The organism is Xanthomonas sp. LMG 12462 (assembly GCF_009192885.1).
Classification (GTDB): domain Bacteria; phylum Pseudomonadota; class Gammaproteobacteria; order Xanthomonadales; family Xanthomonadaceae; genus Xanthomonas_A; species Xanthomonas_A sontii.
The window spans coordinates 1-56608 of sequence record NZ_NMPP01000002.1; the positions used below are offsets into that span (position 1 = coordinate 1).

Here is a 56608-nt window from a genome sequence, read left to right on the forward strand (position 1 = left end):
GTGGTGGTGCGCGCGCTGGCGTCATCGGCGTCGCTGGCGCGGGCGGTTGGCGAGAGCGCAAGCGCGAGGGCGATGGCACAGCACAGGGGGCGGGGGCGATGGATCGGGAGCATGGGGGTGGCTCGTTGGGGGAAACAGCGGTTGCGATCCGAAGTCCAGGCGCGCCGATGCCGGCGCGCGGATCGCCCAGGCCTTCCATTGCGTACGTGTGGGGCGTGGCCGCGACGTCGCGCGGCCAATGGCGTTCAGTGGCGCAGGTCGACGCCGTGGCAGTCGGCCTGCGGACGCTGCGGATTGCAGCGGGCGACGGCGTCGCCGGGGAAGCGCACCACGTAGCCGGAGGCGGCAGGCTCGTGATCGGGAAAGTCGGTGCTGAGCAGTTGCGCGCCGCTGGCGAGCATGGCGTCGCGTCGCGCGGTGTCGTTGCGCAGGGCTTCCTTGAGGTCCGCGTCGGTGCGGGTGCGCACCAGGTAGCCGGCCTTCACCAGCGTCGCGATCTCGTCGGCGCTGCCGTCGTTGCGCTCGACGAAGGCGGCGTCGTCGGCGCCGGGATCGGCATTGGTGAAGCACACGCGGCCGCGCAAGGACGGATGGCCGGCCAGGTAGGCCGGGCCGACCGCACGCTGGTCGAGCAGGAACACCACCTTGCCGCGCGCCGCGGAGAGCGCCGGCCAGCCCTGCGCGAGCACGGCGGCGTTGAGCGTGGCCGCACTGCCGCGTACCTGGTCGGGGCTGATGTAGTCGTTCGCGGCGAACACCGAGCGCAGTTCGGCGTCCAGCGCGTCCAGCGCCTTGCCGTCGAACGGCTCCGGCTGCACTGTGGGGAAGGCCGCCGGCACGGTGGATTGCTTGGTTTCCAGCAGGATGAAGATCGGTAGATGCCCGGGGTGCCGTTGCGACCACGCCCGCACCTCGCGCAGACAGGCCAGCAGCGGCTGGCAGGTGCTGCGCTGGTCGAGGTCTTGGATGTGCATGACCTTGAAGCCCGGCCGCTGCATCACGCCCGGCGCGGCGATCGGCGGCGCCGGCGGCAGCCCGGCCTTGGCGAGCTGGTCGATCATCGCCGGGTGCGCGTAGCGTCCGCCCTTGGCGTCGGCGTAGATGTCCAGTTCGATCTGGCGCACGCCGTCGTCCAGTTGCTGCGTCAACGGCGGATGCCGGTAGTCCAGCACCGCGAACGTCGCTGGATCCAGGCGTTTCCACAGCGCCGCTTCGCTGGGCGCGAAGCCGGCGTGGTAGCTGTTGTGGCTGCCGATGTACTGCAGGTCGCCAAGCCTGGGTGCGGCGCACAGCGCAGATGGCAACAGCGCCAACACCGCCAGCAGGGCGCGCAGCGCAGCTGGCGCGCTGCGGAGTTTCGACGACATCGGGACAGAACGTTGGGGGAACATCGTGGCCACGCTTGGTAACGATATCCCGACAGCATCCCGAGTGCAGTTGACGCGGGTGTTGCCAAATCGTGTCATGGCCCGCGCTGTGCCACGATCGTGCGCGGTGTCCTATGCACGCATGACCGTCGTCACGTTGTTGCGGCTGGTTTGGACAAGCACCGCCGGCGATGCGGTTTTGCCGCAACTCAGTGCGAAGTGTTGTCGTTGTTGCGAGAGCGACTTGGCCGCGACGGGCATTCCCGATCGCGCGCGTTGCGGCTGTCGGCCCAGGTCACGTCGAGCCGCTTCTATACGTAAACCCTGCGTCGCCGGGTGGCTCCCTGCCGTTGCCGCGCGTGCGTCATTGAGGCGTGCGCGTGCGCTGCAGGGCGAATGCCAGCAACGTCGCGTCCAGCCGTTCGCCGAGGCTGCGCGGCGCGTCCAGCCCCATGCGCTGCATGCAGGCGGCATCCGCCGCGGGACGCGCCAGCACCGCGCTGGCCACCGTCTTCAGCTTGGCGCCGGTGCTGGCGGAGTGCTGCTGCAGCCAGGACAGGGCGCGCAGCAGGCGCTGCTCGACCTCGGTGAAATCGCTGCCCAGCGGATAGTCGGGCAGGGTGCCGTCGCGGCGGAACGGCGCCAGCGCGTCGCGCACGCGCGCAGCCTGATTGCGTTGCCAGTGCGTGGGTGCTGCGAAGTCGGCGGCCAGCTTGCCGTTGGCCTTCGCCGTCTCCAGCAACGCGGGTTGGGCCTGCACGTCGGCGATCCCGACCATCGCCGCGATGCAGTCCTCGTCGGTCAGACCGCGCAGGTCGGCGATGCCGTACTCGTTGACGTAGAGGTCGCGCAGGTGCCGCGGAATGGTGGTGTGGCCGTAGTTCCAGCGCACGTTGGACTGCGTCGCGCCGCCGTCGCTGCGGACGGCGCGGAACATCAGCACGCTGCGTGCGTCGTCCAGTGCGTGCGCCATGGACACGAAGTTGTACTGGCCGCCGACGCCGGACACCACGCGGCCATCGTCCAGCGCATCGGACACCGCCGCGCCGAGCGCGGTGGCCATCATGCAGGAGTTGAAGAAGCGCGCCTCGCGTCGCTGTACCCGGCGCAATGCCTCGTCGCCGTAGAGCTGGTTGATCTCGCTGATGCGGCGCATGCCGATCGCCGCGCGCGCCTGCGGATCCATGTCGCGCAGCCAGGCGTAGAACTCCGGCGAGCCCAGGTAGAACGCGCCTTGCAGGTATTCGCCCTCGCGCTCCAGACGCTGCAGGTCCTGCGCATCGGCAGTGCCGTCGGCCACGCGCTGCAGCAGTGGCGCGTCGTCGAGCACCTTGCGCCGGATCACCCCGCACTGGACCAGTTGTCGGAAGCCTTCGTTGAGCATCTCGCTGCAGCCGAACAGGCCGATCGCGAACGGCTTCAGGCCGCCGCATTCGCGCACCGCCGGATGCCGCTCCAGTTCCGGATCCAGCGCCGCCAGCACCTGCCGGTAGCGCGCGTTGTCGGTATGCCGCAGCACCAGCGCGTGGCACAGCGCATCGGCCAGGGTGCCGATGCCGATCTGCAGGGTGCCGCCGTCGCGCACCAGCGTGCTGGCGTACAGGCCGATGGCGTAATCGGCGTCGGCGACCGGCTGCCGCGGCAGCCCGAACAGGCGCGGATACGGCCCCGGCGGCGTCACCACCACGTCGAAGAAGCTCGGCTCCACCGCCGCGCAGCCGCCGATCCACGGCAACTGCGGATCGACTTCGGCCACCAGCAGCGGCCGCGGCAGGCCGCGCCGCTGCACTGCGGTCAGGGTGTCCTGGGTGATGTCGTTGTTGCACGAGAACGATAGCCGGGTGCCGTCGGGTTCGCGCGCCACCTTCTGCACGATCAGGTTCGGCGCGCGCTGCGCCACCGCATCGGCGGCATGGGTGTAGTTGAGGCTGGTGTAGCTGCGCTGCGCCTGGGTCGAGCGCAGCAGCGCGCCGGACTGCATGTAGAACTCTTCGACCTGGATGTGCGCCGGCAGCGCATCGCGCTGCATCGCCTGCACGTAGCGCAGACGTGGGAAATCCTCGCCGAAATGGCGCTGCACGAACGGGCGCGCGAACCGACCCTGCAGCCCACCGCCGGGCGCCGGCGGATTGAGCGACAGCGCGGTGTAGATCTGCAGCGGCCGCGTCGGATCGTGTTCGATCCGCTCGTACAGCGCGTTGAGCAAACGATGCGGCTTGCCCAGGCCCAGCGGTGCGCCCACGCGCAGCGGGCCGGCGATGCGCTGCAGGATCAGGTCGGCAGCGGCGTCGAGGTCGTCGAGGTGATCGGTCATCGGCATAGCTTAGAGGGTGTGCCGGCGATTGCGTGGATCGTGGTGCGAGCGATACGCGCGGTGCCGCGGCGTACGCGATTGGCGGCGACGACCTCCGGGCGTGGTGGCATGCCGATCGCCAGGACATCCGACGCTGCGCAAAAAACGCTTGACATGCGTTTTGTTTACGCGCGTAATCATTGAAAATTTACGGGCGTAAACGAAATGTCGATCAGCGACGCGGAAGCCGTGGTCATGGAGGTGCTGTGGGAGCGGCACCCGCTCAGCGCCGAGGAGGTGTTCGCCGCCTTGTCCGGGCATGGCGGCTGGGCCGAACCCACGGTCAAGACCCTGCTCAACCGCTTGCTCAACAAGGGCGCGATCCGCGCTGACAAACAAGGCCGCCGCTATCTGTACACGCCCCTGCTGCAGCGCGCGCAGTGGGTGCAGCAACAGAGCGAAGGCCTGCTCGACCGCCTGTTCGGCGGCCGTATCGCGCCGTTGGTGGCGCACTTCAGCGAACGCGGCAAGCTCAGCGATGCCGATATCGCCGAACTCAAACGACTGATCCAGGAGCTGGACGATGAGCATTGACGGGATCGTGAGGGACCTCGGGAGTACCGCGCTGGTCGTCAGCGTGGCCATCGCGGCGGTGCTGGCATTGCGCGTGCCGATGCGGCGCGCGTTCGGCGCCGGCATCGCCTACGCGCTATGGATCGCGGTGCCATTGGCGCTGCTGGCGGCACTGTTGCCCAGCGGCTGGCGTCCAGCGTTGCCGGCGGGCTTGGCGCTGGACATGCCGGCGGTGCTGGTCGGCGTGACACGGGCGCAGATGTCGGCAGGCGACGGCTTGTCGGCGAGCGGGCATGCCACGGTCTGGTTGCTGTCGTTGTGGCTGGCGGGTGCGCTGGCCTCGGCGGCCTTATTGTGGCGGCAGCAGCGCCGCTACCGGCGCAGCCTGGGTCGCTTGCAGCCTGGCGAGGATGGCGTGCTGGTCGCCGAGCATGCGCTGCATGGGCCGCTGGTGCTGGGTGCGTGGCGGCCGCAGGTGGTGGTGCCGATGGACTTCGCCGCGCGCTATCCGCCGCCGCAGGCGCAACTGGTGCTGGCGCACGAACGCATGCATATCGCCCGCGGCGACACCCGCAGCAATCTGCTGCTCGCCGTGCTGCGCTGCGTGTACTGGTTCAATCCGCTGCTGCAATGGGCCGCCACGCGTTTCCGCCTGGATCAGGAACTGGCCTGCGATGCCGCGGTGCTGGTTCGCCATCCTGGCACGCGCCGGCATTACGCCGAGGCGATGCTGCAGACCCAGTTGGACGCGCTGGCCTTGCCGGTGGGCTGCCATTGGCAGGCGGGCAGCGTCCTGTGCCAGCGCATTGCCTTGCTGCGGCGCCCGGCGGTGCGTGGTTGGCGGCGTCGTCTGGGCCTCGCGGCGGTGACGCTGGCCGCGTTGAGCGGGAGTGCGATGGCACTGGCGTTGCCAACTGGAACAGATGCCACGGGCGTGGCACGCGATCTTGCCGCGAGCGAGGTGGATGGCACGTCGGCACGATCGGTGCAGCAGGCGTCGGTGGTCGCCGCGCGGACCGGAGCGCAGCCTGCCAAGGTGATCGACATGCCGCCCCCGAAATACCCGGATGAAGCGGTGCGTGCCGGCGTCTCCGGCAAGCTGGTCCTGCTGGTCGAGGTGGATGCGCACGGGGCGCCGAGCGGCGTGCGCGTGCTGGATCATGGCAGCGGTAGCGCAGTCTTGGATGCTGCCGCGGTCACCGCCGCCTGGAAGTGGCGCTTCTCGCCGGCGACTGCGCACGGACGCGCTGTGGCCAGCCGCGTGAAGATCCCGGTCGCGTTCGACGTGGAAATGTACCCCGAGGAGGCGCCGGCTGGCGTCGCCGATGCTGCGAACTACCGCTGGTATCGCCTGGGCGAGGATGCTGGCGACACCTTGGCGAGCTTGTGCGACAAGGTGTTCTCCGGCAAGGGCGGCGCCGCGCCGCTGTGCGGCATGGCGCGGACCGTGCGATGAGTGCGCACGGGCGGACCGGCATGCTGCTGGCGTTGGTCCTTTCCGGCTGCGCCAGCCACGTGCCGAAAGAGGCGCCGCAACCGACCCAGCGCATCGACTCGGTGGATCAGCGCATGTTGGAAACAGGATTCGGCGCGACGCCCGGTGCGGCGGCGGTGCAGTCGTATCGGATGCAGCCGCAGGAAGTGTTCCGCATGCCGCAACCGCTGCAGGCGCCGACGCCGCAGTTGCCAGGCGCGTCGCTGCGCCGCACGTTGGCCCCGACCACGGTGTGCGTGCGGGTGATCCTGTCCGCGCAAGGCATGGTGGAGCGCAGCGCCCTGTTGAACGATCGCCCAGACTGCAGCGCGGGCGCGCAGCCGGAGATGGCCGATCTGCTGCAGGCGGTGCAGGACGCGGTCGCGCACTGGCGCTTCGTGCCGGCGGCGATCTGCACCTATGCCGATCCGGCGCAGCGGCCGGCGCAGGAGGGGCGCTGCGACGATGCGCAGTCGGTGCAGGAGGTGCCGGTGACGCTGGCCTACGCGTTCACCTTCGAGGTCCGACAGGGCAAGGCCAGCGTGCAGTCGGGACGCGTCGGCGGCGCGCGCTGAGCGCCGCGATCGCAGTGTGCGGTCTGCCTCGTCCGTTGCCGGGAACTACAGCATCTCCGGCTTGAACAGGCGCCGCCGCGAGATCTCCGGGCCGGACAGCATGAAGCGGCCGTCGCCCCGGTAGTGCAGGGTGCGCGGCCGCTTCGGCGAGGCGGCGACGTGCGCCTTGACCACCTCCCATACGAACAGGCCGTGTTTGCCGATCTGGCTGCCATCGTGCAGGCGGCATTCGAAGCTGGCGTAGCACTCGGCGATCAGTGGCGCCGCCAGGTGCGTGGCGGGCACCGCGGTGAGGCCGAAGTGCGCGAACTTGTCCAGGTCCGCACCGCTGGTATTGCCGATGCCGACCACGGTGTCGACCAGGTCGGCGGTGGGCAGGTTGATCACGCATTGCTTGCTGCGCCGGAGCAGCGCGAAGCTGTGGTTGGCGCTGGAAATGCAGCAGGCCAGCAGCGAGGGCGAGAACTCCAGCACCATGTGCCAGCCCAGGGTCATGATGTCGCGTTGCTGCTTCCACGCCGAACTGACCAGCACCACCGGGCCGGCTCGAGGAAGCGGCGCACGTCCTGGGTGGGGAAGTCGAGCTTGCGGTAGCGGCGCATGCGCAGTCTGCCGTGGCGGGGCCTTCAGTCTCGCCGGCCCGGGTGAACGCGATGTCGGCGTCAGTCCAGCCGATGCACCGCGTCGGCGATGCGTGCCACTTCCTCGGCCTGGTGGCTGACGTAGAGCATCGGCAGGCGCACGTCGTCGCGTACGCGCTGCAGGTAGGGGATCAGTTCGCTGCGGCGGTCCGCGTCCAGCGCCGACAGCGGTTCGTCGAACAGCAGCAGCGACGGTTGCGACAGCAGCGCGCGGCCGATCGCCACGCGCTGCGCTTCGCCGCCGGAGAGCGTGTCGGGGCGCCGCCCGAGCAACGCGCCGATGCCGAGCAGCTCGACCACCGCGTCCAGTGCAAAGCGCGCCGGCCGGCCGCGGCCGTGGCGGCCGTAGCCAAGGTTGCGGCGCACGTCCATGTGCGGGAACAGGCGCGCGTCTTGGAATACGTAGCCGATGCCACGGCGATGCGCCGGCAGGTCGATGCCGGCGGCGCTGTCGTACAGCACCCGGCCATCGATGGCGATGCGCCCGCCGCGCGGCGGCAGCACCCCGGCGATGGCGTTGAGCAGGCTGGTCTTGCCCGCACCGGACGGACCGACCAGGGCGACCACGCGCGCCTGTTCCTCGATGCGCACGTGACGGGCGAAACGGCCGCGCTGCAGGTGCAGGTCGATGCTCAGCATCGGTGCAGGCTCCGGGTGCTTGCGCGGCTCATGCATCCGCCTCCGCGCCGCGCTGGCGCCGGACCAGCCACTCGGAGGCCAGCAAGGCGCCCAGCGAGATCGCCAGCGCCACCGCCGCCAGCCGCCAGATGCCGGCTTCGGCGCCGGGCACCTGCAGCAGGCTGTAGATCGCCGAGGCCAGGGTCTGGGTCTGTCCCGGGATGTTGGAGACGAAGGTGATGGTGGCGCCGAACTCGCCCAGCGCCTTGGCGAAGCCGAGCACGCCGCCGGCGACCACGCCCGGCCACGCCAGCGGCAGGGTGACGGTGAAGAACACCCGCCAAGGGCCTGCGCCGAGCGTGGCGGCGGCCGCTTCCAGGCGGCGGTCGGTGGATTCCAGGGCCAGGCGGATCGCCCGCACCATCAGCGGGAAGCCCATCACTGCGCTGGCCAGCGCCGCGCCGGTCCAGCGGAACGCGAACTGCACGCCCAGGTGCTCGAACAGCCAGCCGCCGATCGGCCCCTGCAGGCCGAACAGTTGCAGCAGCGCGTAGCCGGTGACGATCGGCGGCATCACCAGCGGCAGGTGCAGCAGCGCGTCCAGCAACGACTTGCCGAAGAAGCGGCGCCGCGCCAGCAGCCAGCCGCAGGCCACGGCGAACGGCAGGCTGGCCAGCGCCGCGACCAGCGCGACCTTGACGCTCAGCGCGATCGCGGTCAGTTCCTGCGCGGTGAAGTCGAACAACGCCAGGCCTCAACGGGCGAGCGAGAAACCGTGGCGACGGAAGATCGCCTGTGCCGGTGGCGTGCCCAGCCAACGCACGAAATCGGCAGCGCTCTTCGCCTGCGCGCTCGCCCGCAGCGGCGCCACCGGATACACGATCGGCGCGTGGCTGTCGGCGGGGAAGGTCGCCACCACCCGCACCTTCGGTTCGGCCTGGGCGTCGGACCCGTAGACGATGCCCAGCGGCGCTTCGCCGCGCGCCACCAGCATCAGCGCGCTGCGCACGCTCTCGCTCTCGGCCAGGCGCGGCTGCACGCTGTCCCACTGACCCAGCGCCTGCAGTGCGGCGCGCGCGTACTTGCCGGCCGGCACGCTGGCGGTCTGGCCGACCGCCAGGCGCCCCTGCGCGCCGAGCGCGGCGAGCAGCGCGCCGGGTTTGCGCAGGTCGACCTGCGCCTTGCTGGCGGCCTGCGCCACCAGCACCAGCGTGTTGCCGAGCAGGTCGCGGCGCAGTGCCGGATCGATCAACTTGCGCTGCTGCAGGTAGTCCATCCACTCCTGGTCGGCGGAGACGAACACGTCCGCCGGCGCGCCCTGTTCCACCTGCCGGGCCAGCGTGGAGCTGGCGGCGTAGGACACCTGCACGGGGGTGCCGCTGGCGCGCTGGTAGGCGCTGGCGGTCTCGTCCAGCGATTCCTTGAGGCTGGCGGCGGCGAACACGGTCAGCGGCGTCTGCGCCGAGACTGGCGCGATCGCGGTGGCGACGATCAAGGTGCACAGGCACAGCAGGCGGCGCAGCGGTCGGGTCATGGGTCACTCCAGCGGGGGGCAGGTAGGCGATGCGGCAGGGCGCGGCGGCGCGCGCGTACGGTCGCGCAGCGCTGTCGCAACTCCGCATCCTAGCGCGCCGGCGGCGCGCTGCCTGCTCACGCCGCCGGCGGCGCCAGGTCGTCGGTGCGGCCGGCCTGGATGTTGGCGCGCACCGACGGCTGCATCAGCCGCGGCTCGGCCAGCGTCGCATCGCGCGCCTGGCGCAAGGCCACGAAGGCCGCTTCGTCGATGCCATCGCGCACATGGATGTTGCTGCGGCGCTGTTCGCCGATGCTGGTCTGGCAGGCCACCGCGCGGCCGCCTGCGCCATAGTCGTGGCACACGAACACGCGCGTCGCCTCCGGCAGCGCGTACAGCCGCTGGATCGAACGGTACAGCGTGGCCGCGTCGCCGCCGGGGAAATCGCAGCGCGCGGTGCCGCTGTCGGGCATGAACAGCGAATCGCCCGGGAACAGCGCATCGCCGATCAGGTAGGCGACGCTGTCGCCAGTATGGCCTGGCACGGCGATCACCTGTGCCTGCACACTGCCGATCGCGAAACGCTCGCCATCGGCGAGCAGGTGATCGAAGCCGCAGCGCGCCTGCGCGTCCGCGTCCAGGCCGAACTGCGGCGCGAAACGGGCGCGCACCTCGCGGATGCCGTCGCCGATCGCCAGCGTCGCCTGCGGCCATCGCTGCTTGAACCATTGCGCGGCGGAGACATGATCGGCGTGGGCGTGGGTCTCGAGAATCCAGCGCAGGTGCAGTCCGCGCGCGTCCATGCACGCCGCCAACGCCTGCGCCGGTGCGTCGTCCAGTGCGCCGGTCTGCGGGTCGTAGCCCACCACCGGGTCGATCACCGCGGCGTCGTGTTCATCCTCGACCACGTAGCTCCAGGTGCCGGAACCGGCGTGGTGGAAGGCGTGGACGTGCGGATGCTGGCTCATCGATCGCTCCGGGTGGCGGCAGGTGGCGCGGCGCTGCAGTAGATGCCGTGCAGCACCTCGAGGATGTGCTGCACCGGGCCGGGCACCAGCGAATAATAGATGGTCTGACCCTCGCGGCGGGTCTGCACCAGTCCATCCTCGCGCAGCAGCGCCAGGTGTTGCGACAGCGCCGACTGGCTCAGCTCCACACGTGCGTTGAGCTCGCCGACCGATTGCTCGTGGTCCACCAGCAGGCACAGCAGCAGCAGCCGCTTCTCGTTGCCGAGCGCTTTCAGCAAACGCGCCGCCTCGCTGGCGTGCGCGCGCATCGCAGCAGGGTCCAGGGCGGTTGCGGCGCGGCGCGGCATGGGCTCAGAAATCGACCGGGCCACCGGCCGCGGTCCAGCCCAGGAAGCCGCCGGTCAGCGAGCGCACCGCGGTGTAGCCCAGGTGCTGCAGGCTCAGTGCCGCCAGGGTGGAGCGGCCGCCGCTGGCGCAGTACAGCAGGATCGGCTGGTCGCGTCGGGCCAGCGCCGGATCGGCGTCGAGACGGAATTCGAGGATGCCGCGCGGGATGTTGATGGCGTTGGGCAGATGGCCCATGGCGAACTCGCCGGGTTCGCGCACGTCGATGATCCACTCGCCGGGCAGCGGCGTGGCGGCGGCATCGGTGTGGGCAGGGGTTTCGTGGATCTGCGCGCGTGCGCGGTCGACCAGGACTTGGGCGGAGGAGGCGGGCATTGGGGGTGCTCGGCGGGAAAGTGCGGCCATAATATCAGTTGACTCTAATATAAGAAAATTCTAATTTATCTCGCGGCCAGCCTCGGGCGGCCGCGCCCGATCTGCCGCGGTGGGGTGCCCACCGACGGCGCGGATGCGCCCTTTCCTCTGGAGTTCGATCATGCGTGTGCTTCGTTGGGCGATCCGCTGTGCCTGGCGTGCTGGACGGCGGCGCGGAACGCTTGCCGCACCTGCCGCACCTGCCGCTGCGCCGGTCCGCGGCAGCGGTCGCGCGCCCCTGGTGGGCGCGCTCGTGGCGCTCGCGGCGCTGGCGCTCGCTGGCTGTCGCCATGAAGCCGAAAGCCTCGCGCCGCCGCCGTTGCCGGCGCTGGCGACCGTGCCGGTGGAGCCCGCGGCGATGGCATCGCGCTCCTGGGACGGCGTCGTGACCGCGGTGGAGTACGCCGATCTGAGTGCGCAGACCGGCGGGCGCGTGCGCAGCGTCGCGGTGGACGTGGGCGACCGGGTCGCCGCCGGCCAGGTGCTGCTGCAACTCAGCGCAGTGGAACAGCGCGCCGGTGTGGCCAGTGCGCAGGCGCAAGTGCGTGCCGCGACGGCCAGCGCCGACGAGGCCGAGGCCAGCTATCGCCGCTATGCGTCGCTGGCCGGGGCGCAATACGTGTCGCGCGCGCAACTGGACCAGGCCCGCGCCACCCGCGATGCGGCCAATGCCGCACGCGCTGCCGCCGTCGCGCAACTGGCGCAGGCGCAGCAGCCGGCCGACTACACCGTGGTGCGCGCGCCGTTCGCGGGCGTCATCAGCGCGCGCGAGGTGCAGCCGGGCGAGGCGGTGGCGGCCGGGCAGGCCTTGCTGTCGCTTTACGTGCCCGGCGCGCAGCGCATCGAGGTGCAGGTGCCGCAGTCGGATGCGGACGCGGTCCGCGCCGCGCGTCGCGCGCAGGTGCGGCTGGACGATGGACGCATCCTGCAGATTCCGCAGGTGACGGTGTTCCCCACCGCCGATCCGCGCAGCCACAGCGTCACGGTGCGGGTGCCGTTGCCGGCGCTGCAGCCTGCCCCGGCACCCGGTACCACGGCCAAGGTCGAGGTGCCGCTGGCTGCCGGCGATGCCGCGGAGGCGGCGCCGTTGCGCATTCCGCTGTCGGCGCTGCTGCAGCGGGGCGAACTCAGCGCGGCCTATGTGCTGGCCGACGGTCGGCTCAGCCTGCGGCAGCTGCGGATCGGGCAGCGCGATCCGCAGCGCGTGGAAGTGCTGGCCGGGCTGCGCGCGGGCGAGCGGGTGGCGCGCGATCCGGTCGCTGCCGGACAGGTGCTGGCGGCGCAGCGGCGCGCGCTGGCGGAGCATTGAGATGGCGGCCGGTTTCGGGATGTCCGGCCGCCTGGCGGCATTCTTCCAGGCCAATCCGCTGACGCCGCTGCTGGCCCTGCTCGGCCTGCTGCTCGGGCTGGCGGCGGTGGCGATCACCCCGCGCGAGGAAGAACCGCAGATCGACGTGACCATGGCCAACGTGTTCGTGTCGCTGCCGGGCGCCGATGCGCGCGAGGTCGAACAGCTGCTGAGCACGCCGCTGGAACAGAAGCTCGACGAGATCGAGGGCATCAAGCACGTGTACTCGGTGAGCCGCCCCGGGCAGGCGGTGTTGACCGTCGAATTCCAGGTCGGGGTGCCGCGGCAGACCGCGCTGGTGCGCCTGTACAACCAGGTGTATTCCAACCTGGACGTGCTGCCGACGCAGATGGGCGCCAGCGCGCCGCTGGTCAAACCCAAGGGCATCGACGACGTGCCGGTGATGAGCGTGACCCTGTGGAGCGACGATCCGCAGCGCAGCGCCGCCGACCTGGGGGCGATCGCGCGCACCCTGGAGACCGAACTCAAGCGCATCCCCGGCACGCGCGACATCTACAGCATCGGCGCGCCGCCGCGGGTGGTCACGGTGACGCTGGATCCGGCGCGGCTGGCCGCCTACGACCTCACCGTGGCCGACCTCGGCCAGGCGCTGCAGGGGGCGAACGTGGTGCGTCCGCTCGGCGATCGCATCGGCGGCGGCCGTGCGGTGCCGCTCAGTGCCGGGCGGTTCCTGGCCGATGCCGACGCCGTGCGCGAGCTGGTGATCGGCGTGCACGACGGTCGGCCGCTGCAGTTGCGCGATGTGGCACAGATCCAGGCCGGTGCCGACCTGCCCACGGCCTACGTGTGGTACGGCACGCCGCCCACGCGCGGCGGCCCGGCGCAGGGGCGCGCGCCGGCGGTGACCCTGGCCATCGCCAAGAAGCCGGGCAGCGACGCCTCGGCGCTCACCCGCGCGGTGAGCGCGCGCCTGCGGGCCTTGCGCGGCGAACTGCTGCCGCAGGGCGTGCATGCCGAGGTCACCCGCGACTACGGCGCCAGCGCGGCGGCCAAGGCCGGCAAGCTGATCCACAAGCTGGTGTTCGCCAGCGCCTCGGTGGTGCTGCTGGTGCTGTTCGCGCTGGGTTGGCGCGAGGCCATCGTGGTCGGCAGCGCAGTGGTGCTGACCCTGGCGCTCACGCTGTTCGCCTCGTGGGCGATGGGCTTCACCCTCAATCGCGTGTCGCTGTTCGCGCTGATCTTCTCCATCGGCATCCTGGTCGACGATGCCATCGTGGTGGTGGAGAACATCCACCGCCATCTGCGCGCCGGCGGCAAGACCTTGCGCGAGGCGATTCCGCCGGCGGTGGACGAGGTTGGCGGCCCGACCATCCTCGCCACCTTCACCGTGATCGCGGCGCTGATGCCGATGGCCTTCGTCAGCGGCCTGATGGGGCCGTACATGCGGCCGATCCCGATCAACGCCTCGGTCGGCATGCTGCTGTCGCTGGCGATCGCGCTGGTGGTGACGCCCTGGCTGGCGCTGAAGCTGCTGAAGCGGCATGTGCCGGCGCAAGCCGCGCAGGCACACGCGCGGGGCGACGCGCCACCGCGCCTGCAGCGCCTGTTCGGGCGCTTGCTGCACCCATTCCTGGATCCTGTCCGCGGCGCGCGCCGGCGCGGCTGGCTGTTCGCCGGCATCGCGGCCCTGCTGCTGGCCGCGGTCGGCCTGGTCGGGCTGCAGTGGGTGGTGCTGAAGATGCTGCCGTTCGACGACAAGTCCGAGCTGCAGATCGTGGTCGACCTGCCCGAAGGCAGCACCGTGCAGGACACCGATGCGTTGCTGGTGGAGTTGGCCGGGGTGCTCGACCGCACGCCCGAGGTGCACGACTACCAGGGCTATGCCGGGACCTCGGCGCCGGTCAACTTCAATGGCCTGGTGCGGCAGTACTTCCTGCGCAGCGGCAACAACGTCGGCGACCTGCAGGTGAATCTGATCGACAAACACCAGCGCACACGCCACAGCCATACCATCGTCCGCGCGCTGCGGCCGCCGCTGGCGGCGATCGCACGCCGGTATGGGGCCTCGCTGAAGGTGGTGGAGGTGCCGCCGGGGCCGCCGGTGCTGGCGCCGCTGGTGGCCGAGGTGTACGGGCCGGACCACCCTCGCCGCCGCCAGCTCGCCCTGGCGCTGGAGCGGCGCTTCCTGCGCACGCCGAACGTGGTCGATGTCGACACCAGCGTGGAGAGTGCGGCCACCCGCCAAACGCTGGTGGTCGACCGCGTGCGCGCCGCGCGCCTGGGCGTGAGCCAGGTGGCCATCGCCGATGCCCTGGCCACGGCGGTGCAGGGGCTGGACGTCACCTGGCTGCACGATGGCACATCCAAGGTGGCACAGCCGGTGCGGCTGCGCCTGCCGGGCGCCGCACAGGCCGCCAGTACCCGCCTGCTGGCGCTGCGCGTGCGCGGCGGCGATGGGCAACTGGTGCCGCTGTCGGAACTGGTCACGGTGCAGCGCCTGCCCTGGGACGACAGCATCGCGCACAAGGACCTGCGGCCGGTGGTGTATGTCACCGGCGACGAAGCCGGGCGCCTGGACAGCCCGCTGTACGGCATGTTCGACCTGGTCGGGCAACTGCGCGGCCACCGGCTCGATGGGCAGACGCTGCAGCAGTATTTCATCGCACCGCCGACCGACACCGCCGACTTCGCGGTGAAATGGGACGGCGAATGGCAGATCACCTACGAGACCTTCCGCGACATGGGCATCGCCTACGCGGTGGGCCTGTTGCTGATCTATCTGCTGGTGGTGGCGCAGTTCCGCAGCTATCTGCTGCCGCTGGTGATCATGGCGCCGATTCCGCTGACGGTGATCGGGGTGATGCCGGGCCATGCCCTGCTCGGCGCGCAGTTCACCGCGACCAGCATGATCGGCATGATCGCCCTGGCCGGCATCATCGTGCGCAATTCGATCCTGCTGGTGGACTTCATCCGTCATGCCCTGGCGCAGGGACGCGGCGCCGAACAAGCGGTGATCGAGGCCTGTGCGGTGCGCGCACCACCGATCGTGCTGACCGGCCTGGCGGCGATGCTGGGTGCGCTGTTCATCCTCGACGATCCGATCTTCAATGGCCTGGCGGTGGCGTTGCTGTTCGGCATCCTGGTCAGCACGGCGCTGACCCTGCTGGTCATCCCGTTGCTGTACTACCCGCTGGCACGGCGCGAAGCGGCGGCGTGAGCGCGACGCTGCGTCCACACGCCGTTACCGGTGCCGGCGTAGAGTCGAAATCCCTTTCTGCGAAGTGGAGTTTCCACGATGCCCATCGGCGATCCGATCCGCGTCACCCTGGAGCAGGACACGGACTTCGCGTTCCGCATTCGCTTCGACGAAACCGCGCTGGAGCCCTGGCTGAGCGACGAAACCGCGCCGCTGGGCCAGGAGCGCGGCCCCAATCCCACGCGCATCCTGCTGGCCGGCATCGCCAATTGCCTGGCGGCCAGCCTGCTGTTCGCGATGCGCAAGTACAAGAACGATCCGGCCGGGGTGGTCGCGCACATCGCCGCCACGCCGATGCGCAATCCGGAAGGGTTCTGGCGCATTCCGCAGGCGTCGGTGGAACTGCAACTGCCCGGCGCCAACCAGGACTATGCGCAGCTGGAACGGATCCTGGCGCAGTTCGAGCAGTTCTGCGTGGTCACCCAGAGCGTGCGCCAGGGCATCGACGTGCAGGTCACGGTCAAGGATGCGCAAGGCACCGTGCTGCTGGGCGACAAGAGCATCGAGGCCGGCGCATGACCACGCTGCTGCATGTCGCCTGCCCGCACTGCGCCGCGCTCAACCGGGTGCCGGAGGCGAAACTGACGCACGCGCCGCAATGCGGACGCTGCCATCGTGGCTTGTTCGACGCCACACCGGTCACGCTGACCGCCGAGACGTTTGCCGCGCATGCCGAGCGCAGCGAGCTGCCGCTGCTGGTGGACGTGTGGGCGCCGTGGTGCGGCCCATGCCGGACCATGGCCCCGCACTTCGCCGCCGCGGCCGCGCAGCTCGAGCCGCGGCTGCGCCTGGGCAAGTTGGACAGCGACGCGCAGCCGGCGTTGGCCGGGCGCTTCGGCATCCGCAGCATCCCGACGCTGATCCTGCTGCGCCAGGGCCGCGAGCTCGGCCGACACAGCGGCGCCATCGGCACCGCCGAGATCGTGCGCTGGACGTTTGCACAGTTGAATTCTGCGTAACGCTCTCGTAGCAGCGGCTTCAGCCGCGATGGGTTTGCCCAGGCAAGCCCATCGCGGCTGAAGCCGCTCCTATACGGTGCGCCGCGCTTACTTGCCCAGCGCTGCGTTCAAGGTTGCCGCCAGGTCGGCACCGGCCTGGCGCAACTGCGCTTCGGCGACCGGGCGCCAGGTCGTCACGTAATCGGCCGGCAGCGTGGCGCCGGGCGGATAGAAGCCCGGACGCAGCATGATCTTGCAGGAGGCCTCGGCCCAGGCGGCGGCCGGCGGCGGCAGCGCGCTGCCCGCCGGCGAGGGCGCCGGCAACGGCTGCTTTTCCAGTTCGGCCAGGTAGGCCTGTTCGTCCAGTCCGCGGCTGCGCAGCAGGCCGCTGTCCCACAGCGAGTGCAGATTGCTGCCCTTGCCCTCGAACTGGATCTGCACGGTGTTGGCGCCCTTGTCGCGGGCGTAGCCGGCATGCAGCGGCTGTTGCACGTCGCCGGCGAAATGCACCACGAACTTCAGCGCCTGCACACGCGCGGCCTGCGGCTGGCTGCGGTCGGCGAGGATCGCGGCCTGGCGGCGCAGCGCTTCGACCGCGCAGTTGCCGTCCGGACAGTCGCGGGTCTGCTCGTAGTGGCAGTCGTTCTCGGCCAGGTTGACGTAGTGCCAGCGCGCGCTGCGCTTGCCCAGGTCGGGATCGTGTTCGCGGAGCTGGTCGGCCCAGTTGGCGACGCCGGCCAGGGTCGGGTCGGGTTCGCCCTGCAGCAGGGTACGGACCTGCGCGCGGGCTTGCGGGGTGAGCTGGGTGTCGGCGAGATCGGCGACCAGGCGGTGACCCAGCGGGCCCCAGGCGAAGGCGGCGCACGGTGTGGCGGCGAGGGCCGCGGCGAGCGCGGTGCAAACGAAGGGGGAGATTTTCATGCGCCGATTCTAGCCGGCGCCGACGACGCGGCCATGACGCGTGCCGGGTCTATTGCGTTGCCGCTCAGCATGGCGTAAGCCGTGCCAGGCGGCGTCGCCGACCGTGCCGAGCCGCGTCCGGGGACACGACCCGGCTGCCGGCTCAGAAGTACATCAGGTAGGCGACGCCGTAGGTGACCGGATCGAGCTTGGCCTTGCCGAGCGTGCTGCCGTCCACTTTCACGTCGCTGCGCATGCCGGTCCAGCGCGCATCCACGCGGATCGCGCTGCGTTCGCCGACCGCGAAATCCACGCCGGCATGCAGCGCCGGACCAATGGTGTCCTTGAACTTCACGTCGTTGGACGAAAACGCGCCCTTGCCGTCGCTGCCGAGGAAGGCGGTGTAGTTGAGGCCGGCGCCGACGAACGGGGAGATGTCGCCGTTGCCGTTGAAGTGGTACTGCAGCGAGATGGTCGGCGAGAGCATCCAGGCGCTGCCGATATCGCCGCCGCGGTCAACGCCGATCTTCTGCTGGCCGACCAGGCCCTGGATCTCCACGCCGAGGTTGCCGCGGAAGAAGTATTCGTAACTGAACGACACGGCCGGCGCGACGTCGGCGTCGAAGCGCTGGTCGCTGCCGCGCAGCGTGCCGTTGGACGACCCCGGCACCATGCCGTGCAGACCATAGCTGGTGGTGAAGTGGCCGGCCGACTGCGCCGCGGCGGGCAGGGCGATGCTGGCGAGGGCGGCGACGGCAAGGCGACGGAACAGGCGTGGCGGCATGGGAGACCCCGGTGGACGACGAGTGGGCGGATGCGAACCCCGTGTCGGCCCGGCGGGCACCGATCCACATCCGTGTGGCGCGTAGTCTGCCAGAGAAGCGGGGCGGACGCGCTGCGCTCCGGCGAGGCCGCGTGTGCGGCCCGCGTGTCGATCCGGTACGGCCATGCTCCGGAATGGCGCCGCTGCCGCGCGCGGCGCCGATCCTGTTGCCGCCGGCGCCGCAGGTCGCAGCGGCGCCGGCGCCCGTCTCAGAACTTCATCACGTAGGCCAGGCCGTACACCAGCGGATCGATGTGCGCGGTGCCCAGGTCGCTGCCGTTGACCTTGACCTTGCTGTCGATGTCGATCCAGCGCATGTCCACGCGCAGCGCCGACTTGTCGGTGAGCGCGATGTCCACGCCGGCATGCGCGGCCAGGCCCCAGGAGTCGTCCAGCTTGAGCTTGCTGCCGGCCAGCGCGCCGGTGGTCTTCTCGCTGAAGAAAGTGGTGTAGTTGAGGCCGGCGCCGACGAACGGCGAGACCTTGCCGGCGCTGTTGAAGTGGTACTGCAGCGACACCGCCGGCGGCAGGTGCTTGGTGCTGCCGACCTTGCCCACGCCCTTGACGCTGATGTCGTGCTCGAACGGCAGCGCGGCCAGCACTTCCACGCCCAGGTCCTGGTGCACGAAGTACTCGAAGGTCACCGTCGGCCGGATGTTGCTGTCGATGCGCAGCGGCAGGGTGCCGCCGGCGAGCGTGCCGTTGTCGGACTTCGGGTTGACCTGGTGGGCGCCGATGCCGATGGTCCAGTCGCCTTGCGACTGCGCCAGCGCCGGCAGGGCGCACAGGGTCAGGGCGGCGGCCAGGCCGGCGAGCAGGAGGGGGGAGGTGGTGCGCATGGTGGAGTCTCGGTTGGGTGTGGGCGCAGTGTCCGGCGCGCCGCCCCATGCCGCCTTGATCCTGATCAAACCGGCGTGTCCGGCGTGGCGCGGCCGGCCTGCTAGAATGGGATTTCCCCTTCCATCCGCCGCGCCAGGCGCGGCCGCAGGAGCTACTGAAATGGCAATCAAGGTCGGCATCAACGGTTTCGGTCGCATCGGGCGCAACGTGCTGCGCTCGGCGGTGCAGAATTTCGGCAGCGACATCGAGATCGTCGCCATCAACGACCTGCTTGAGCCGGATTATCTGGCCTACATGCTGCAGTACGACTCCGTGCACGGCCGCTTCGAGGGCGAGGTGTCGGTCGACGGCGGCCATCTGCTGGTCAACGGCAAGAAGATCCGCCTGACCCAGGAGCGCGATCCGGCGGCGCTGAAGTGGGGCGAGGTCGGCGTGGACGTGGTGATCGAGTCCACCGGCCTGTTCCTGACCAAGGAAACCGCGCAGAAGCACCTGGACGCCGGCGCCAAGAAGGTGATCCTGTCGGCGCCGTCGAAGGACGACACGCCGATGTTCGTGTACGGCGTCAACGACAGCACCTACGCCGGCCAGGCCATCGTCTCCAACGCCAGCTGCACCACCAACTGCCTGGCGCCGCTGGCCAAGGTGATCAACGACAAGTGGGGCATCAAGCGCGGCCTGATGACCACCGTGCACGCGGCCACCGCCACCCAGAAGACCGTGGACGGCCCGAGCAACAAGGATTGGCGCGGCGGCCGCGGCATCCTGGAGAACATCATTCCGTCCAGCACCGGTGCGGCCAAGGCGGTCGGCGTGGTGATCCCGGAGTTGAACAAGAAGCTCACCGGCATGAGCTTCCGCGTGCCTACCTCGGACGTGTCGGTGGTCGACCTGACCGTGGAACTGGAAAAGCCGGCCACCTACGCCGAGATCTGCGCCGAGGTGAAGGCGCAGAGCGAAGGCGCGCTGAAGGGCATCCTCGGCTACACCGAAGACAAGGTGGTGGCCACCGATTTCCGCGGCGACGCGCGCACCTCGATCTTCGATGCCGATGCCGGCATCGCCCTGGACGGCACCTTCGTCAAGCTGGTGTCCTGGTACGACAACGAGTGGGGCTACTCCAACAAGTGCCTGGAAATGGTCAAGGTGGTGGCGAAGTAAGCCGCCTGGCGTCGTCCACAAAGAAAGCGCCTTGCGGCGCTTTTTTTGTGGGCGATGACGTGCCCGGATGGAATGGCGCAGGTCCCATGCCTGCATGCTCCAAAGGACATGACACGCTCCAGGTGTCGCACGCCGGCTTGCCGGACAGATCGTGCAGGTGCTTCCTGCCCAGGTTGATGTTCGTGCGGTCGCGGCGGCACTGTTCAGGCTGGGGATCCGGATGGACTCAAGACCTGCCTGGCCTGAAGCCAATTCGATGCACTGCTATTGCCGGCATTGCTTCGCGAAAAGCTTCGGATAGTTCATTCTGGGGTCGATGCTTTTCAGGGGAATGGGCGTGGTGTTTTCGATTTCCTTTCCATCGAGGCCGATAAGCCTTGCGTGACATTCCTTGTCGATCACCACAAGGCAGGTCTTGCCGAAGATGGATTTGTCTTTGACGAGCGTTGCGGATAAGTTGAAAAAAAGCCACGGACATTCGAATTCCGTCACGATCCTGCTGCCGTCCTCGTTGAGGATCGTCAGGCACGGCGGCTGATGATCGCGTATGGGCAGCGCGAGGCACAGGATTTTCTTGTCGATGTACTTCGGGTGTCTGGTCGAGGACTTGCCGAAATACGAGGGTTTCTGTCCTGCAATGTAATAAAAGTCCCCGTAGTTATTGCCTTTCCTGTCGATCAGTACATCGCATGCCTCATAGCGGTTGAAATACCAGCACGACGATAGAAGGATGGGTTTGTCCAGAATTCTGTGAGTGATTCCCATGCCTCGTTGTGAGAGGTCGAAACAGGTGTCTCCGCCGCCATGTCCCCAGGCCGTTTCAAAATCTACCAGCGGTTCTCCCTCGGCGGTATATAGCTGGAATACTTTGCGTGTGTAGTGATCGATGGGGTTTTCGTCGTCGCGAATCCAGATCGAAAAAAAGTGCTCCTCGCCGCGCACGCGATGAACAGAAAATGGTTCTTCCCGGTAAGGGCCTTCCCATAGTTCCCTGAGTTCGTTTCTAAGCGTGTCGTAGAGCTGGATGCTGACCTGGGACAAGGGATTGTCCTTGTCCTTGGCCACTTGCAGCAACAGCCGTTGCGGCGTTATGGGAGCTGCATACAGGATGAGCTCGTCTTCAAGCAAGCGAACAAGGTTGCCGTTCCGAAAGGAGAAAATCGAGTTGGTAATGAATTCCCCTGAGAACTGGATTTCCGTCCAGTAATCGATCTGACGGTTGAAATCCGTTTCCCACTTGTCCCAGTTGTAGGGGAAGTGGCTTCCATTCAAGTCGGCGAATGTCTTTTCCGCCGTTTGGTAGACGATGTTTCCATTTCTTTCGATCAAGTATGTCTTGTTCTCTTCGCCAGCTGCGTAATACAGGCCAAGCTCTTCCAGCCAAAAGAAATAGAGGTCCGGGTACTTGTCCTGTAGCGTAAGGAAATCCATATCTGCTCGTTTTTTTGAGTTGCAAATTGAAGGGGTGTTGGACGGCCATTAGCTGCGCATCGGCCTTGCGCGGCCTGTTTTCCGCCGTTTTCGTTGCGTCTTTATTGCTATCCTCGACTTTCGCATGCAAGCCGGGGTGGTCGCTTGCCGCATCCACGATGATTGCATCGGTCCCAACGCGAGATCCACTCTTCGTGGCTGGAGTGGTTCTACGAGAGCCGATGGAGTCCTTGCGCCGTGTTTCAGGCCCACCAGCGCATGTCGTCACTGTGCTCGTGGGGTCGACACTGACCAGGGCCGGTTCGCTGAGGTGCGTGCGTCGACCTTGTCCAGGTGCTTGAGTGGTCTCGGCCATGCGACTGGCGGGATGCGTCTGTTCCCGTGCAGCGCTCGGCCCGTTCTGGCGCTGTCGCGTACACAGGTCGAGGCCATAACGGAAAAGGAGCGCTCACGCGCTCCTTTTGCGTTGCGGCGAGCCGCTGGCCCTGCCGCGGCGGGTCGGCTGCCGCAGGCTGGCTCGGCCTCGCGATTACAGCGCGTCGCGCGATTGGTTGCTTTCGTTCTGCTGGTAATCGGTGACCACGCCCTTGGCGTCGAATTCCACTTCCAGGTCGTACGACTTGACGTTGCGCGCGCCGACGCCATGCTCCTGCGCTTCGTTGATCGCCGGGCCGGTGTAGTAACCGGGTAGCATCCGCTTCAGCAGGCCGGTCGCGGTCTTGCGCGCCTTCTCGCCGTGAGATTCGCCGGGGCGATAGCTCCAGGACTTCTCGTAGCCGCCTTCCTTTCCGGACGTCCTGGAGACGTAGTTGGGCTCGCCATAGATCGCGCGCACCTGCTCCTTGGTGGTCTTGCCGATGACGATATTCTTCTTCACTGCATCCGGGGTGTAGAGCTCCGGATTGTCGACCTTTTCGGCCAGGGCGGGAACGGCGAAAGACCCGGCCAGCAGGGCCGAGATCAGCAGGGTGCGAAAGGGTTTCATGGTCATGTCCGTTTACCTGGGAAGTGGCGTCTGCAATCCAGAGTGCACCGGTCGCGTCGAGGCGATGCGTCGGGGCGGCATCAACGCGGCGCGACGAGCTTAGGCATGGCGAAATGACGCCGTCAATACAGCACGCACGGGCGTTCAGGCAGAGACGACGCCCTGCCGATGAGGTCGTCGCAGTCGTCGGCACACGGTCTGCGGGTGCCGCACAGGCGGCTGTGCCGACACCGCACGCGGCAGCCTGTGATCCGCTGCCGCTTTTGCGGTGGGCGCCAGTGTGTGCGGCCTACAGCGCCTGCAGGATCAGCGAGTGCCAGCCGGTGCGGTAGGTTTCGTAGCCGGGAGAGGCGGCGTGCGCGATGCAGTGCGGCCGGCCGTCGAGATCGATCAGCACGGCGCCGCGCGGCTGCTTGAACAAGGCATCGCGGCCGTCGAAGTCGATCCGGTCCTGAAGCATGCGCCCGGCCGAGTCGGCCAGCACCCAGCCCTGCGCATCGACGATGCAGACGCGGCTGCGGCCCCATTCGGATTCGGACAGCGGCGTGCGCTGCACGATCGTCTGCGCCAGCGCGTCCCAGCGGAACACGATGCCCAGCACGCCCAGCACGCGCCCATCCACGCGACCGCCGTCGCGCACCGTGCATGCGTACACCAGCACGCGCTCGCCATCGGCCAGCGCACTGGCATGCACGTCCTGAAAGCCGAATTCCTCGCCGCTGCGCGTGCGCATCGCGTGTTCGAACCATGGCTGCGCGGAGACGTCGCTGCCGACCGAGCCGAACTGCCGCGGCCGGCCGTTGGCGCGGATGCGGCCATCGCTTCCGGCCAGGATCAGGTCGAAGTAGACCGTGTACGAATCCAGGATCTGGCCCATGCGCCGCGAGGCGTAGGCCAGCGCCTCGGCATCGCTGTCGGCACGCGCCGCGGCGACCACCGCCGCGTCGGTGGCCCACCAGCGCACGTCGCAACTGCGCTCGTAGAGGTTGCGGTCGATCAGGTCGATGTTGCTCAGGGCCAGCTCGCTGAGCCGCGTGCGACGCACGTCGTCCTGCAGGCGGCCCAGTGTCTGCCGCATCTCCGTGCTGGTGCGCGCGGCGACCTTGTCCAGGTCCTGGGTGGCCTCGGCCACGCGTCGCGACAGCCCGTCCATTTCCTGCGCGATCACGCTGAAGCCGCGTCCGGCGGCGCCGATCCGCGCCGACTCGATGCGCGCGTTCATGGAGATCATGTGGGTGGTGCGGTTGATCGCGTCGATCCCCTGCAGCGAGCGGCGCAACTGGCCGAGCAACTGGTCGGACAAGCCGACGACGGCGCGAATATGGTCATCGATCCCCGCGTCGGCGGGGTGGGCGGGTAGGTTCATTCATGCTGCCGGTGGGGTGGGAGAAAACAGCAGACGGACGACGCGATAAGGGGTGTAGCGGCCGCCGGTGCACTGGGCTTGAGGGCGGTGTGAAGACCGTTTGTCGGAACGCCGGGCCTTGCGCTGACTGGGCTGCGGCCTCGTCCGTGGGCCGATGTCGGCGCCGAACTCGTCTACCATCTGCGCCAGGTCCGGCGCCGCCGGGCTCCCGGTGCGCGCCACGGGCGCCGCGCCACCGCCTGTGGAGATGTGAGACGAATGGACAAGTTGGTCGTGCTGGTGGTGTTTGCGGCGCTGGTGGTGCTGGCGTTGCCACTGCTGTCGATCGTGGCGTTGGTCGGGCAGTCGCGCCTGCGCCAGCGGCTCGCCGCACTGGAGGCGCAGGTGGCGCGGATGGCCGCCGCCACGCCTGCCGCCGCAACGGATCGCGCCGATTCCGCGGCCGCTGTCGCAGAGGGCCAGGCCGCCGTCGCCGAGTCCGAGGTCGAGGCGGAGGACATGCCGTTCGCTGCAGGCCTCGACCTTCCGCGTCCAGACCCGTTCGCCGAGCGCGCCGCGGCGCCGCCGCCGCTGCCGCTGCCGCCGCCCTTGCCGGTGCCTCCCAGGGGCGAGGATTTCGCGACGCTGGCCGCCGCGGTCGAACGCGCCGAGCAGCAGCAAGCCCAGGCGCGTACCGCCGCGACGGCCCAGCCCGCCGCGCCGCGTGGGCCGGATCCGATCGAACGGCTGTTGGGCGGGATCAAACGCTGGTTCACCGAGGGCAATGTCCCGGTCAAGATCGGCATGCTGGTGCTGCTGGCCGGCGTCGCCGCACTGCTGAAGTACGCCGGCGACCAGGGCTGGCTGCGCATGCCGATCCAGCTGCGCTACGCCGGCATCGCCGCCGCGTCGCTGGCCGGCCTGGCCTTCGGCTGGCGCCAGCGCACGCGCAAGCGCAGCTTCGCGCTGGCGCTGCAGGGCGGGGCGATCGGCGTGTTGCTGCTGACCGTGTTTGCCGCGTTCAAGCTGTCCGGGCTGATCCCCGCCGGCGCGGCGCTGGCGCTGAGCATCGCCCTGGTCGCGGGCATGTGCGTGCTGGCGGTGGCGCAGGAATCGCGCACGCTGGCGGTGCTGGGCACGCTGGCCGGCTTCCTCGCGCCGCTGTGGCTGTCCACCGGCAGCGGCAACCATGTGGCGCTGTTCTCCTACTACGCGCTGCTCAATGCGGCGGTGTTCGCGATCGCCTGGTACCGGCCGTGGCGGGTGCTGAACCTGCTCGGGTTCGGCTTCACCTTCGGCATCGGCACGCTGTGGGGCGTGTTGCAGTACCGGCCCGAGAAGTTCGCCAGCACCGAGCCGTTCCTGCTGCTGTTCTTCGCCTTCTACCTGCTGATCCCGATCCTGTACGCGCGGCGCCAGGCAGCGCGCAGCACGCTGATCGACGGCAGCCTGGTGTTCGGCACGCCGCTGATCGCGTTTTCGCTGCAGGCGGGGCTGCTGCGCGGCGACGGCCTGCCGTTGGCGCTGTGTGCGCTGGGACTGGCGGCGATCTATGCCCTGCTGGCGGCGGCGCTGATCCGGCGCGCGAGCTTCGCGGTGCTGGGGCAGGCGTATGCGGTGCTGGCGGTGGGGTTCGCCACGTTGGCGGTGCCGCTGGCGCTGTCCGCGCGCGCGACCGCCAGCGTGTTCGCATTGGAGGGTGCGGCGTTGGCGTGGCTGGGCCTGCGCCAGCGGCGCTGGCTGCCGCAGTTCAGCGGCGCCGGCCTGCAACTGGCGGCGTCGTTCGGTTTCCTGGTGGGCGTGGAGAACATCGCCCAGGACACCCAGGCGGTGGCCAACGCCACCTTCATGAGCGGGCTGCTGCTGGCCCTGGCCGGCTTCGCCAGCGCCTGGTGCTACCGCCGTGGGCGGGCCGCCGTGCCGGCGCTGGGCTACTACGTGTGGGGGCTGTTCTGGTGGTGCGGGATCGGCGTCACCGAGATCGTGCGATTCGTCGACGCCGACGCGCGTGCCGACGTGCTGCTCGCCTGGGTCGCAGTCAGCGGCTGGCTCGCCGCCGAGGCGCAGCGGCGCTGGCCGGCACTGGCGCTGGCCGCGACCACGCTGGGTGGCCTGGCCCTGGCCTTGCCGCTGGCGGTCTGGCAGGCCGATGTGCACGGGCAGCCGTTCGCCGGGCATGGCGCCTGGGCCTGGGCGCTGTTCGCGGTGCTCGGCGTGCGCAGCCTGCTGTGCCTGCGCGACAGCGGTGGCGGCGTCGCGCGTGCGGCGCAGTTCGTATGGTGGCTGGTGTGGCCCAGCGTGGTCGGGCTGCTGTGCACCTGGATCGCGCTGCACAGCGAGCTCGCCGCCGGCTGGCGCTGGATGCTGTTGCTGGCGCCCTGGTTGCTGGCGACGGCGCTGTCGCTGTGGCGCTGGAATTGGCTGGCGGCTCCGCTGGGTGCGGCATTCGCGCCGTGCCGCGGCGCGCTGCAGAGCACCTACTTCGGTCTGCTGGCGGTGGCCTGGCTGTACAGCCTGAGCCTGCCCGGCAGCAGCGCGCCGCTGCCCTGGGTGCCGGTGCTCAATCCGCTGGAACTGACCCAACTGGCGCTGCTGGTTCTGGGCGTGCGCTGGACCCGCACCGCGGAGCTGCCGGCGCTGCTGCGGCCCTGGCGCACCCAGCTGTTGGCCGGTGCCGGCTTCCTGTGGATCACCAGCGTCACCCTGCATGCGGTGCATTACTGGGCGGCGGTGCCGTGGCCCGGCGTGCTCGGCAATGGCGTGGCGCAGACCAGCCTGACCGTGGTCTGGAGCGTGCTGGGCGTGCTTGGCTGGGTGCTGGGCTCGCGGCGCGGCCAGCGCGGCCTGTGGCTGGCCGGCGCGGTACTGATGGCGGTGGTGCTGGGCAAGCTGCTGCTGGTGGACCGCGGCAACCTCGGCAACGTCGCCGGCATCGCCTCGTTCATCGCGTACGGGTTGTTGTGTACGGTGGTCGGCTATCTGGCGCCGGCGCCGCCGCGCGCTGCCGAACCGGTCGAGGAGGCCATCCCATGATCCGACGTGCGCTGTTTCCGTTGTTGCTGGCTGGGTTGCCGCTGTGCGCGTTCGCCGCCAGCCAGCGCGACGACTACGCCCAGCAGTGGCCGCTGACCCTGCAGGACGCCGATGCCGGCGCCTATCGCGTGCAGCTCGACGATGCGGTCTACCGCAGCGCGCAGCGCGCCTCGCTGGGCGACGTGGAGGTGTTCAACGCGGCCGGCGACCCGCTGCCGGCGGCCCTGTTCGCCGCCGAACAGGCCGAGACGGCGCCGCGCCGGCAGCCGTTGCCGTGGTTTCCGCTGCCGGCGGCGCCCGACGGGCGGACCCCGGATCTGGAGCTGATCGCCGAGCGCGACAGCGACGGCAGTGTGCGCCGCATCCAGACCCGCGTGGCCGGCGCTGGCTCCGACGCGGGCGCTGCCGGCTGGCTGGTCGATGCCAGCGCGTTGCATGCGCCGCTGCGCGCACTGTCGCTGCAATGGGCCGCCGCTGCGCAGCCACAGCAAGCGCGCTACCGCGTCGAGGGCAGCGACGATCTGCGCGACTGGGAGGTGCTGGTGGCCGATGCGACCCTGGTCGACCTCAGCAACCAGGGGCACCGGCTGCAGCAACTGCGCATCCCCATCGGCCGCGAAGTGCACTATCTGCGCCTGCTGCCGCTGGCCGGTGCCGGCGCGCCGCCGCTGACCGGGGTGGAGGCCGAACTGGCACCGACGCCGGTCGTCGCCGACTGGCATTGGCAACAACTGGACGCGGCGAGCACCGATCCCGCGCAGCACGGCTATGCCTTCGTGTCGCCGGGGCGCTACCCGGTGACGCGCGTCGACATCGCCTTGCCCGGCAACAACGCCATCGAATGGCGCGTGCAGAGCCGCGACAGCGCCGAGGCGCCGTGGCAGGACCGCGCCGGTCCATGGCTGGCCTACCAGGTGGGCGGCGGCAGCCGCTCGCCGCCGCAGGCGCTGACTGCGCCGGTGCGGGACCGCTACTGGCGGTTGCTGGCGGCGCAGGACCCGGGCCGCCAGCGGCCGGCGCTGCGCCTGGGCTACCAGCCGGAGACGCTGGTGTTCCTGGCGCAGGGCGCGCCGCCTTATGCGCTGGCCGCCGGCAGTGCGCGCACCCAGCGTGCACAGGCGCCGCTGGCCGCCGCGTTGCAGGCCTTGCACACCCAGCGTGGGCCGCAATGGGCGCCGGCCACTGCCAGCCTCGGCGCGGCGCAGCCACTGGCCGGTGCCGCGGCACTGCAGGCGCCACCGCCGCCGCGCGACTGGAAGACCTGGCTGCTGTGGGCGCTGCTGGTCGGCGGTGCGCTGCTGGTGGTCGGTTTCGCGCTCAGCCTGCTGCGCAAACCCGGCGCCGGCGAGGGCGCGGGCTGATCGATGCCGCGGCGACGGCGCGCGCGCCGCGCCGCGCGCGCGGGGCAGCGCACCGTCCCCCATCGATTTGCCGCTGTGCGGCCGACGCCGGACAATGGCGGTTTCGCCGCTGCGCGGCGATCGGCCGAACGGCGTGCACCCGACGTTCCGATGCCGACGCCGATACTGCCCCGATGGCGCGGTTTTCCCTTTGCAACCCCACGAAAGCGAGCAATCACATGTCCATCCTGCGAATGACCGATCTCGACCTGTCCGGCAAGCGCGTGCTGATCCGGCAAGATCTGAATGTGCCGATCGACAATGGCCTGATCACCTCCGAGCAGCGCATCCTGGCCTCGGTGCCGACGCTCAAGCACGCGCTGGAGCAGGGCGCGGCGGTGATGGTGACCTCGCATCTGGGCCGGCCCAAGGAAGGCGTGTGGACCCAGGAGGATTCGCTGGAGCCGGTGGCCATCCGCCTGGCTGCCCTGCTCGGCGTCGACGTGCCGCTGATCCGCGACTGGGTCGATGGCGTGGACGTGCAGCCCGGGCAGATCGTGCTGCTGGAGAACTGCCGCATGAACGTCGGCGAGGGCAAGGACGACGAGGCCCTGGCGAAGAAGTACGCGGCGCTGTGCGACGTGTTCGTGATGGACGCGTTCGGTACCGCGCACCGTGCGCAGGCGTCCACCCATGGCGTGATCAGGTTCGCCCCGGTCGCCGCCGGCGGCCCGCTGCTGATGGCGGAGCTGGATGCGCTGGCCAAGGCGCTGGAGCAACCGGCCAAGCCGCTGCTGGCGATCGTCGCCGGCAGCAAGGTCTCGACCAAGCTGGAACTGCTGTCCAACCTGGTGGACAAGGTCGATCAGCTGATCGTCGGCGGCGGCATCGCCAACACCTTCATCGCCGCGGCCGGGCATGCGGTCGGCAAGTCGCTGTGCGAGCCGGACCTGCTCGACACCGCGCGCAAGATCGTGGCCGACGCCAATGCGCGCGGCGCGGCGATCCCGCTGCCCAGCGACGTGGTGGTGGCCAAGCAGTTCATGCCCGACGCCGAGGCCACGGTGAAGGCGGTCACCGACGTCGCCGACGACGACCTGATCCTGGACATCGGCCCGCAGACCGCCGCGCACTACGCCGAGCTGATCGCCAAGGCCGGTACCGTGGTCTGGAACGGCCCGGTCGGCGTGTTCGAGTTCGACGCCTTCGGCAAGGGCACCGAGACCCTGGCGCGGGCGATCGCCGCCTCGTCGGCGTTCTCCATCGCCGGCGGCGGCGACACCCTGGCCGCGGTCGACAAGTACGGCATCGCCGAGCAGGTCAGCTACATCTCCACCGGCGGCGGCGCGTTCCTGGAGTTCCTGGAAGGCAAGACCCTGCCGGCGGTGGCCGCACTGCAGGCGCGCGGCGCGTGAGCGCCGCCGACGTCCTGTTCTTCGACCTGGACGGCACCCTGGTCGATTCGGAGGCCGGCATCGTCGGCAGCCTGCGCCATGCCTTCGCCGAACTGGGTCAGCCGCTGCCGACCCCGGCGCAGTTGCGCGCCTGGATCGGTCCGCCGCTGCGCGACAGCTTCCAGCAGCACTTCGGCGGCGATGCGGCGTTGGTGGAGCAGGCGTTGACGCTGTACCGCAGCCGCTACGACAGCCACGGCTGGCGCGAGCACACGGTGTTCCCGGACATCGGCGCGGCGGTGGAGGCGGTGGCTGCGGCCGGTCACCGCTTGGCGGTGGTGACCTCGAAGAACGAACGCTTCGCGCGGCGCATCGTCGAGCAGTTGCCGTTCGGCGCTCGCTTCGAGGAGATCGTCGGTGCCAGCGACGACGGCGCGCGGCGGGCCAAGCCGGACCTGATCGCGGAGGCGCTGCGGCGGCTTTCTGTCGTGCCGGCGCAGTGCCGCATGATCGGCGACCGGCGCATGGACATCGACGGCGCGCGCCATCACGGCATGCGCAGCATCGGCGTGCTGTGGGGCTTCGGCGATGCCGAGGAACTGCGCCAGGCCGGTGCCGATGTGCTGGCGCAGTCGCCGGCGCAGTTGCCGGCGCTCGTCGCGGCCTGAATGGGCACGTGCGCCGGTGCGTCCGGCGCACAGGGCGCTGGCTGCGCATGCTGCGTCGCCTGCCCGCGCGGTGGCCGCGGGCCGGCGGCTGTTGGTGTGGCATGACCACATACTGTCCCGCATTGTCCGCACGCTATGCCGGGCCGCGCGTGCGTCTATGCCGAAATGCCATGCTGTGTGATGGGCGCGTGTGCTAGCTTTGAGCGCTTTTTCCAAGGATGCCATCATGATCGAACGCCAGCGCCGCACCAAGATTCTCGCCACCCTCGGTCCGGCCACCGACCCGCCCGGCGTGCTCGAGGATCTGTTCCGCGCCGGCGTCAACGTGGTGCGGTTGAACTTCAGCCACGGCGATCCGTCCGGCCAGGCCAAGCGCGCCGCCGAAGTGCGCGCCGCCGCGGCCCGCGTCGGCGCCGAGATCGGCATCCTCGCCGACCTGCCCGGTCCGAAGATCCGCATCGAGCGCTTTGCCCAGGGCAAGGTCTCGCTCAAGCTCGGCGACCGCTTCGACCTCATCGCCGACCCCAATGCCGCGCCGGGCGACGCCAGCCAGGTCGGCGTCAGCTACCTGGGCCTGCCGCAGGACGTGGCGCCGGGCGACGTCCTGCTGCTGGACGATGGCCTGATGCAGCTGAAGGTGGTCGAGGTGCAGGGCGAGCGCATCGTCACCAGCGTGCTCAACGACGGCGTGCTGTCCGATCGCAAGGGGCTCAACAAGCAGGGCGGCGGCCTGTCGCTGGGCGCGCTGACCGAGCGCGACAAGGAACTGATCGGCATCGTCGCCAAGATCGGCGTGGACTTCATCGCGGTGTCGTTCTGCCGCAACGCCGAGGACATGAACGAGGCGCGGCGCATCGCCCGCGCGCACGGCTGCGACGCGGCGCTGGTGTCCAAGATCGAGCGCACCGAGGCGATCGAGAACCTGAGCGAGATCGTCGAGGCCTCGGACGTGGTGATGGTCGCGCGTGGAGACCTGGGCGTGGAAATCGGCGACGCCGAGCTGCCGGGCCTGCAGAAGAAGATCATCAAGGAATCGCTGGCGCAGAACAAAGTGGTGATCACCGCCACGCAGATGCTGCAGTCGATGGTGGAAAGCCCGATCCCGACCCGCGCCGAAGTGCTGGACGTGGCCAACTCGGTGATCGACGGCACCGACGCGGTGATGCTGTCGGCCGAGAGCGCCGCCGGCGCCTATCCGATCCGTGCGGTCGAGGCGATGGCGCGCATCTGCCTGGGCGCCGAGCGCCAGTTCGAGACCGAAACCGACTTCGGCATGGCCCCGCGCAACCTCGAGCGCGCCGACCAGGCCATCGCCATGGCGACGATGTTCCTGTCCCAGCATGTGGGCGTGCGCGCGATCGTGGCGATGACCGAATCCGGCGGCACCCCGCGTTACCTGTCGCGCTTCCGCGCCAAGGCGCCGATCTTCGCGGTGACCCGCCACGACGGCGCGCGCCGGCACATGGCGATGATGCGCGACGTGTTCCCGATCAACTTCGACAGTCGCGGCCTGACCCCGCGCGAGGCCGCGCGCGGCGCGATCCGCGTGCTGGTCGAAGCCGGCCTGCTGGCGCCGGGCGACCGCGTGGTGTTCACCAGCGGCGAGCACATGGAAACCCACGGCGCGACCAACACCCTGCGCCTGCTCGAGGTCGGCCCGGACGGCCGTGCCAGCGGCCTGGGCGAACTCTGAAGGACGCGGCGCGGCGGCTCCGGCCGCCGCGCCGTCGGCAATACCTGTTCGATCGCGCATGGAACGGCGCGGCGCCCTCCCGTTCCCTGATCGTGCGACACCCCCATGACGTCCCCAAGCGCGCACGCCGAACTCGGGCTGGACCTGCCCGAGCGCCCCGGCACGCATTGCCTTGAACACCTGATCCAGGCCTCGGCCACGCGCGAGCTGGTGGTCACCGAGGATATCCGCGACCGCCGCGGCATCCTGCTCGTCGCCAAGGGCCAGCGCATCAACGCCGGCCTGCGCGAGCGCCTGATCGCGCGGCGCCTGCTGCGTCCGCTGGAATCCTCGCTGGCGTTCTGCGAGGAACTGCGCCCGAGCGAAGTGCAACTGGCCGCGCAGCGCGAACTGGACGAACACCCGCACCTGCGGCAGTTGCTGGGCGAGCAGGCGCAGCCGGTGATGGCCATGCTGGCCCGCGCCCGCACGCTGGGCGCGCCGGGCACCTTGCTGACCACCCTCGGCCAGACCCGGCCGGCCGCGTTCTCGCACGCGGTGCGGGTGGCGATGCTGGTGTCCTGGCTGGCGGCGCTGCTGTCGCGCTCGGATGCGGCGATGCGCGAGGCCGCGGAAGTCGGCCTGCTGCACGATCTCGGCGAGATGTACGTGGATCCGGTGGTGCTGGAGATTCCGGAGGCGCAGCAGGACTTCGCGCAGTGGCGCATGCGCTGCGTGCACCCGGTGATCAGCGCCGCGCTGCTGGGCGAATCCGGCGTGTACTCGGCGCAGCAGGCCGCGGCCGCACGCGAGCACCACGAACGCATCGACGGCTCCGGCTATCCGGTCGGCGCGTCGGCGCTGTCGCCGTTGGGCCGGTTGATCTCCTGTGCCGAAGCGCTGGATGGGTTGTTCGAACGCGAGCAGGGCCATGCGCAGGCGCTGGCGCGGATGCGCATCGCGCTGCGCGTGGTGCCCGGACAGTTCCCGCGCGACGTGGTCGACCTGCTGACCGAGCGCCTGCGCGACTGCGCGCTGGAACAGGCGCCGGCGCACGATCCGCAGCACCTGCGCGAGGTGGTGGCCGCCCTGCTCGACGGCCTGGAACGGGCACGCGACGAGGCGTTGCGGCTGCAGCGCGGCGGCGACCTGCGCGAGGACGAGCGCGCGGCCTTGCAGCATCTGCTGCTGTTGATCGTGGGCTACATCATGGCCATCCACGATTCCGGCGCCGGCAAGATGGTCGAGCAACTGCCGTGGCTGATCGCCGCGCCGGAAGCGGCCGAGGAAGTCGATCGCGTCTGCTGCGAACTGCGCTGGCAGCTGCCGGGGCTGCGCCACCACGCCGCGTTGCTGGCGCACCGCCGCGCGCGCAGTGCCGACGACTGGCAGCCGTTGCTCGATGCGCTCGACATCGCCTTGCCGACAGCGCAGGGCGCGCCTGCGCCGGTGCCGGCCCTGGACGCCGCGCCGCTGCAGACCGCGCAGGCCGAACAAGAGGCGCAGTGTGACGCAATGACGGATGCACTTGGCTGACGTGCCGGGAACATGCACGGTCTACGCCTGTAACCGCTTGCAATTCCCGCGGTAACGGAATGCATGCAGGCCGGCCCGGTATAATGGGCGTTCCCCCGCTGCAGCCATCAGGAACCGTATGAGCATCGAACAGCTTGCCGAAACCGCACAGGCAATGGTCGCCCCGGGCAAGGGCATCATCGCGATCGACGAATCCACCAGCACCATCGCCAAGCGCTTCGCCGGCGTGGGCATCGAGAATGTCGAAGAGAATCGCCGTGCCTACCGCGAGCTGCTGCTGACCACGCCCAAGCTGAGCGACCACATCTCCGGCGCGATCCTGTACGACGAGACGATCCGACAGAAGACCAAGGACGGCGTGCCGTTCGCCAAGTACATGGCCGAGCACGGCATCATCCCTGGCATCAAGGTCGACAAGGGCACGCATCCGCTGGCCGGCATGCCGGGCGAACTGATCACCGAAGGCCTGGACGGTCTGCGCGCGCGCCTGGAGGAGTACTACAAGCTCGGCGCGCGCTTCGCCAAGTGGCGTGCGGTCATCACCATCGGCGAGGACATCCCGTCGGGCGTGTGCATCGAGACCAATGCGCATGCGCTGGCCCGTTATGCCGCGCTGTGCCAGGAGCAGGGCCTGGTGCCGATGGTGGAGCCGGAAGTGCTGATGGACGGCGACCACGACATCGAGACCTGCTACGAGGTCACCGAAGCCACGCTGCGTTCGCTGTTCGGCGCGCTGTACGAGCAGAACGTGGTCCTGGAAGGCACCATCCTCAAGGCCTCGATGGTCATCGCCGGCAAGGACTGCGACGAGCAGGCCAGTGTCGAGGAAGTGGCCGAGTCCACCGTGATGTGCCTCAAGAGCACCGTGCCGGCGATCCTCCCGGGCATCGTGTTCCTGTCCGGCGGTCAGACCGACGAGCAGTCCACCGCGCACCTCAACGCGATGAACCAGCTCGGCAACCTGCCGTGGCCGCTGAGCTTCTCCTACGGCCGCGCCATGCAGCAGGCCGCGCTGAAGCTGTGGGCGCAGGACATGAAGGGCAATTTCGCCAAGGCGCAGCAGGTGGTGTATGAGCGCGCCAAGGAAAACGGCCTGGCCGCGCTGGGCAAGTGGCAGGGCTGATCGGCCCCGCAACGCCTGCGAGGAAAGAAAAACGCCGGCATCGCCGGCGTTTTTCGTTTAGGGGCCATCGTGTTGCGGGAGCCGGCAGCGGAGCTTGCGCACTGGTGGCCAGGCCGCAGGGCGCGTCGGCGAGGCACGCCGCGGCGCTCAGGGCGCCAACGCCGCCGGCGCGTGGAAGCGATAGCCGCTGTTGCGCAAGGTCTTCACCGGCAGCGGGCGTCCGCTGATTTCCTCCACGCGGCGCCGCAGGCGGTACATCTGCGTGTCCAGCCGCCGCCGGTCGTACTCGAGGAAGTTCACCCCCAGCGCGTCGGCGATCTCGCGGTGGCCCACGCTCTCGCCGGCATGGCGCATCAGGCAGGCCAGCACCAGCAGATCCTGGCGCGACAGCGGCACCGGCGGCGCGTTGGGAACGTTTAGGCGTGCGGCGGCCAGTTCCAGGACCCAGCGCGCCGCCGGTGGCGGCAGGGCCAGGCGCCGGCCCAGCGACGCCAGCGTGGCGGCGAGTTCGTCCAGATCGACGCCCTTGCCCAGGTAGTGGTCCACGCCGAGTTCCAGTCCCGCGATGCGGTCGCTGGCGGTGTTGCGTGCACTGAACACCACGATGCCCAGCCGATGGCCGGCACGCCGCAGTTCACTGACCAGTTCCAGGCCGCTGCCGTCGGGAAGACCGACGTCGATCACGGCCATGGTGTGGCGCGCCGGATCGAATCGTTGCCGGAAGCCGGCGATGCTGTCCACGCAGAGGACGACGTAGCCCAGATCCTGCAGGAACTCGCCGAGTTCTTCGCACAGCACCGGCTCGTCCTCGAGCAGGATCACCTCGGACATGGAGTCGCGTCCTCGCGCAGTGCGGTTTGCTGTAACGTCATCGGCTGGCAAGGGTGCGGTATGGCGAATGATGGCGCAATGGTGGCGCTGGCTGGTGGGCGCATGGCTCGTGGTGGGCGTGGCCGTGGCCGCCGACGCGGCGCCATCCGCGGTCGCGGCGCTGCCGCTGACCAGCGCGCACCAGGATGCGAGCGGGTATCTGCAGCGCCTGGACGATCCGCACGGCCGACTGGACGTGGTGCAGGCCGCCGCCGCGACCGGCTGGACCCGGCTGCCCGACGGCCTCAACGCGGGATTCGCCGACGGTGCCGTGTGGCTGCGCCTGCCTGTTCATGTCCAGAGTGTACCGCCCGGCGGCTGGATGGTGCGATTGAGCAATGCCTTGCTCGACGACGTGCAGGCCTACGTGCGGCCCGAGGGCGGCGCCTGGCGCGCGCTGGGGGACAGCGGCGAACGCGTGCCGCGGCGCGATTGGCCGGTGGACTACCGCAGCCCCGTCTTCCAGTTCGCGCCAACGCATGCGGGCGATTACGAGGTGCTGCTGCGGTTGCGCAGCAAGAACGCGTTGGTCACCCGTCTGGACGTCTGGCAACGCCTGCCCTTCGATAACCACTCGCGGCGCGAGGGGCTGCAGTTCGGCCTGTATTTCGGCTTCTACCTGTTGCTGCTGTGCCTGCACGTGTTGTTCTGGCTCGCCACGCGCGCGCGCATGAGTGGCCTGTTCGTGGCCTATCTCGGCGGCTGCGTGTTCAACGAAGCGATGTCCATCGGCCTGGTGCAGCAGGTCACCGGCATGCCGATGGCGTGGAGCGACACGCTGTTGGGCATCAGCATCGCCTGCAGTCTGACGGTGGGATTCCAGGTCGCCAGCCGGCAACTGAACCTGCGCGCCTTTCATCCGCGGCTGGTGCGCTGGGGCACACGTCTGCTCTGGGCGGTCGCGTTCGGGTGCGCCGTGTTCGTGCTCGCCGGCCACTACGCCTGGGGCATGCAGCCGGTGCAGTCGCTGGGTCTGCTGGAGATCCTGCTGCTGGCGGGGCTGGGGCTGCACCTGCTGTGGCGCCGCTATCGGCCGGCGCTGTTCTTCGTGCTCGCGTTCTTTCCGTTCTATCTGGGGGTGATGTTGGGCTTCCTGCGCAACCTCGGATTCGTCCCGGTCAATGCGTGGACCCAGTACGCCACCACGTTCGGCACCATGCTGCACATGACGCTGCTGAGCGTGTTCCTCATCGGCCGTTACGAGCGGCAGCGCCGATTGCGCGAACGGCGGCATGCCGAGGTCGCGGTGGCACTCGCGCGCAGGCACGGTCTGGCGCTGGAGCGTGACGTGGCGTTGCGCACCGCAGAGCTGCGCAACGAAATCGGCAGGCGGCAGGCGCTGGAGAACGACCTGCGCGGCTTGCTGCAGACCGAGCGCAAGGTCATGCAGGAGCAACGCGATTTCGTGGCGATGGTGTCGCACGAGTTCCGCACGCCGCTGGCCGTCATCATGACCTCGGCGCAACAGCTGGCGCGCAAGCTGGATGCGCCGCCGGAACGCAATCGCGTGCGCTGCGGCAACATCCGCGACGCGGCGCAACGGCTGCTGGCGCTGGTGGACGAGTATCTCGCCGACGACCGCATGGGCGAGGCGGCCTCGGAACTGCGGCTGCAGCCGTGCGCCCTGCGCGTCCTGCTCGACGACCTGTGCGGTGACTTCCCGCCGCAGCGCGTGGTCTGCGAGGTTCTCACCGACGACGATGGTCTGCTCACCGACACCGGACTGCTGCGGGTGGCCGTGCGCAACCTGCTCGCCAATGCCGACCGCCATTGCCCGGCGGGCATGGCCATCCGCGTGCGCGTCCGCGGCAGTGCCGGAGGGCTGCGGCTGGAGGTCGCCAATCCGGGCGAACGCATCGCGCCTGCCGAACGCGAGCGGCTGTTCCAGAAGTACTACCGCGGCGAAAGCGCGCGGCATGCGCCGGGCGCGGGGCTCGGTCTGTACCTGGTGCGGCGCATCGCCGAACGTCTTGGGGGATGGGTAGGCCTGGCCAGGCAGGCACCCGACGAGTCGGTCTGCTTCGTATTGCTGCTGCCGCGCCGCCCGGATACACAGCTCGCAGTGTCGCGCGTGCCGCCGGCGATGGATGCCTGATCGCAGGCGGCCGTGCGTATCCCGACGCACGCCCTGCGCCAACAGCAAAAACAATCGGGCGCGGCGACGACCGATCGCCGCGCGTTCGTGCAGAGAGCCCGGTGCCGATTCGTGTGCCGGCGAGGGCCGTGACGAAAGCCGTGCCATGACCCGACGACACCGCCGCGCGGTGTCGTCAGGTCATTCCCGGCTACTGCCGGATGATGCAGCTGTCCGCGGAGGCGTTGGACGCGCCCGGGCTGCAGGCGACCGCCGGGGCGCGGATGCCGCCGTCGACGATCAGGATCGAGTCGGTGGCGGCCGTCACGGTGCCGCTGCTGCCGCCATGTGCCGCGGCCGCCAGTTGCCTGGCCGTCTCGTCGGCCTTTTGCGGACTGGTTTCTGTCGTGCTGCCGCCATCGCTGGTCACCGTGGCGGCGGCGACCGAGGTGTTGATCGCCTGCACGGTGGTGGTGGGCAACTGGACAGCGCCGCCGCCATCGCCGTTGCCGGCGACCACGTTCAACAGGCCATCGACGTAGCTGATGGTGTAGTTGGACAGCCCTGCGCCGGTGGCGCCGGAGGCGGTGATGGCGTAGTTGCCGACCGCAGCGCCGTTGCCGGCACCGGCACTGTTCAGGGCGACGCCGGAGACGGTGTCGCGGTTGAGCAGGCCGGAGACACGGTAGCCGGTGAGGGTGGCGGTGCTGCCGACGGTCTTGCTGGCATCGCTGGCGACGATGCGCAAGGTGGCCGGATCGACGCGCAGGCTGCCGTCGACGTAGCTGACGACGTAGTTGGACAGCCCTGCGCCGGTCGCGCCGGAGGCGGTGATGGCGTAGTTGCCGACCGCGGCGCCGGCACCGGCGCCGGCGCTGCCCAGGGCGACGCCGGAGACGGTGTCGCCGTTGAGCAGGCCCGAAACGCGGTAGCCACTGAGGTTGATGGTGCCGCCGTAGGTCTTGTTGGCGTCGTTGGCGACGATGCGCAGGGTGGCCGGATCGACACGCAGGCTGCCGTCGACGTAGCTGACGACGTAGTTGGACAGCCCGGCGCCGGTCGCGCCGGAGGCGGTGATGGCGTAGTTGCCGACCGCGCCGCCGGCACCGGCGCCGGCGCTGCCCAGGGCGACGCCGGAGACGGTGTCGCCGTTGAGCAGGCCCGAAACGCGGTAGCCGCTGAGGGTGACGGTGCCGCCGTAGGTCTTGTTGGCGTCGCTGGCGACGATGCGCAGCGTCGCCGGATCGACGCGCAGGCTGCCGTCGACGTAGTTGACGACGTAGTTGGACAGCCCGGCGCCGGTCGCGCCGGAGGCGGTGACGGCATAGTTGCCCACTGCGGCGCCGCTACCGGCGCCCGCGCTGCTCAGCGCGACCGCGGAGACGCTGTCGCTGCCGATCAGGCCGGAAACGCGGTAGCCGCTGAGGTTGAGGGTGCTGCCGTAGGTCTTGGAGCCCGAGGTCGCCGTCACCGTCAGCGTCGCCGGGGTGATGGCGATGCCGCCGGAGACCACGTAGCCGATGTCGTAGCCCTGTTGCGAGGACGCCAGGCCACCGATCTGCAGCATGCCGTTGCCGGTCGTATAGCTGCCGACGCCATTGCCTGCGGTCGCGTAGCGCAGCGACGATCCGAACAGCAGGCTGGGGTTGAATGCGCCGCCGGCCGTGTAGGACGAGATCGTGCCGCTGACACCGTTGCCATCGTAGGTCTTGTCGAGCCCGGAGAGGCTGGTGCTGATCGTCAACGGGGTCAGGAAGCTGCGCAGCAGCGGCGTGCCCATGTGTTCGTACAGGCGCCAGGTCTGGCCGGTGCCGCCGCGGTTGTCGATCGCCCAGCCGGCATCGGTGAAGGTGGACAGCGTGTTCAACGCGCTCCAGGACCTGCCGCCGCTGATCGCATCGATGCTGCCGGTGTTGCTGCCCGCCAAGCGCAGGCCGGCGTTGATCGGATTACCGCCGATGTCGGTGGCGAAGAAGCTGGCGTTGATCGTGCCACTGTTGGTGCCGACCAGGCCGCCGACGGCGTTGCTGCCGCCTATGTCGCCGATGGCGTAGCTGGCGTTGATGATGCCGCCATCGTTATAGCCGACCAGACCGCCGAGATACTGGGTGCCGATCACGCCACGGCCGCCGGCATAGGCCGCGTTGATGGTGCCGGTCAGGTTGTAACCGACCAGGCCGCCCGCATACTCGGTGGCGGCGATGAAACCAGTGGCATAGACACGGGCCAGACTGCCTCGAGAGTTGTACCCGACCAGCCCGCCGATGTACCACGTGCCGGAAACATCGCCGACGGCGTAAGCGTCGCTGAGGCTTGTGCTGAAGAGGTTACCGACCAGTCCGCCGACATAGCTGACTCCCGATGCGCCACCGGTCGCGTGCGCGTTCGTGATGGTCCCCCTGTTCGCCACTCCGATCAGCCCGCCGACGTAGTTCGAGCCGGAGACGCTCCCGCTGGCCTGCACATTGGTGAGGGTAGCGGTGGACGCCTGGCCTAGCAGACCGCCCGCATGCGTGGTGGTCGCGGTGACGTTGCCGCTGGCCGAGGCGTTCTGGATCTGGCTCTGATTGGCGTTGCCGATCAGCCCGCCGACATGGTCGCCGCTGGCAGTGCTGGTGCTGGTCGCGCTGCCGCTGGCCTGCACGTTGCTGTAGTTGCCCTGGTAGTCGTTGCCGACCAGGCCGCCGACACTGCTGCCGCCGGAGACCGTGCTCGACGAGGACGACGCGTTGATCGTGCCGCTGGCGTTGCTGCCGATCAGTCCGCCGACGTAGTTGCCGCTGTAGGGGCCGCCGCTGCCGACCACGCTGCCGCTGGTCTGCGCGCCGGTGATCGTCCCGGCGTTGTTGTAGCCGGTGAGGCCGCCGATGAAGTTGCCGGTGCCGCTCATGGTGCCGGTGACGCGGATGCCGCTGAGCGTGCCGGCATTGAAGCCGGCGACGCCGCCCACGTAGGCAGTGCCGGTGACGGTGGCGCCGGTCAGGGCGAGGTTGACGATCCGGCTGGCGGCGCCGGTGTTGCCGAACAGGCCGACGTAGGACGTGCCGCCGCGGGCGATGGTCAGCGCGGAGATCGTGCGGTTCGCGCCGTCGAGGCTGCCGGTGAAGGCGTTGTTGCTGTCGCCGACCGGGCTGAAGCCGGCGCTGCTCCACATGCCGCTGGCGTTGCTGCCGGCGGTTTGGCTGGCGTCGATGTCGGCCGACAGGCTGTAGTTGGCCGCCATGTTGTACGCCATCAGTTGCAACTGGTGTGCGTTGCCGATGGTGGTGCTGTACTCGCTGGCCAGGAACGGGCGCGTCTGCCCCTCGATCATGATCCAGGCCGGACTGCCGACGCCATCGCTGGCGACGTAGACGTTGCTGGTGCCGGCGAGCAACGCCCAGGTGCCGAGATTGCCGTAGGTGCTGTGGCTGTAACGGTTGTTGCTGCCGAAGCTGGTCAGATTGGTGGCGCTGCCGCCGCCTCCGCTGCTGATGGCATTGGCCTGGCCGGTGCTGTCGACGTCCCACGACGCATTGCTGACGCTGCCCGAATTGGCGCCGATCAGTCCGCCCACGTTGTTGTTGTTGGTGCTGATGACGGCACCCGTGGCGTAGCTGTTGCTGACGCTGCTGGAGCTGACGCTGGCACCGCCCGCGTTATTGACGCCCACGAGCCCGCCCACCGAGGCCGTTGCGGTGACGCTGCCGGTGGCGTAGGTGTTGGCGATGGTGCTCTGGTAGTTCATGCCGACCAGCCCGCCGACCATAGAACTGCTGCCGGTCACGCTGCCGGTGGCGTAGCTGTTCTTGATCGAGCCGGCGTTCTGGTTGGTTCCGACCAGGCCGCCGACGGAACTGGTGCCGCTCACGGTGCTGGTGGAATACGTGTTGGTCAGGCTGCCGCCGTCGTTGTAGCCGACCAGGCCGCCGGTGTTGCTGGAGCTGCCGGTCACGCTGCCGGTGCTGTGGGAATTGCGGATCGTGGCGCCGACGTTGTTGCCCGCCACGCCGCCGACGGTGTTTTGCCCGTTGACGCTGCCGTTGAACACGCCGTTGTCGATCAAACCCAGGTTGTAGCCGGCCAATCCGCCGATGCCGCCCGAGGTGCCGCTCACCACGCCGTCGACGGTGACGTTCTTGATCGCGCCCTGGTTGTAGCCGACCAGGCCGCCGACGTAATAGCCGCCGGAGATGGAGACGTTGCCCAGGTGCACATCGCGGATGAGGCTGTTGCTGCTGGTGGTGCCGAACAGACCGACGTAACCGCTGGCGCTGGAGATGGTCAGGTTGTTGATGCTGTGGCCCAGGCCGGCCAGCTTGCTCTGGAAGGAGGACACCAGGGCGCTGCTGCGGGTGACGCCGGCCAGGTCGATGTCCTGGGCCAACGCATAGGCGCCGGGGCTGTTGAAATAGGTGGCCGCGTCGGCCAGCGAGTGGATCAGCGTGTACGCCTGCCCGTTGATCGCCAGGCTGGCGTGCGCGCCGCCGAGCGAGACGGGGGTGTTGACGTAGTAGTCGCCCGTGCCGCCGACGGTGCCGTTGTCGGTGTAGCCGCCGTAGTTCAGCACCAGGCCGGCCGTGTTGCCGGTGGCGGTGACGGCGGCATTGAGATAGATGCTGTGGTAGGCGTCCAGGGTCAGCGTGGAGTTGCCGCTCCAGCCGATCGCCGCATTGACGTTGATGTCGCCGCTGCCGTTGCTCACGGTGCCCGGGCCGCTGGCGTTGGTGCTGGAGGTGAGCAGGGTGACGTTGGTGCCGCCGTTCAACGCGCCGCTGATGGTGCTGGCGGCCGCGCTGTCCACGGTCAGGTCTTCCGGGTCGACCAGCCAGGTGCCGGCGCTGCCGGGGCCGGCGCCCTTGGCGCCGACCGTGATGCCGGAGAAGTCGACGGTGTGGCCGCTGGTTTCGAGCAGGCCGCCGCTGCCGCTGCCGGCCGCGTTGGCGCGCAGCGCGCCATGCACCGCGGTGTGGCCATCGGACCAGACCACGATGGAGCCGCCGTTGCCCTGGCCGGTCGCGCTGGCATCGAGCAGCGCGCCGTCGGCGACCGTGGCCGCACTGGCGTGTTGCAACTGTTCGCCGCCCTGATAGCCGCCGCCGATGCGCACGCTGCCGCCGGCCGCGGTGCCGCGGGCGTCGATGCGGCCAGCGACGCTCACCGCGCCATCGGACAGCAGCTGCACGCTGCCGCCGTGGGTGCCGGAGACATCGATGCGGCCGCTGCTGGCCACGTCGCCGCCGCTGCCGACCAGGCGCACGCTGCCGCCGGAGGTGTCGATGCCGGTGGCTTCGAGCGCGCCGGTGTTGTTGACCAGCAACTTCGACAGCCCGGTGCTGCCGGCCTGCAGCAGGATCTGCCCGCCATTGGCGCGCAGCGTGCCGCTGTTCTCCACCGCCGCCGCCGCGCCGTCCACCGACTGGCTGGCCGCCGCGACCATCTGCATGCCGATCGCGCCGGCCGCGTCCATGGTCACCTTGACCTGATCGGCGGAGAGCAGGCGGATGGCGCCGCCGTCGGCGCTGATGCTGCCGCGGTTGGCGACATGGTTGCCGACGAGATTGACCGAACCGCCGTTGCCGGCGCGGATGCTGCCCTGGTTGACCACGCTGGCGGCGCCATGGTCGCCCCGCGCGAGCAGGTAGCCGTTGTCGTCGTCGCCGGCCAGGCCCAGCGAACTGGCGACCAGGCCGCCGACGTTCACCTGCGCGTGGTTGCCGAACAGGATGCCGGCGGAGTTGATCAGGAACACATTGCCGTTGGCGCGCAGGCTGCCGTCGATGACGCTGGCGCCGCGGCTGGCATCGATCAGGTTGAGCGCCACCGCCGAGCTGGACGGCTGCACGAACACCACGCTGGCGTCCTTGCCGACGTTGAAGCTGTTCCAGTTCAGCACCGCCTTGGCCGCGTTCTGGTCGATCTGCAGGGTGCCGCCGTTCTGCGACACGGTGGCGCCGGTGGCGCTGGACAGCGACGGCACGCCGCTGGCGTGGGCCGGCGCGGCCAGCGCACAGGCCAGGGCGAAGGGCAGCAGCGGCGCGGCCAGGCGCGCCGCGCCGGTGCCGGTGGCGCCGGCGTGGCCGGTGGCGACTTCGGAGGCGACCTGGAGCACGCCGAGGTGGCGGTTGAAGACGAGGCGGTAGATGCGGTTCATGGAGATCCCCAGGTCAGAAGGTCAGGCCGAAGCGGGCCCAGTAGCGCACATCCTTGCCGTCGCTCGGCTTGGTGGTGCCGGTGGGCTTGGCCGCGGCCAGATCGAACGAGAGTCCGTGCCAGTCGGGCAGCCGGAAGCTGAGGCCGACGCCGGCGCCCTCGAAGGTGGTGACGCTGTCGTACACCGCGCGGTTGGCGCCGTTCGGGTAGACCCGGCCGTAGTCGTAGAACACGCTGGCGGTCAGCAGCTGACCCCAGGCGCGGCCGCCGAACGGCGAGGCGGCGCTGGCGAAGCCTGGTGCGTCCACCTGGTACTCCAGGCCGGAGTCGAAGCCGCGGTCGCCGAGCGCGGCGCCGAGCGGGAAGGCGCGCACGCTGGTCGGTCCGCCCAGCGAGAACTGTTCCAGCGGGGTCAGGGTGTCGTCGCTGTACTGGCCGTTGACGCGCAACTGCAGGCGCTGCGTGGCGGTCAGCCCCTGCAGCCGGGTGTAGCTCAGGCGCGCGACGGTGAAGTGGCGGTCGTGGCGGGCGTACAGGTAATCGGTCTGCGGCGAATCGTCGTCGAGCGCGCCGCGCACGCTGAGCTGCAGCAGGTCGATGCCGTGAAGCCGGCGATCGTCGTGGCGCACGCTGGTGCCGAGCTCGGCCACATCGAATTTTTGCTTGGACAACAGCACGCCCAGGCCCTGCAGGCGCGAGCTCTCCTTGACCAGGTGCAGCCAGCTCTGCACGCGCCAGGCGTCGGAATTGACGAACTTCCAGTCCAGGCCCAGCGCGCTCTGCTGGGTTGGGCCCTGGATGTCGAGCGCGGCGAACGCGCCGTTGTCGAGGTTGACCACGCTGCGCGTGTAGGACGCGCTGGCGCTGAGGCCGTCGACGCCGGCGATCGGCACTTGGTAGGCGAGGCTGCCCTGCCAGGTATTGGCCGGATCCAGCGCATAGGCATAGCTGGCCGACAGGTGGTCGCCCAGACCGAGCGGGTTGTTCCAGTCCACGCCGAGCTGCGCGCGGTAGCGGCCGATGCTCGGGGTGCCGTAGTTGCTGGCGCCGACGCTGACCTGCAGCGGGCGCTCCTCGCTGGCCTGGATCACCACGTCGGTCTCGCCGGGGTTGGCGCCGGGCTTGAGCACGGAGGTGGCGGACACGCCCGGCAGGTCGCGGGTGTACAGCAGCGCCGACTGCAGATCCTGCTGGCGCAGGATCTGGCCCTGCAGGGCCAGGGCAGGGCTGGCGATCAGGCGGTCGTCGTAGCGGCGCGCGCCCTCGACGGTGATCTTGCCGACCCGGCCCTCGACCACGCGGATCTCGACCACCTGGTCCGGCCCCAGGGTCTGCACCGGCAGATATGCCCGGGCGACCAGGAAGCCGGCCTGGCGGTAGGCCTGGGTCAGCGTGTCGGCGATCTGCTGCAGTTGCGCGAAGCTGAGCTGGGCCGGCAGCGTGCCGCCGCCGAGTGCGCGCAGGCGCGCATCGGCCAGCGCCTGCAGGCGCGCCGGATCGATCTGCTCGCGCGGATGGTCGCCGACGCCGGTGACGCGGATCGCCTGTACCGCGATCGGCGCCGCGGCGTCGGTGGTGCTGGTGCCGGTGGCCGGGGCGGCTTCCTGGGCCAGTGCCGTCGCGCAGGTCAGCGTCAAGGCCAGGCCGGCGGCCCACGGAAGCACGAACAGGGCATTCGCCAGCGTACTCGGACGCGGACGGCAAGAAATCGTCATGATGTTAAGGTGGCGTTAGGGTTGAGGCTCGCGCAATGTAGCCTTCCCACCGCCGATCAATCTGAGCGAATCTGAGCGCGCGATCACTCTTTGCGCGGTCCCCTGACACGGTGTCGGGGTAATCCCCACAGCACGCTGTGCCAGCGCAGGGCGCCGGGCGCCGGGCGCTGGGCGGCCGCCATCTCAGTCAATCAGGGCGTGCCTGCGCCCGGGTGGAACGCAGGCCCTGTGGTGATTCGTCGCGGGTGTCCGCCGGGGCTGTCAGCGTCCGGGTCGACCGCTCAGGCTGCGGTGGCGCACTGCGCGTCGCGCAACGCCTGCCGGTACGCCTTGGCGGTGGCGTCGTTGTAGGCCACCAGGATGATCCGCTTGGGCACCGCATGCGCGCGCTGCCAGGCGTCGGTCTCGGCCACCGCGATACGCGCGGCCTGGTGCAGCGGGTAACCGTAGACGCCGCAGCTGATCGCCGGAAACGCCACCGAGTGCAGGCCCATCTGCTCGGCCAGGCGCAGGGCGCGCCAGTAGCAGTTGGCCAACAGGGCCGGTTCGTTGTGGGCGCCGTCGCGCCACACCGGACCGACGGTATGCAGCACGTGCCGCGCCTTGAGCTGGTGGCCCGCGGTCGCACGCACCTCGCCGACCGGGCAGCGTACGCCCGGCTTGAGTTCCGGCAGGCGCCGGCATTCTTCCAGCAGTTCCGGGCCGGCGGCACGGTGGATGGCGCCGTCCACGCCGCCACCACCGAGCAGGGACTCGTTGGCGGCGTTGACGATCGCGTCCACGTCGAGCTGGGTGATGTCGCCTTGCCAGATTTCGATCTTCATGCGCCGATCTTTAGGGGAGCCGAATGATGGATGCGTGAGGGTGTCGCCACCCGCCGCCGCGCGCTGCCACGGCCGCTTAACCGGCCAGCGGCAAGACTGACGCGTCCCCATCTCAGCACTTGCGACATGAACCCGAACCCGCCGCCGCCACAGGTCGCCGATGCCCTCGCGCAGGGCCAGATCATCAAGGCGATCAAGCTGCTGCGCGCGCACAGCGGCATGGACCTGCGCAGTGCGAAGGAGCAGGTCGATGCTTGGCTGCTGGCCGGCGCGGCGCGCACGGTGACGGAGATGCTCGACCGCCACGCCTCCGCTGCCGCAGCAGGCGCGACACCGGCAACGTCGGCCCCGGCGCAAACGCCGACCGAGGAACGGCGCCTGCCGCCGGCGGCGGAACTGGCGCTGCGTCGCGGCGAGCGGCGCACGGCCGCCAAGCTGGTGTTCGAGCACTATCCGGACATGTCGCTGCGCGAGGCACTGGAGATGGTGCAGCGGCATCTGCGCTCGGCGCCGACGCTGGGTGCCGCCTCGACCGTGGCCGCCGGCGACCGTGGCGGGGCCTGGCGTTGGGGGCTGCTGGCGCTGTTGCTGGCTGCGGCGGCGGCCTGGTGGCTGGCGCGCTGAGGCATGCCGACGCGGCCAGTGGCTACAGCCAGCGCGCGACCTGCGCGCAGTAGCGCGCATAGGCACTGCCGAAGCGTTCGCGCAGGCGCGCTTCCTCGTAGGGGATGACCACCCGCTGCAAGGCCAGCAGCGGCAAGGGCAGCAACAGCGCCGACCACGGCCAGCCGATCTGCACGCTCAGGCCGAGGTAACTCAGGGTCAGGCTGACGTACATCGGGTTGCGGGTCAGCCGGTAGGGCCCGTGGCAGACCAGGTGCGAGGGCGCGCGCTCGGGCAGCAGCGTGGTGCGGTCGCGTGCGAACAGCACGAAGCACCAGCACGCCAGCAGCAGGCCGGCGAGCGCGACGGCGCCGCCGCCCAGTTGCAGCCAGGCCAGTGCAGCGCCCTGCGGCAACGGCAACGGCAGCGCGTGCTGCAGGCTGGCGCCGAGCAGCAGCGCCAGCAGGAAATGCGCCGGCGAGGTCGTGCGCACCAGCAACGGCACGCGCGCCTGCGCGCGTGCGGGCGGTGGATCGGTGCGGTCGGTTCGGTCGTGCATGCAGTCCTTCCCTGGTTCGGTTGCGGCCGCGCAAGTTTACGCGGCTGCCCACGGCGTCCGCGCGCGCGCGTCACGAATGGGCACGGGCGCGACCCGGCAGTGCCTCGTCGTGCGTGGCAGTGCGCGCAAACCCGATTACCCTAGCGCCCGTGCGGCACGTCGCAGACGCTTGCGTTCGACGTGTCGCGTCGTTCCGCGTCGATCGCACCCGACGCGCCGGTCGTTCCCCTTCCGCCACCATTGTCCCGCCTCATGCCAATCGCTTCCGCCAGCAGCACCGCCGCCCCGCGCCGCCGGGTCATCCTCGAAGACGACATCGACGGCTTCACCCCTGCGCAGCTGTTGCTGCTGCAATCGCCCGAGGTGGAGGTGCTGGGCATCTCGGTGGTCAGCGGCAACATCTGGCGCGACGAAGCGCTGGCGCATACCCGGCGCCTGCTCGAGATCGCCGGGCGCGGCGAAGTGCCGGTGCTGCCCGGCCCGGTGTTCCCGCTGCTCAACAGCGAGGTGGCCACCGAGCGCTGGGAAGCGCTGTACGGCAAGTTGCTGTGGAAGGGCGCCTGGACCCGGCAATGGGTCGAGCACGACACCGTGCAGAGCGCGCCGCGGTACCACGCGCACGACGTGGTCCCGGACCTGCCGCTGGGCAATCCCACGGTGGTGCAGGCAGCCAGCGAGCCGGCCGCCTTGTTCATGATCCGCAAGGTGCGCGAGTTCCCCGGCGAGGTCAGCATCGTCGCCACCGGGCCGCTGACCAATCTGGCCTTGGCGCAGCGGCTCGATTCCGACTTCGCCACGCTGGCCAAGGAGTTGGTCTACATGGGCGGCAGCCTCAATCCGCGGCAGCGCCGCGACAGCGTCTCGGCGGCGCAGTTCGCGCGCGAGTTCGTCAATTCGCCGCGGCGCGAATTCAACATCCGCTGGGACCCGGAAGCGGCCAGCATCGTGATGCGTGCGCCGTGGCGGCGCATGGTGATGGTGCCGGTGGATCCGTCCACCGCCACCGAACTGACCCCGCAGCTGCTGGCGCGGATGGGCGCCGCCGACACGCCGATCGGCCATGCGCTGCGCCGGCGCGAACCTGGCTTCCCGATGTGGGACGAACTGGCCACCGCTCTGTGGCTGCGCCCGGAGCTGGCCACCGTCAGCGAGACGCTGTACGTGGACACCAACACCGAGTTCGGCGCCGGCTATGGCGACATCCTGTCGTGGGCGCCGGGCTACCAGCCGGGCCTGGGCGAGCAGGCGCAGCAGGTGGTACGCGAGGTCGACGTGGCCGCCATCGAGCAGTTGCTGGTGGAGCGCCTGACCGCGCCGCAGCCGCCGGCGCTGGGCGCGCCGCTGCCGGTCTGAGGCATGGCGCATGCGGATGTGCAGTCCGCTGCACGCCACGGCGTCCTGGTGCGCAGCGGACTCGTCGTCCTGCCGCTCGCGTGCGGGGCAGGCGGGACGCCGGCCTGGGGTGCACTGACATGAGCGCATCCGTGCCCGACGACCGCCTCGCGCAGGCGAAGGCCTTGGTCATGGCAGCGTTCCGGGAGCCGCAGCGTGCCGATGCGCTGCTGGCCGAGGCCGAGACACTTGTGCGCGCCGCGGCCAGAGCGGCACCCGCCGATCCACGCCCGCTCACCTGTCTGGGCGCGGTGCTGTGCGATCGCGGGCACTACCGGCGGGCAGCCGCGGCACTGCGCCGCGCCGTGCGCCTGCAGTCCGACGATCGCAGTACCTACTTCAATCTGGGCGTGGCCTTGCTCAACGTGGGCCAGCAGGCCGAAGCCATGGCGGCGTTCCAGCACGCGGCCAGCCTGCGGGCCGCACCGTTGTCGTGGACGGCGTACTTCGATCCGCACGCACAGTAGCGATGCCGCGCCGGTGCGGCAGCGCCAGGGCGCATGCCTGCCGCTGCGCGCTTACGGCAGACCGGCCAGCCAGTCGTCGTCGCTGCCTTCGTTGATGTCGGCGAACAGCGGCGTGGAGAAGTAGCGCTCGCCGGTGTCCGGCAGCATCGCCAGGATCACCGCGCCGGGCGCCGCGGTCTCGGCCACGCGCAGCGCGGTGGCCACCGTGCCGCCGCCGGAGATGCCGGTGAAGATGCCTTCCTCGGCGGCGAGGCGGCGCGACACCGTGATGGCGTCGCTGTCTTCGACGCTCAGCACCTCGTCGTAGACCTCGCGGTTGAGCACCTCGGGCACGAAATCCGGCGTCCAGCCCTGGATCTTGTGCGGCTTCCACTCCTGGCCCTGCAGCAGGGCCGCGCCGGCCGGTTCGGTGGCGGTGATGTGCACTTCCGGACGTGCGAGCCGCAGCACTTCGCCGACGCCGGTGAGGGTGCCGCCCGTGCCCCAGCCGCTGACGAAATGGTCGAGCCGGCGGCCGGCGAAGTCGCGCAGGATTTCCGCGGCGGTGGTGCTGCGGTGGTAGGCCGGATTGGCCGGGTTGGCGAACTGCCGAGCCAGGAACCAGCCATGCTGCCTGGCCAGTTCCTCGGCCTTGCGCACCATGCCGCTGCCGCGCTCGGCGGCGGGGGTCAGGATCACCTTGGCGCCGTAGGCGCGCATCAGCTTGCGGCGCTCGATCGAGAAGGTTTCCACCATCGTCGCCACGAACTTGTAGCCGCGTGCGGCGGCGACCATCGCCAGCGCCACGCCGGTATTGCCGGAGGTCGCTTCGACGATGGTGTCGCCGGGCTTGAGCAGGCCGCGCGCCTCGGCGTCGAGCACGATCGCCAGGGCCAGGCGGTCCTTGACCGAACCGCCGGGATTGAAGGCCTCGACTTTGACGTACAGGTCCACGTGCGCCGGCGCCAGCCGCTGCAGCTTGACGATCGGGGTGTGGCCGATGGTGTCGAGGATGTTGTCGTAGATGGCCATGGGCAAGGTCTCCGGGAATGGGGGGCGGGTCAGGCGGCGTGGGCCAGGGTAGGCGCCGCCTGCTTCGGGGAAGGTGAGGGCAGCGCGTGCAGCGGTGCGGCGCCGAACCAGTGCAGGGTGTCGGCCAGCGCGGCCACCTCGCCCAGGATCAGCAGCGCTGGCGCACGCACCGCATGCGCGCGGGCGGTGTCGGGTAGGTCGGCGAGGGTGCCGCGCACCACCCGCTGTTCGGCGCGCGAGCCGTTCTCGACCAGCGCGAAGGGCGTGCTGGCGGCGCGACCGGCGGCGAGCAGGCGCGTGCGCACCGTGTCCAGGCCGGCCACGCCCATGTACACCGCCAGGGTCTGCCGCTCCTGTGCCAGCGCGGCCCAGTCCAGCGTGTCCAGCGAGGCCTTGCAGTGCGCGGTGACCAGGCGCAGCGATTGTGCGTGGTCGCGATGGGTCAGCGGGATGCCGGCGTAGGCGGCGCAGGCCAGCGCGGCGGTGATGCCGGGCACCACCGCGTAGTCCACGCCGTGCGCGCGCAGGTATTCCAGTTCCTCGCCGCCGCGGCCGAACACGAACGGGTCGCCGCCCTTCAGCCGCACCACCCGGCGTCCGCGCTGCGCGTGTTCCAGCAGCAAGGCATGGATCTGCTCCTGCGCCACGCTATGGCCGTCGGCCGACTTGCCGACGGCGATGCGCTCGGTGCCGGCCGGCACGAGCTGCAGGATCGCGGCGCTGACCAGGCGGTCGTGCAGGACCACGTCGGCCTGGCGCAGGGCATGCAGCGCGTTGCCGGTGAGCAGGCCGGGATCGCCGGGGCCGGCGCCGACCAGGGTCACGCTGCCTGGGCGCAGCGGCAGCGCCTGCTGTACGGCGGTCTCGGCGGCAGCGGCATTGGCCGCGGACGCCGGCTCGGCCGGCACGGCTTGCGCCAGCACCCGCCGTGCGGCCGCGGCCTGCAGCGCCTGGCGGTTGGCCATGGCGTCCTCGCTCGCGGCGATCAGATACCACACGCTGTCCAGCCAGGCGCTGTCGAAGGCGCCTGGCAGCCAGACCAGCCGTCCCTGCGCGGCCAGCGCATGCAAGCCCGGGGTCAGGGTCGGCGCGGCCACCCGTGGCAGGGCGCCGGCGGCGAGCAGTGCCTGCACCTGGCGCTCGGCAGCCGCGCCGCCGCCGATCACCAGCACGGCCCGGTCGCGCAGGTCCGGATACAGGGCAATCGGGGCAGGGCTCACAGGGCGGCTCGCAACGCGGGGCAGGCGGGAGCGACGACCGTAGCGCCGGCTCATAGCCCCAGGAAATGACTTCATGCCCAAGACAGATAGCTTTCGGTTATAAGGTGAAAGGCCGAATTCCACTACAGTCGAGCGTCCCGCCTGGCGGCGCCTCGCCCTCGTCCCGATGACGCTGACCCAACTCCGCTACCTCGTCGCCATTGCCGATGCCGATCTGAACATCACCCTGGCGGCGGCGCGCGTGCACGCCACCCAGCCGGGGCTGTCCAAACAGCTCAAGCAACTGGAGGACGAACTGGGCTTCCTGTTGTTCGTGCGCAAGGGCCGCAGCCTGGAAACGGTGACCCCGGCCGGGCGCGAGGTGATCGAGCGCGCGCGCGCGGTGCTGGCCGAGGCCAACAACATCCGCACCTACGCTGCCAACCAGCGCCGCGAGAGCCAGGGCCAGCTGACCCTCACCACCACCCACACCCAGGCGCGCTTCGTGCTGCCGCCGGCGGTGGCGCAGATCAAGCAGGCCTATCCGCAGGTCAGCGTGCACCTGCAGCAGGCCGCCGAGAGCGCGGCGCTGGACCTGCTCAGCCAGGGCGACGCCGACATCGCCATCGTCAGCACCGCCGGCACGGCGCCGGCCGCCGGCATCGCCGTGCCGCTGTACCGCTGGCGGCGGCTGGTGCTGGTGCCGCGCGGGCATGCGCTGGACGTGCCCAGGCGGGTGCCGGACATGGCCGCGTTGGCGGCGCAGCCGCTGATCAGCTACGAATCCTCGACCCGCGCCGGCTCTTCGCTGCAGCGCGCCTTCGGCCGGCTCGGACTGGAGCCGCGGATCGCGTTGACCGCGCTCGACGCGGACCTGATCAAGACTTATGTGCGCACCGGTCTCGGTGTGGGGTTGCTGGCGGAGATGGCGGTGAGCGCCAACGACACCGACCTGCGCGCGTGGCCGGCGCCGCCGGAGATTCCCGAGTGCATCGCCTGGGCGGTGCTGCCGCGCGACCGCGTGCTGCGCGACTACGCGCTGGAACTGGTGCACGTGCTGGCGCCGCAGATCGACACCCGCGACCTGCGCCGGGTGATGGAAGGCAACCAGCAGCCGGACTGGCCGGCGCCGCCGAGCTGGGAAGATCTTACCCAGACCATTACCAGCTAGAAGCCGGGAATGGGGAATCGGCATTGGGGAATGGCGGTGAAGCCGGGAATGGGGAATCGGGACTGGGGAATCGCGACAGCGGCGTCCTTTGATCGATACGTCGATTGGCTTCGGACAAACGTCTGGCAAAAGAAGTAAGGGCACCGGCGTCGCGGCTTGCACTGGAATGCTGGAATGGAAACCCCGCACCGGCGCGGTTGCCTGCCGTGCGCGTTGCCGCAGCCGCGTGCGCCCCCTATCATGCGGCCCGCGCTGCCGTCCGGCAGACCGCGACCCTGGACGTGCCGGCGGCTGTCGGCACCGCGCCGCCGCTGTGCGGCCGCGTCGCCCAGGGCGCGTCGACTTTCCCAACGCAAGGACGCCCGATGCATCCTGTTCTCCAGCACAACCTGTTCTTCGTCAAGGAACAGGTCGGCATGTTCAAGGCCGCCAGCAACTACGACGTGTTCGATCCGCACAGCAACCGCAAGCTGCTGGAATGCCGCGAGCCGAACCTGGGCGTGTTCACCAAGATCTTCCGGTTCACCGACTACAAGCGCATGACCCCGTTCCAGGTGGAAGTGCGTACTCCGGATGGGCAGAAGGTGCTGACGGTCAAGCGCGGCTTCTCGCTGTTCCTGTCCAAGGTCGAGGTGCTGGACGAGCGCGATCGGCTGGTCGGTTCCTTCAGCCAGAAGTTCTTCTCCATCGGCGGCAAGTTCGACGTGCTCGATGCCCAGGGCGCGCCGGTGTGCACGCTGCGCGGCAAGTGGACCAGTTGGGATTTCCGCTTCGTGCAGGGCGAGCGCGAACTGGCGCAAGTGTCCAAGAAGTGGGCCGGGCTGGGCAAGGAACTGTTCACCAGCGCCGACAACTACATGCTGTCGATCGCCGAGAGCCTGCCGGCCGAGGATCCGCGGCGGATCCTGATCATGGCGGCGGTGTTGTGCATCGATATGGTGTTGAAGGAGTGACTTTGAGGCCGGGATTGGGGAATCGCGGTGAAGCCGGGAATGGGGAATCGGGAGTGGGGAATCGCAAAAGCGGGATTCCCGCGGCGGCGGCTCCCCGGCCCCTCACACTGAGCGGCCGTGGCCATTGTGGGAGGACTTCAGTCCCGACTGCAGGCTGCCGGAAGACCTCAGTACCTCACTGGTCCCTGCCGAACCTTAGCTGCTCAACGCTGCGCGGCTGCGCTTGACATCTTCCTTCTCCCCCCGGGAGAAGGTGCCCCGAAGGGGCGGATGAGGGGACGGTCGCCAGTGCCAGTACCCGCGCTCAGTGCAGCGCAGTTCAGGCGTCTCACACTGGGCGGCCGTGGCCATTGTGGGAGGGACTTCAGTCCCGACTGCAGGCTGCCGGAAGACCTTGGTACCTCATTGGTCCCTGCCGAACCTTGGCTGCTCAACGCTGCGCGGCTGCGCTTGACATCTTCCTTCTCCCCCCGGGAGAAGGTGCCCCGAAGGGGCGGATGAGGGTACGGTCGCCAGTGCCAGTACCCGCGCGCAGCGCAGCGCAGTTCAGGCGTCCGTGCTCGCCGCCGGCAGCAGCACGGTGAAGTGGCTGCCGTGGCCCGGCTGGCTGCGCACTTCCACCGCGCAACCCAGGGTCTCGGCGGCGCGGCGCACGATCCACAGGCCCAGGCCGAGGCCGTCGCTGCGCGGGTCGGCCTGGCGGAAGGCCTGGAACAGCGTGCGCAGGCCCTCTTCGTCCATACCGATGCCGCGGTCGATGATCTCCACCGCCACCTGGTCGCCGCGGCGCCGGCAGCCGATCAGCACCTTGCCCTGCGCGGTGTACTTGACCGCGTTACCGAGCAGGTTTCCGAGCAACGTGGACAGCAAGGCCGCGCTGCTGAGCACGCGCAAGGACGTCGGCACGCTGCGCAGCTGCACGCCCTTGGCCGCGGCCTGCGGCTGCCAGGTGGCCAGGATCGGTGCCAGCACGTCGGCCAGGGCCAGGGTCTGCAGTGCCGGCAGGCGCAGCTCGCCGGCGGCGGCGTTGGTGGCGAGCTGGTCGAGCCCGCTGGCGACCTGGTTCAAGGCGGTACGTGCGGTCTCCAGCGAACCATCCTGCGCCGCGTCCTGCTGGCGCTGCAGCTTGCTCAGCGCGTACGACGCGGTGCGCAGCGGGGTCTTCAGGTCGTGGCCGGCGATGGCCATCAGGCGACTGCGGTAATGGTTGGATTCCTGCGCCAGATGCAGCGCCTTGCGCAGTTCCAGTTGGCCCATCGCCTGCCGCGCCAGCGCGCGCAGCGCTTCGATCTGCTCGTAGCTGAGCTGGCGCGGGCGCCGGTCCAGCACGCAGACGGTGCCCAGGGCCAGGCCGTCGGAGGTCTTCAGCAGCGCGCCGGCATAGAAGTGCAGGCGCATCTCGCCGGTGACCAGCGGATTACAGGCGAAGCGCGGGTCCTCGCGGGTATCCGGCACCAGCAGCAGGTCGTCCTCGAGCAGGGCGTGCGCGCACAGCGAGGTGGCCAGCGGCGTTTCGCGCGTGCCCAGCCCGATCTCGCTCTTGAACCACTGGCGCTCGCTGTCGATCAGGTTGACCACCGCGATCGGCGCCTGGCAGATCAGCCCGGCCAGCCGGGTGATGTCGTCGAACGCCGGCTCGCGCGGGGTGTCCAGGATCGCGTAGCTGTGCAAGGCGTCCAGCCGCAGCGCTTCGTTGCGGGGCTTGGCCGCGCAATAGACCGGGTCGGCGGCGGGTTCGACGGGAGACATGCGGCGCGACTCGGGCGGAAAGGCACGCAGTCTATGGTACCTGTCACGGTTTTTGCCGACGCGGCGTTCACATGGTGCTCGCGTGCGCTGCACCTGCGCTTAGCGAATCGGCTGCGCCGGCGGTGTCGCCTGGTCAGCCCACCCAGCGGCCCTGCGCGTCGACCAGCGGCGTCCCGTCCTCCTTGGCGAAGGCGCCGCGCTGCGGCGACGGCAGGATCTCCAGCACCGTCTCCGACGGCCGGCACAGGCGCGTGCCCAGTGGGCTGACCACGATCGGCCGGTTGAGCAGGATCGGGTGCTGCAGGATGGCCTCCAGCAGCGCGTCATCGTCCAGCGTCGGGTCGTCCAGCCCCAGCTCGGCGTAGGGCGTGCCCTTCTGCCGCATCAGGTCGCGCAGCGGCAGCCCGCTGGCCGCCGCCAGCGTCTGCAGGGTGGCGCGGTCGGGCGGGGTCTTCAGGTATTCGATCACGGTCGGCTCGACGCCGCTGTTGCGGATCAGCCCGAGCACATTGCGCGAAGTGCCGCAGGCGGGGTTGTGGTAGATAGTGATGGTGGGCATGGGCGACTCGCTGAGTGGGACGGAACAAGGGCGGCCGTGCCGGAATCCTCCACGCGGCCGCGGCCGATGGTGCCGCAATCGGGGCGCCATGCAAGCGCCGCGCTCGCCGGGCACGGCGGTGCGCGGCGCCCGCGATGGTCGCCGCCGCGTCGGAAACGCCGGCCCGTCGTCGATCTGCAGAGAGCGCATGGTCCGGACAGGCAGCGGATTGACCACCTTGCCGGGCGCCTGGGCGGCGGCAGGACGATGGCGATGCGGCCGTGCTCCGGGGGCGGTAGCGGCCGCTGGGGCTTCGGACTACCGACCGAGGACGCTGCCCGTCCGGCACCGCCACGACGTGCATGCGTCACTTCGCCGCACACGGCATCGCACGCGTTTCAATGGCCGTCGCACCCTCTAGAATGCGCCGATGGTCCGTCTCCGTCAGCTGCCGTCGTGTTGGGCCGCGCTCGCCGCACTGGCGCTCGGCCTGCTGCTGCTGGCGCCGCCGATCAGCCAGTGGCGGCAGGCGCAGGCCGAGGCGGCGGCGTTGCAGGACCAGGCGCTGTGCACCAGTAGCGGCCTGCGCCTGGCGGCGCTGGCGGGAGCCGTCTCGGCGGCGCATGGCGGCCACCACGACGATGCCGGCCTGGCGCACGCGCCGGCCTGCGATTACTGCCTGCTCGCCGCGCGGCTGCTGCCGTGGGTAGTGCTGTTGCTGGCGTTGCTGCCCTGGCGCTGTCCGCCAGTGCCGGTGGCGGCGCGGCACAGCCTTGTCGTCACGGCCACCGCGCGCCGCGCACACCCGCCGCGCGG

General features: G+C 69.9%; 45 protein-coding genes and 1 pseudogene (1 of these 46 cut by a window edge). 22 read left to right on the forward strand and 24 right to left on the reverse strand.

The genetic code is table 11. From position 1 onward, the window contains the following. Positions 1-245: 245 nt before the first annotated feature. Entirely contained in the window at positions 246-1367 is a 1122-nt protein-coding gene (locus CEK69_RS00565; protein ID WP_152243166.1) for a phosphatidylinositol-specific phospholipase C1-like protein, read from the reverse strand. Positions 1368-1731: 364 nt separating this feature from the next. Then, positions 1732-3687: an acetyl-CoA hydrolase/transferase C-terminal domain-containing protein gene (locus tag CEK69_RS00570; protein WP_152243168.1), complete on the reverse strand. Its 1956-nt coding sequence runs from the start codon at positions 3685-3687 to the stop codon at positions 1732-1734. Between the two features lie 198 nt (positions 3688-3885). On the opposite strand from CEK69_RS00570, the gene CEK69_RS00575 reads away from it, so the two are divergent. Genes CEK69_RS00575 through CEK69_RS00585 form a run of 3 tightly spaced genes read left to right on the forward strand, consistent with a single transcriptional unit; the run spans position 3886 to position 6282 of the window. After that, positions 3886-4254 carry a BlaI/MecI/CopY family transcriptional regulator gene (locus tag CEK69_RS00575; protein WP_010340889.1) on the forward strand — a complete coding sequence of 123 codons (369 nt, stop codon included), beginning with the start codon at positions 3886-3888 and terminating at the stop codon, positions 4252-4254. Beyond that, entirely contained in the window at positions 4244-5689 is a 1446-nt protein-coding gene (locus tag CEK69_RS00580; RefSeq protein ID WP_152243170.1) for a TonB family protein, read from the forward strand. The genes CEK69_RS00575 and CEK69_RS00580 overlap by 11 nt, the downstream gene beginning before the upstream one ends. After that, positions 5686-6282: a hypothetical protein gene (locus CEK69_RS00585; protein WP_152243172.1), complete on the forward strand. Its 597-nt coding sequence runs from the start codon at positions 5686-5688 to the stop codon at positions 6280-6282. The genes CEK69_RS00580 and CEK69_RS00585 overlap by 4 nt, the downstream gene beginning before the upstream one ends. 45 nt (positions 6283-6327) lie before the next feature. Here CEK69_RS00585 and CEK69_RS00590 read toward each other — a convergent pair. The 7 genes and pseudogenes from CEK69_RS00590 to CEK69_RS00620 form a co-directional block, all read right to left on the reverse strand. Next, positions 6328-6884 (reverse strand): annotated as a pseudogene (locus CEK69_RS00590) (flavin reductase family protein). Positions 6885-6944: 60 nt separating this feature from the next. Then, positions 6945-7562, reverse strand: a complete 618-nt coding sequence (locus tag CEK69_RS00595) for an ATP-binding cassette domain-containing protein (protein ID WP_152239973.1) — start codon at positions 7560-7562, stop codon at positions 6945-6947. A 28-nt stretch (positions 7563-7590) separates the two neighbouring features. Beyond that, entirely contained in the window at positions 7591-8286 is a 696-nt protein-coding gene (modB, locus tag CEK69_RS00600; RefSeq protein ID WP_152239972.1) for a molybdate ABC transporter permease subunit, read from the reverse strand. A 9-nt stretch (positions 8287-8295) separates the two neighbouring features. Beyond that, the gene (gene modA, locus CEK69_RS00605) at positions 8296-9075 is read right to left on the reverse strand and encodes a molybdate ABC transporter substrate-binding protein (RefSeq protein WP_152243174.1); all 780 of its coding nucleotides are present in this window, start codon (positions 9073-9075) and stop codon (positions 8296-8298) included. 116 nt (positions 9076-9191) lie between these two features. Further along, complete coding sequence (locus CEK69_RS00610) at positions 9192-10022, reverse strand: MBL fold metallo-hydrolase (protein ID WP_152243176.1); 831 nt, start codon at positions 10020-10022, stop codon at positions 9192-9194. Beyond that, positions 10019-10369 (reverse strand): metalloregulator ArsR/SmtB family transcription factor, encoded by a 351-nt coding sequence (locus tag CEK69_RS00615; RefSeq protein ID WP_152181042.1) that lies wholly within the window; start codon positions 10367-10369, stop codon positions 10019-10021. The genes CEK69_RS00610 and CEK69_RS00615 overlap by 4 nt, the downstream gene beginning before the upstream one ends. Positions 10370-10373: 4 nt before the next feature. Further along, a complete protein-coding gene (locus CEK69_RS00620; protein WP_017909974.1) occupies positions 10374-10742 on the reverse strand; it encodes a rhodanese-like domain-containing protein in 369 nt (122 codons plus the stop codon). A gap of 397 nt (positions 10743-11139) precedes the next feature. On the opposite strand from CEK69_RS00620, the gene CEK69_RS00625 reads away from it, so the two are divergent. The 4 genes from CEK69_RS00625 (at position 11140) to trxC (ending at position 16305) form a co-directional block, all read left to right on the forward strand. After that, a complete protein-coding gene (locus tag CEK69_RS00625; protein WP_193313848.1) occupies positions 11140-12090 on the forward strand; it encodes an efflux RND transporter periplasmic adaptor subunit in 951 nt (316 codons plus the stop codon). A 1-nt stretch (position 12091) separates the two neighbouring features. Beyond that, positions 12092-15307 carry an efflux RND transporter permease subunit gene (locus CEK69_RS00630; protein ID WP_152243180.1) on the forward strand — a complete coding sequence of 1072 codons (3216 nt, stop codon included), beginning with the start codon at positions 12092-12094 and terminating at the stop codon, positions 15305-15307. A 78-nt stretch (positions 15308-15385) separates the two neighbouring features. After that, positions 15386-15865, forward strand: coding sequence for an OsmC family protein (locus CEK69_RS00635; protein ID WP_152243182.1), 480 nt, complete (start codon positions 15386-15388; stop codon positions 15863-15865). Beyond that, the gene (trxC, locus tag CEK69_RS00640; protein WP_152243184.1) at positions 15862-16305 is read left to right on the forward strand and encodes a thioredoxin TrxC; all 444 of its coding nucleotides are present in this window, start codon (positions 15862-15864) and stop codon (positions 16303-16305) included. The genes CEK69_RS00635 and trxC overlap by 4 nt, the downstream gene beginning before the upstream one ends. Positions 16306-16392: 87 nt before the next feature. On the opposite strand, the gene CEK69_RS00645 is transcribed toward trxC, so the two are convergent. The 3 genes from CEK69_RS00645 to CEK69_RS00655 all read right to left on the reverse strand — a co-directional run bounded on the left by CEK69_RS00645 (position 16393) and on the right by CEK69_RS00655 (position 18846). Continuing rightward, entirely contained in the window at positions 16393-17205 is an 813-nt protein-coding gene (locus CEK69_RS00645; RefSeq protein WP_152243186.1) for a S1/P1 nuclease, read from the reverse strand. A gap of 142 nt (positions 17206-17347) precedes the next feature. Further along, on the reverse strand, positions 17348-17968 hold the full coding sequence (locus tag CEK69_RS00650; protein ID WP_148829772.1) for an OmpW family outer membrane protein: 621 nt from the start codon (positions 17966-17968) through the stop codon (positions 17348-17350). Between the two features lie 248 nt (positions 17969-18216). Beyond that, positions 18217-18846 (reverse strand): OmpW family outer membrane protein, encoded by a 630-nt coding sequence (locus CEK69_RS00655; protein ID WP_152243188.1) that lies wholly within the window; start codon positions 18844-18846, stop codon positions 18217-18219. 160 nt (positions 18847-19006) lie between these two features. Between CEK69_RS00655 and gap the strand changes: the two genes are divergently transcribed. Next, the gene (gap, locus tag CEK69_RS00660; RefSeq protein ID WP_043094937.1) at positions 19007-20008 is read left to right on the forward strand and encodes a type I glyceraldehyde-3-phosphate dehydrogenase; all 1002 of its coding nucleotides are present in this window, start codon (positions 19007-19009) and stop codon (positions 20006-20008) included. 264 nt (positions 20009-20272) lie between these two features. On the opposite strand, the gene CEK69_RS00665 is transcribed toward gap, so the two are convergent. The 3 genes from CEK69_RS00665 to CEK69_RS00675 all read right to left on the reverse strand — a co-directional run bounded on the left by CEK69_RS00665 (position 20273) and on the right by CEK69_RS00675 (position 23790). Then, a complete protein-coding gene (locus CEK69_RS00665) occupies positions 20273-21439 on the reverse strand; it encodes a hypothetical protein (RefSeq protein ID WP_152243190.1) in 1167 nt (388 codons plus the stop codon). A gap of 529 nt (positions 21440-21968) precedes the next feature. Further along, a complete protein-coding gene (locus CEK69_RS00670) occupies positions 21969-22424 on the reverse strand; it encodes a hypothetical protein (protein WP_226974987.1) in 456 nt (151 codons plus the stop codon). A gap of 289 nt (positions 22425-22713) precedes the next feature. Next, a complete protein-coding gene (locus tag CEK69_RS00675; protein WP_152243194.1) occupies positions 22714-23790 on the reverse strand; it encodes a cache domain-containing protein in 1077 nt (358 codons plus the stop codon). Positions 23791-24048: 258 nt separating this feature from the next. Between CEK69_RS00675 and CEK69_RS00680 the strand changes: the two genes are divergently transcribed. The 7 genes from CEK69_RS00680 to CEK69_RS00710 all read left to right on the forward strand — a co-directional run bounded on the left by CEK69_RS00680 (position 24049) and on the right by CEK69_RS00710 (position 34535). Next, positions 24049-26802 carry a DUF2339 domain-containing protein gene (locus tag CEK69_RS00680; protein WP_152243196.1) on the forward strand — a complete coding sequence of 918 codons (2754 nt, stop codon included), beginning with the start codon at positions 24049-24051 and terminating at the stop codon, positions 26800-26802. After that, positions 26799-28163, forward strand: coding sequence for a DUF3999 domain-containing protein (locus CEK69_RS00685; RefSeq protein ID WP_152243198.1), 1365 nt, complete (start codon positions 26799-26801; stop codon positions 28161-28163). Before CEK69_RS00680 ends, CEK69_RS00685 begins: the two co-directional genes overlap by 4 nt. Positions 28164-28381: 218 nt before the next feature. Beyond that, positions 28382-29557 (forward strand): phosphoglycerate kinase, encoded by a 1176-nt coding sequence (locus tag CEK69_RS00690; RefSeq protein ID WP_026144302.1) that lies wholly within the window; start codon positions 28382-28384, stop codon positions 29555-29557. Then, a complete protein-coding gene (locus tag CEK69_RS00695; protein ID WP_152236159.1) occupies positions 29554-30204 on the forward strand; it encodes an HAD-IA family hydrolase in 651 nt (216 codons plus the stop codon). The genes CEK69_RS00690 and CEK69_RS00695 overlap by 4 nt, the downstream gene beginning before the upstream one ends. A gap of 226 nt (positions 30205-30430) precedes the next feature. After that, positions 30431-31897 carry a pyruvate kinase gene (pyk, locus tag CEK69_RS00700; protein WP_010341498.1) on the forward strand — a complete coding sequence of 489 codons (1467 nt, stop codon included), beginning with the start codon at positions 30431-30433 and terminating at the stop codon, positions 31895-31897. A 105-nt stretch (positions 31898-32002) separates the two neighbouring features. Continuing rightward, positions 32003-33412 carry an HD domain-containing phosphohydrolase gene (locus CEK69_RS00705; RefSeq protein ID WP_152243200.1) on the forward strand — a complete coding sequence of 470 codons (1410 nt, stop codon included), beginning with the start codon at positions 32003-32005 and terminating at the stop codon, positions 33410-33412. A gap of 118 nt (positions 33413-33530) precedes the next feature. Next, on the forward strand, positions 33531-34535 hold the full coding sequence (locus CEK69_RS00710) for a class I fructose-bisphosphate aldolase (RefSeq protein WP_010341500.1): 1005 nt from the start codon (positions 33531-33533) through the stop codon (positions 34533-34535). Positions 34536-34682: 147 nt separating this feature from the next. Here the strand turns inward: CEK69_RS00710 and CEK69_RS00715 are convergent, their stop codons facing one another. Continuing rightward, positions 34683-35366, reverse strand: a complete 684-nt coding sequence (locus CEK69_RS00715) for a response regulator transcription factor (protein ID WP_017908599.1) — start codon at positions 35364-35366, stop codon at positions 34683-34685. 94 nt (positions 35367-35460) lie between these two features. Here CEK69_RS00715 and CEK69_RS00720 point away from each other — a divergent pair, with 94 nt between their 5' ends. Then, positions 35461-37500: a sensor histidine kinase gene (locus CEK69_RS00720; RefSeq protein WP_226974988.1), complete on the forward strand. Its 2040-nt coding sequence runs from the start codon at positions 35461-35463 to the stop codon at positions 37498-37500. A 190-nt stretch (positions 37501-37690) separates the two neighbouring features. Here the strand turns inward: CEK69_RS00720 and CEK69_RS00725 are convergent, their stop codons facing one another. From CEK69_RS00725 to CEK69_RS00735, 3 genes are all read right to left on the reverse strand, one after another. After that, positions 37691-43612: an MBG domain-containing protein gene (locus CEK69_RS00725; RefSeq protein ID WP_152243204.1), complete on the reverse strand. Its 5922-nt coding sequence runs from the start codon at positions 43610-43612 to the stop codon at positions 37691-37693. Between the two features lie 13 nt (positions 43613-43625). Next, positions 43626-45326, reverse strand: a complete 1701-nt coding sequence (locus tag CEK69_RS00730) for a ShlB/FhaC/HecB family hemolysin secretion/activation protein (protein WP_152243206.1) — start codon at positions 45324-45326, stop codon at positions 43626-43628. Positions 45327-45607: 281 nt separating this feature from the next. Next, positions 45608-46150 carry an O-acetyl-ADP-ribose deacetylase gene (locus CEK69_RS00735; RefSeq protein WP_017912991.1) on the reverse strand — a complete coding sequence of 181 codons (543 nt, stop codon included), beginning with the start codon at positions 46148-46150 and terminating at the stop codon, positions 45608-45610. Between the two features lie 126 nt (positions 46151-46276). Here CEK69_RS00735 and CEK69_RS00740 point away from each other — a divergent pair, with 126 nt between their 5' ends. Continuing rightward, positions 46277-46774 (forward strand): hypothetical protein, encoded by a 498-nt coding sequence (locus tag CEK69_RS00740; RefSeq protein ID WP_152243208.1) that lies wholly within the window; start codon positions 46277-46279, stop codon positions 46772-46774. Positions 46775-46796: 22 nt separating this feature from the next. Here the strand turns inward: CEK69_RS00740 and CEK69_RS00745 are convergent, their stop codons facing one another. After that, positions 46797-47312: an isoprenylcysteine carboxylmethyltransferase family protein gene (locus CEK69_RS00745; protein ID WP_017908605.1), complete on the reverse strand. Its 516-nt coding sequence runs from the start codon at positions 47310-47312 to the stop codon at positions 46797-46799. A 252-nt stretch (positions 47313-47564) separates the two neighbouring features. On the opposite strand from CEK69_RS00745, the gene CEK69_RS00750 reads away from it, so the two are divergent. Both CEK69_RS00750 and CEK69_RS00755 read left to right on the forward strand, forming a co-directional pair. Next, positions 47565-48665, forward strand: a complete 1101-nt coding sequence (locus CEK69_RS00750; protein WP_152243209.1) for a nucleoside hydrolase — start codon at positions 47565-47567, stop codon at positions 48663-48665. A gap of 131 nt (positions 48666-48796) precedes the next feature. Then, entirely contained in the window at positions 48797-49171 is a 375-nt protein-coding gene (locus tag CEK69_RS00755) for a tetratricopeptide repeat protein (protein WP_226974989.1), read from the forward strand. 51 nt (positions 49172-49222) lie between these two features. On the opposite strand, the gene cysK is transcribed toward CEK69_RS00755, so the two are convergent. Next, positions 49223-50182, reverse strand: a complete 960-nt coding sequence (gene cysK / locus CEK69_RS00760; RefSeq protein WP_152243213.1) for a cysteine synthase A — start codon at positions 50180-50182, stop codon at positions 49223-49225. A 29-nt stretch (positions 50183-50211) separates the two neighbouring features. Continuing rightward, positions 50212-51402, reverse strand: a complete 1191-nt coding sequence (gene cobA, locus CEK69_RS00765) for a uroporphyrinogen-III C-methyltransferase (RefSeq protein WP_152243215.1) — start codon at positions 51400-51402, stop codon at positions 50212-50214. Positions 51403-51568: 166 nt separating this feature from the next. On the opposite strand from cobA, the gene CEK69_RS00770 reads away from it, so the two are divergent. Together CEK69_RS00770 and CEK69_RS00775 are read left to right on the forward strand one after the other, a co-directional pair. After that, on the forward strand, positions 51569-52552 hold the full coding sequence (locus CEK69_RS00770) for a LysR family transcriptional regulator (protein WP_043094967.1): 984 nt from the start codon (positions 51569-51571) through the stop codon (positions 52550-52552). Between the two features lie 365 nt (positions 52553-52917). Next, positions 52918-53505: a phospholipid scramblase-related protein gene (locus CEK69_RS00775; RefSeq protein WP_152243217.1), complete on the forward strand. Its 588-nt coding sequence runs from the start codon at positions 52918-52920 to the stop codon at positions 53503-53505. Positions 53506-54051: 546 nt separating this feature from the next. Here CEK69_RS00775 and CEK69_RS00780 read toward each other — a convergent pair. Both CEK69_RS00780 and arsC read right to left on the reverse strand, forming a co-directional pair. After that, positions 54052-55254, reverse strand: a complete 1203-nt coding sequence (locus CEK69_RS00780) for a GAF domain-containing sensor histidine kinase (RefSeq protein WP_152243219.1) — start codon at positions 55252-55254, stop codon at positions 54052-54054. Positions 55255-55387: 133 nt separating this feature from the next. Continuing rightward, positions 55388-55813, reverse strand: a complete 426-nt coding sequence (gene arsC, locus CEK69_RS00785; RefSeq protein WP_152243221.1) for an arsenate reductase (glutaredoxin) — start codon at positions 55811-55813, stop codon at positions 55388-55390. 409 nt (positions 55814-56222) lie between these two features. Between arsC and CEK69_RS00790 the strand changes: the two genes are divergently transcribed. Beyond that, positions 56223-56608: the 5' portion of a DUF2946 family protein gene (locus tag CEK69_RS00790; protein WP_152243223.1), read on the forward strand. 19 nt of this gene lie beyond the right edge of the window; only the first 386 of its 405 coding nucleotides appear in the window; its start codon is at positions 56223-56225; the stop codon falls past the right edge of the window.

Excerpts from the sequence above, each read along its gene's own strand:
- CEK69_RS00565 (WP_152243166.1), bottom strand. The coding sequence starts at position 1,367 with ATGTCGTCGAAACTCCGCAGCGCGCCAGCTGCGCTGCGCGCCCTGCTG.
- CEK69_RS00570 (WP_152243168.1), bottom strand. The coding sequence starts at position 3,687 with ATGCCGATGACCGATCACCTCGACGACCTCGACGCCGCTGCCGACCTG.
- CEK69_RS00575 (WP_010340889.1), top strand. The coding sequence starts at position 3,886 with ATGTCGATCAGCGACGCGGAAGCCGTGGTCATGGAGGTGCTGTGGGAG.
- CEK69_RS00580 (WP_152243170.1), top strand. The coding sequence starts at position 4,244 with ATGAGCATTGACGGGATCGTGAGGGACCTCGGGAGTACCGCGCTGGTC.
- CEK69_RS00585 (WP_152243172.1), top strand. The coding sequence starts at position 5,686 with ATGAGTGCGCACGGGCGGACCGGCATGCTGCTGGCGTTGGTCCTTTCC.
- CEK69_RS00595 (WP_152239973.1), bottom strand. The coding sequence starts at position 7,562 with ATGCTGAGCATCGACCTGCACCTGCAGCGCGGCCGTTTCGCCCGTCAC.
- modA (WP_152243174.1), bottom strand. The coding sequence starts at position 9,075 with ATGACCCGACCGCTGCGCCGCCTGCTGTGCCTGTGCACCTTGATCGTC.
- CEK69_RS00610 (WP_152243176.1), bottom strand. The coding sequence starts at position 10,022 with ATGAGCCAGCATCCGCACGTCCACGCCTTCCACCACGCCGGTTCCGGC.
- CEK69_RS00615 (WP_152181042.1), bottom strand. The coding sequence starts at position 10,369 with ATGCCGCGCCGCGCCGCAACCGCCCTGGACCCTGCTGCGATGCGCGCG.
- CEK69_RS00620 (WP_017909974.1), bottom strand. The coding sequence starts at position 10,742 with ATGCCCGCCTCCTCCGCCCAAGTCCTGGTCGACCGCGCACGCGCGCAG.
- CEK69_RS00625 (WP_193313848.1), top strand. The coding sequence starts at position 11,140 with ATGGCATCGCGCTCCTGGGACGGCGTCGTGACCGCGGTGGAGTACGCC.
- CEK69_RS00630 (WP_152243180.1), top strand. The coding sequence starts at position 12,092 with ATGGCGGCCGGTTTCGGGATGTCCGGCCGCCTGGCGGCATTCTTCCAG.
- CEK69_RS00635 (WP_152243182.1), top strand. The coding sequence starts at position 15,386 with ATGCCCATCGGCGATCCGATCCGCGTCACCCTGGAGCAGGACACGGAC.
- trxC (WP_152243184.1), top strand. The coding sequence starts at position 15,862 with ATGACCACGCTGCTGCATGTCGCCTGCCCGCACTGCGCCGCGCTCAAC.
- CEK69_RS00645 (WP_152243186.1), bottom strand. The coding sequence starts at position 17,205 with ATGAAAATCTCCCCCTTCGTTTGCACCGCGCTCGCCGCGGCCCTCGCC.
- CEK69_RS00650 (WP_148829772.1), bottom strand. The coding sequence starts at position 17,968 with ATGCCGCCACGCCTGTTCCGTCGCCTTGCCGTCGCCGCCCTCGCCAGC.
- CEK69_RS00655 (WP_152243188.1), bottom strand. The coding sequence starts at position 18,846 with ATGCGCACCACCTCCCCCCTCCTGCTCGCCGGCCTGGCCGCCGCCCTG.
- gap (WP_043094937.1), top strand. The coding sequence starts at position 19,007 with ATGGCAATCAAGGTCGGCATCAACGGTTTCGGTCGCATCGGGCGCAAC.
- CEK69_RS00665 (WP_152243190.1), bottom strand. The coding sequence starts at position 21,439 with ATGGATTTCCTTACGCTACAGGACAAGTACCCGGACCTCTATTTCTTT.
- CEK69_RS00670 (WP_226974987.1), bottom strand. The coding sequence starts at position 22,424 with ATGAAACCCTTTCGCACCCTGCTGATCTCGGCCCTGCTGGCCGGGTCT.
- CEK69_RS00675 (WP_152243194.1), bottom strand. The coding sequence starts at position 23,790 with ATGAACCTACCCGCCCACCCCGCCGACGCGGGGATCGATGACCATATT.
- CEK69_RS00680 (WP_152243196.1), top strand. The coding sequence starts at position 24,049 with ATGGACAAGTTGGTCGTGCTGGTGGTGTTTGCGGCGCTGGTGGTGCTG.
- CEK69_RS00685 (WP_152243198.1), top strand. The coding sequence starts at position 26,799 with ATGATCCGACGTGCGCTGTTTCCGTTGTTGCTGGCTGGGTTGCCGCTG.
- CEK69_RS00690 (WP_026144302.1), top strand. The coding sequence starts at position 28,382 with ATGTCCATCCTGCGAATGACCGATCTCGACCTGTCCGGCAAGCGCGTG.
- pyk (WP_010341498.1), top strand. The coding sequence starts at position 30,431 with ATGATCGAACGCCAGCGCCGCACCAAGATTCTCGCCACCCTCGGTCCG.
- CEK69_RS00705 (WP_152243200.1), top strand. The coding sequence starts at position 32,003 with ATGACGTCCCCAAGCGCGCACGCCGAACTCGGGCTGGACCTGCCCGAG.
- CEK69_RS00710 (WP_010341500.1), top strand. The coding sequence starts at position 33,531 with ATGAGCATCGAACAGCTTGCCGAAACCGCACAGGCAATGGTCGCCCCG.
- CEK69_RS00715 (WP_017908599.1), bottom strand. The coding sequence starts at position 35,366 with ATGTCCGAGGTGATCCTGCTCGAGGACGAGCCGGTGCTGTGCGAAGAA.
- CEK69_RS00725 (WP_152243204.1), bottom strand. The coding sequence starts at position 43,612 with ATGAACCGCATCTACCGCCTCGTCTTCAACCGCCACCTCGGCGTGCTC.
- CEK69_RS00730 (WP_152243206.1), bottom strand. The coding sequence starts at position 45,326 with ATGACGATTTCTTGCCGTCCGCGTCCGAGTACGCTGGCGAATGCCCTG.
- CEK69_RS00735 (WP_017912991.1), bottom strand. The coding sequence starts at position 46,150 with ATGAAGATCGAAATCTGGCAAGGCGACATCACCCAGCTCGACGTGGAC.
- CEK69_RS00740 (WP_152243208.1), top strand. The coding sequence starts at position 46,277 with ATGAACCCGAACCCGCCGCCGCCACAGGTCGCCGATGCCCTCGCGCAG.
- CEK69_RS00745 (WP_017908605.1), bottom strand. The coding sequence starts at position 47,312 with ATGCACGACCGAACCGACCGCACCGATCCACCGCCCGCACGCGCGCAG.
- CEK69_RS00750 (WP_152243209.1), top strand. The coding sequence starts at position 47,565 with ATGCCAATCGCTTCCGCCAGCAGCACCGCCGCCCCGCGCCGCCGGGTC.
- cysK (WP_152243213.1), bottom strand. The coding sequence starts at position 50,182 with ATGGCCATCTACGACAACATCCTCGACACCATCGGCCACACCCCGATC.
- CEK69_RS00770 (WP_043094967.1), top strand. The coding sequence starts at position 51,569 with ATGACGCTGACCCAACTCCGCTACCTCGTCGCCATTGCCGATGCCGAT.
- CEK69_RS00775 (WP_152243217.1), top strand. The coding sequence starts at position 52,918 with ATGCATCCTGTTCTCCAGCACAACCTGTTCTTCGTCAAGGAACAGGTC.
- CEK69_RS00780 (WP_152243219.1), bottom strand. The coding sequence starts at position 55,254 with ATGTCTCCCGTCGAACCCGCCGCCGACCCGGTCTATTGCGCGGCCAAG.
- arsC (WP_152243221.1), bottom strand. The coding sequence starts at position 55,813 with ATGCCCACCATCACTATCTACCACAACCCCGCCTGCGGCACTTCGCGC.